The sequence below is a fragment of the Streptococcus henryi DSM 19005 genome (assembly GCF_000376985.1).
Taxonomy (GTDB): domain Bacteria; phylum Bacillota; class Bacilli; order Lactobacillales; family Streptococcaceae; genus Streptococcus; species Streptococcus henryi.
The window spans coordinates 1-57671 of record NZ_AQYA01000033.1 but is presented as its reverse complement, the minus strand read 5'-3'; the positions used below and the strand labels follow the sequence as shown (position 1 = coordinate 57671).

Sequence of the window (57671 nt, the reverse complement as noted above, 5' to 3'; positions counted from 1 at the left end):
TTTGGCACGAAGCTCCTGTGGTTGATGTCACAGGCTACCTTGCATAAGGCAAAACTGATACAAAAAATATGTCTGGAACCTCTTAATGTCCCAGACTATTTTTCATGACGATTAGAAAGATTTTAATATGGCTACTTATGAAACATTTGCGAGGGTCTATGATTCAATCATGGATGACTCGCTCTATGACTTGTGGACGGATTTTTCGCTCCGCCATTTACCTAAAAAGAAAAATGCCAAACTTTTGGAGTTGGCCTGCGGAACTGGGATTCAGTCTATCCGCTTCAAACAAGCGGGCTTTGATGTGACAGGACTAGACTTGAGTCAGGACATGCTGGATTTGGCAGAAAAACGTGCCAAATCAGCCAAGGTCAACATTCCCTTTGTTCAGGGCAATATGCTGGATTTATCATCAGTTGGGACTTTTGATTATGTGACTTGTTATTCAGATTCTATCTGTTACATGGATGATGAAGTTGACGTTGGTGATGTTTTTGTTCAGGTTTACGAGCATCTCAATGAGGGTGGTACTTTTATTTTTGATGTCCACTCAACTTACCAAACTGATGAGGTTTTCCCAGACTATTCTTACCATGAAAATGCGGAAGATTTTGCTATGGTTTGGGACACTTATGAAGATGAGGCGCCACACTCAGTGGTCCACGAATTGACCTTCTTTATCCAAGACGAAGACGGACGCTTCACACGCTTTGACGAAGTCCACGAAGAGCGCACCTATGACTTGCTGACTTACGATATCCTCTTGGAACAAGCAGGCTTCAAAAATGTCAAAGTCTACGCCGACTTTGAAGACAAGGAACCAACAGAAACCAGCGCAAGATGGTTCTTTGTGTGTGAGAAATAGTTGACATGCCTCACTTTAATTAGTAAAATGATAATAGAAAATGGGGTTAAGCGCCAACTCAACCCCTGATAAGACCGTTTTAAAGACGGGACAGATTTTGATTACAGTAAAAACCGCAATTCGTTACCTGTCAAAGTTAGAAGTGCGGTTTTACTGTTTTATTTTTTATCTTTTAGATAAGCTAATAATGCCAGTAAGAATATGCCTGAGTTTATCATAAGCGCTAGCGCTTCGTAAACTGACATAGCAGAACCTTTCTAGAGAAGAACGTGTTTTCCATAGGCAACACCTCCACTCGTTTTTAGATTTCTGCCCCGACTTCGGAACCTTCTCAATATTATTATTCGTAAAAAGAGATGAAAACCAACTATACCAGCAAGTTTTTTCTGCTGGTCTTTTTCTATCCTTCCGTTAATTGCTAAATATCCTTCCGATAGCCTCATTATCCTTCCCTTACATGTTATAATAAAAGGAGTAGTAGAAATTTCAGGAGCATCCCTATGACAATTACTGGCATTGTTGCCGAATTCAATCCTTTTCATAATGGTCACAAGTACCTGCTGGAGCAGGCGTCTGGTCTCAAAATTGTTGCCATGTCTGGTAATTTCATGCAGCGTGGTGAGCCAGCCCTTGTGGATAAGTGGACCAGGGCCCAGATGGCGCTGGAAAACGGTGCTGATCTGGTGGTCGAGCTGCCTTTTCTGGTGGCGGTTCAGTCTGCTGATTATTTCGCCCAAGGGGCTGTGGATATCCTAGCCAAGCTTGGCATAAACACCCTGGCCTTCGGTACCGAAGAGTTGCTTGATTATCAGAAAATAGCTGGCCTTTATGAAAAAAATGCTGAGCAGATGCGCGATTTTCTTTCGACGCTACCAGATTCCCTGACTTATCCACAGAAAACACAAGCCATGTGGGAAAAATTTGCAGGGATTCAGTTCACAGGCGATACGCCTAATCATATCTTGGCTCTTGCCTACGCCAAGGCTAGCGCTGGTAAAAATATTCAACTGCAGCCTATCAAGCGCTTGGGGGCGGGCTTTCATTCGGATGCTAAGCACCATGACATCGCTTCAGCAACCGCCATTCGTAAGCACATTGCTGACCAAGCCTTTGTGGAAAAGTCTGCTCCCAACTCGGACTTGATTTTGACTTCTCCACAGGTCTCTTGGGATAATTATTTCCCTCTGCTCCGCTACCAAATCCTGACAAATCCTGATTTAACCACTGTTTTTCAGGTTAATGAAGAGCTAGCTGTGCGTATCAGCTCTGCTATTAGGAGCGTAGCGACTATGGAAGACTTAGTGGATAAAGTGGCTACCAAACGCTATACTAAAGCCCGTGTGCGCCGAATCTTGACCTACATTTTGGTCAATGCTGTGGAAAAGCCGCTGCCAGAGGTTGTTCATGTGCTAGGATTCAGCCGAAAAGGGCGAGAACACCTCAAAACTGTGAAAAAATCTGTGGAAATCGTAGCCCGCATCGGTGCAAAACCTTGGGATGTCATGACCCAGCAAGCCGACCAAGTCTATCAGTTGGGCAATAGCGAGATTGCAGAGCAGACCTGGGGACGAGTGCCGATTAGGGAGGATGGAGATGAGAAGAGAACTTTATAATATTTTAGAGCATGAAGACGAGACTTTTCTTTCTAAGGCCTACAATGTTTTGATGCTTTTAACCATTTTAATCAGCCTTATCCCTTTGATGACCAAGGCCAGCTTACCAGTTTTGACCATTATGGATCATAGCACGGCCATTATTTTTGGGATTGATTATTTTTTGCGCCTCTTTACAGCTGACTTGAAACTCAAACGTGGAAAGTGGTCATTTATTATTTATCCATTTACAGTATTAGCCATTGTCGATTTAGTCAGTATTCTGCCAAACTTCCTGATGTTTAACAGCAGTTTTAAACTCTTGAAAATTATTCGTATGGGTCGCATGCTTCGTGTCTTCAGGGTTATTCGCCATTCTCGAAACATTGAGATTATCAGAAATGTCATTCGTGAACAAAAGGAGGCTTTGTTAGTGGTTGCAGGTCTAGCGCTTAGCTATACCATCATCACAGCACTGCTGATTTATAATGTCGAACCAGACTCTACCTTCGGGACCTTTTTTGAGGCCGTCTATTGGGTGACCATGTCACTGACCACGGTTGGCTATTCCGATATTATCGCAACAACAGTGCTGGGGAAACTCATCACCATGATTTCTTCTGTTCTGGGCATAGCAATTATCGCCTTGCCAGCCGGTATCGTCACGGCAGGCTATATGACTGAGATCACCAAGAAAGACTAGTTAGATGGTCTTATATATAGTCGATAGTAGGTTTTTGGAAATAGCAGAGCATCTTTGATAGAGAATTAAAAAAACAGTATTATCTCAGTTTTAATTTATTAGCTGAGATAATACTGTTTTATAATGTTTTTCCCATTGTAATATGTTGGATACCTGCTTCTTCAAAGATTTCTCCAATTGGCAGGAAGTTCATTTTATCATAAAATCCTCTAGCAGTTAATTGAGCATGAAGGGTTACTTTTTGAAATCCTTGTTGCTTGCAGAAGGAGAGGACGTCTTCTAGGAGGATTTTTCCAAGTCCTTGACCACGATAAGTGTCTAGCACAGCCATACGCTGAAGAGTAGCTTGAGTGTGTTCTTGATTTGGCAAGATTCGACATGTGGCAGCAGCTCTGCCATTGTCATCATAAAGAACAAAGTGCAGGCAATAGGCTTCATTCTGATCAATTTCAAGAGAAGCTGGGACGCCTTGCCCTTTAACAAAGACTATTTGACGAATTTTAACTGCATCAAGATAGGTGTCTGAGAGTGTATTACGTGTTTGTTTGATTTTCATAGGTCTATTATAAGATAGAAAAAAGACTTTGCCAAGTAGCAAAGCCTTTTAATTTAGCGATTAAGCTTGTCCTGAAAGAGCTTCAGCTGCATCGTCCATTGAAAGTACTTCGTGGAAGACACGTTGAGTCAATTCAGTTTTTTGTTCAGGTGTAAGGTATTTAGTGTTTACGCAGTATCCAGAGATACGAACGATAACATCTTCACCACCCATGATTTTTTCGTAAACATCTTTAAGGTCCATAACGTTCAAGTTAACGTGTTGTCCACCGTTTTCAAAGTAACCATCAAGGATTGTTACCAAGTTGTCTACTTGTTCATCGAATGTTTTACCAAGAGCACGTGGAGAAACTTGAGTTGTTAATGAGATACCATCAGCTGCGTATGAGAAGTCAAGGCTAGCAAGTGAGTTAAGGTTTTGCAACCATCCACCTTTAGCTTTGTTTGATGGGTTAGCACCTGGTGAGAAGAATTCAAGTTTAGAAAGGTTTGTAGTACCATCTTCGTTGAGGTATACACCTTTGTGAACTGGTGAGTTACCAGTTTGTTTAGAGTAAGCAACGTTTGAAGTGATTGTAAGAAGTGATACAGTTGCTTCAGCGTTTTTGTAAAGTTTGTGGCTGCGAAGACGAGTAGTGTAAGCTTCGATCAACCATTCAGCCAATTCGTTTGAACGTGGGTCATCTTCACCCCAACGTGGGTAGTCACCAGTTGTTTCGTAATCGTAGATGTAGCCATCTTCGTCACGAAGTGGTTTAACTGTAGCGTACTTAATAGCTGACAATGTATCAACAGTGTTAGCGAAACCACAGATACCGAATCCCATGTTAGCACGTTGATGTGTTGGCAAGAAGGCCATTTGAACAGCTTCGTAGTTGTATTTATCAGTCATGTAGTGGATGATGTTCAATGCATCTACGTAAGTTGAAGTCAACCAGTCAAGAGATTTTTCAAAGTTAGCTTTTACGGTATCGAAGTCAAGAACATCATCACGAATAGGATCGATATCAAATACTTTGTAGTCTTTATGAACATCGTCATAACCACCGTTAAGACCAGTAAGAAGGGCTTTAAGAACGTTAACACGTGCACCAAAGTATTGGATGTTGTGACGTTGTTCTTCATTTTCTGGGTCAAGTGGTGATACACAACATGAGATACATGACATTTCACCGTAACCGTCTTTAGCCATAGTAGTCACACCTTCGTATTGGATTGAAGAGTGTTTGTGTGACATAGCCATACAGTAGCGACGGAATGCATAAGGCAATTTGTCAGTCCAAAGAACTGTCAAGTTTGGTTCTGGAGCGTTACCGATGTTGTCCAAAGTGTTCAAGAAACGGTAGTCCATTTTAGTAACACGGTGACGTCCGTCAGCACCCATACCAGCCATAGAAGTTGTGATGAATGTTGGGTCACCTGAGTAAAGTTCGTCATAAGCTTTTGTACGAGCGAATTTAACTGTACGAAGTTTCATAACGAAATCATCAACAAATTCTTGGATTTCTGATTCAGTAAATGTTCCGCGAGCAAGGTCACGTTCTGCAAAGATGTCAAGAACGATAGGTACACGTCCAAGAGAAGTAGCAGCACCATTGATAACACGGCAGACAGCCATGAATGCGATGTTAACCCATTGGATAGCTTCTTTAACGTTCATAGCAGGTTTGCGAACGTCAACTCCGTAAAGGTCACCCAATTTAACAACTTCACCAAGTGCTTGGTATTGAAGGTTAACTTCTTCGCGAAGACGGATAGATTCTTCATCAATTTCAGTGATTGCGTTCCAGTCGTTAACTTTTTCTTGCATCAAGTAGTCAGCACCGTAGAGAGCAAGACGTGCATAAACACCGATGATACGTCCACGTGAGTAGGCATCTGGAAGACCAGTTACAGTGTGGGCGTGACGAGCACGACGGATGTTTGAAGTATAAGCACGGAAGATACCGTCATTTACTGTTGTAACGTATTTAGTGAAGATTTCATGAACAGCTGGATCTGGTTCAAAACCATTTTCTTTCATAGCTGTTTCAGCCATACGGATACCACCTTTTGGCATGAAGTTCAATTTGAACAATTCATCGTTTTGGATACCGTAAATCAACTCATCTTCTTTTGAAATGTATCCAGCAGGGATACCAGCGATTGAAGAAGGGCGGCTATCGTATGGGAAACGTGTAGCTTCATAGTTTGCTTTAGTTTCTTCTACGATTTTTTTAATTTTAAGTGAACGTTCTGTTGCACCTGCAAGGAAACTTTCATCTCCATCATATGGAGTGTAGTTTGCTTGTACGAAACGAGCAATACTTGCTTTTTCTTTCCAATCAGTACCATTAAAGCCTTCCCAAGCTTTTTCAAAAACATCTGTGTTAGTTTTAACAGTTGCCATTTTATTTCTCCTTAAATCTAGTAACAGGACATCTGTTACATTTACAACTATAGTTTATCATACAGGAAGCGTTTTCTAAAACAAAATGTTTGACAATTTGTACATTCTTTTGTAGTACAGTTTTTTAAGAATGCTCTAACTGTCCTATAAATATGAAAATTTGGATGAAAATGATGAAAAGGAGTATAATAAAATTAGGAAATTGCAAAGTTAAAGGAGGTCTCTCATGATGAAAAACAACAATGTTACAGGTTTTACTTTTTTGTGGCTAGCTCTGTATGCAACAGCTGCCTTTCTATTTGAAATTGTCTTGGTTATTGTTGAGAATTTCTTGGGTATTACTCTCAGTCAGGCAAGCACTTTGCAGATGATTGCTCACTGGACCATAACAAGCCTAGGTTGGCTGGGTATAGGCTTAGCTATCATTGCTTTGGCCAAGAAACAGACAGGCTTTAATCTCTTAAGTAGTGAAAAAAAGGAAATATTACCTTGGCAATGGTTAGCGATTGCTTTGAGTTTCGTTCTAGTTATGCTTGTGCAATACTGGGACTGGAATGGCTTCAAAATTCTCCTTGAATTCCAGCGCTTAGGTTGGTTAAAGTTTATCTTCCAATACCTCTATTATATTGCTGAAAGTTTTTTGATTTCCTTAGTATTGGTTTTTGGGCAAAAGGCTTTTGAAACCTGGTTTAAAAATGATAAAATCCCTTATGGCGGTATTTTACTTGGGCTGACTTGGGGCTTGATGCACATTTTGTCAAAAGGCAGTGTTTTGACAGGTATCATGACCTGTTTAGCAGGCTTTTTATTTGGTAGTGTCTATCTTTTGGTCAATAAAGACTATAAGAAAACTTTTATTATTGTGACTATTTTATTCATGCTTTGAGACTTTAAGGAGGCTTCATGTTAATTTTTCCGTTGATTAACGACACATCACGTAAAATTATCCACATTGACATGGATGCCTTTTTTGCTGCGGTTGAGGAGCGTGATAATCCTGAACTTAAAGGAAAGCCTGTTATTATTGGTGCAGATCCTCGTAAATCTGGTGGCCGCGGTGTTGTCTCTACTTGTAATTACGAAGCACGGAAATTCGGTGTTCATTCGGCTATGTCTTCAAAAGAGGCATTTGAACGATGCCCTCAGGCTATTTTTATTTCTGGAAACCATCGCAAATACAGGGAAATAGGTTACCAAATCCGTGAGATTTTTAAGCGATATACTGATTTAGTAGAACCTATGTCAATTGATGAGGCGTATCTGGATGTTACTGAAAATAAGCAGGGCATCAAATCAGCTGTCAAAATTGCAAAGATGATTCAATATGATATCTGGAAAGAAGTGCATTTGACCTGCTCTGCTGGTGTTTCTTATAACAAGTTTTTAGCCAAACTAGCGTCGGATTTTGAAAAGCCGCGCGGTCTGACTTTGGTTTTGCCAGAAGAAGCGCAAGCATTTTTAGAAAAACTTCCAATCGAAAAATTTCATGGCGTAGGTAAAAAATCAGTTGAAAAATTACATGAATTAGGCGTCTACAGTGGTGCAGATTTGTTAGAGTTATCGGAATGGGAGTTGATTGATCATTTTGGACGTTTTGGCTACGATTTGTATCGAAAAGCTAGGGGCATTTCTAATTCGCCAGTCAGGGCTGACAGGGTACGTAAGTCGATTGGCAGTGAGCGAACTTATGGGAAATTACTTTATGATGAAGCTGATATTAAGGCTGAGATTTCTCGCAATGCTCAGCGAGTGACTGAGACGCTTAAAAAGAATAAGAAGGTCGGAAGAACAGTCGTTTTAAAGGTGCGTTATGCAGATTTTTCAACTCTCACCAAGCGTGTGACTCTGGATGATGTAACGTCGGATTTTGATCTTATTAACCAGTCTGCTCGTTCAATCTACGACAGTCTAGATGAAAACCCAGCAGGAATTCGTCTGCTGGGTGTGACTGTAACTGGTTTGGAAGATGGAAAAATTGATATTCCACTTGACTTGTATTGAAAGAAAATCTTCATAAGAATCAAAAACTTCCCTATCTGTCTTAGAAGGGAAGTTATTTTTTTATTCTTCAATTTCTCTGTTGTTAAGAGTCTTAGCACGTGTATAGGTGTAGAAGTAAAGAGCGATGAAGGCTGATTGCATCAAGATTGTAGTTAGAGAAAAACCATTAGTAAAACTAAAAATAATATTAAATACAGCAATAGCAGTTCCCATAAAATGTGGGATATAGCTGAGCTCTAAATCTTTTTTAGCTTTAGAAAGGTTGATGGCGCTCAAAACAATGATAGCAATAGCTATGGCAATATAAAGAACAGTTGTAAAAATGGCAAAAGGAGTAACACTCGATTTGAGGGCTGCCAGTTGCTCTTCTGTGTAGAGTGCAGTAAATTCTGGATTATCAAGATTCATTTTGATAATGAAAATCCCAAAAATTCCAAAGATATAGAGAACTGTCAAGATTGCATTAAGGACAATGTTAACAATTGTAAAACTGCGAAAAGATTGCTTTACTTTTTCATATGAAATCATAGATCGGTCTCCTAAAATTTTCATTTTTTGTATTATTAATACAATACAGATAGTTTACCATAAATTATGAGAAAGTAAAGTATTTTCTGTCATTTGAAGGATTTAGCATTAAAATACTTGCATTTTTGACAAAATAGCTACTGCAATTCCTCTTATTTAAAAAATGTATCAATATCTTCCTGATTAATGCCTATCATAGGATCAATAAGGAAAATATTCTTTTCAGTCAGTGTATATGTCTCAGGTTCGTCTGTGTTTACTTGATCTTCTAAATCAAGTGTGACCTGTTCTGTGGATAAAGACTTACTAGTTTCTTCAGTTTCACTTGATTGTGGAGCAGCTTCTTCTAGACTGTCTGCTGATATTTCATTAGAATCTTGTGAAAGGGATTCGCTAGCTAGATCACTTCCTGTAAAACGTTGCACAAGATAAGTTTGACGTTTTGAGCCTTCATTTTTAACAGCGTAGTCAAAGGCAGAGATTTCTCCAAGCATGACTAGCTTACTCTTAGAACGTGTGATGGCTGTATAGATGAGGTTACGCTGCAACATACGTCCGCTCTGGCGCGTGATTGGCAGTATCACAACTTGGAATTCACTACCCTGTGATTTGTGGATAGACATGGCATAAGCAAGTGTGATTTTCAGCCATTCATTTCGTGGATAGATGACCTCAGTACCGTCAAATTCCATGTAGATTTCATCTTGTTTAGACTCCGTGTATTTTGCAGGAATCAAATCGGTAATGACACCGATATCTCCATTGAAAACATTTAGCTCAGCATCATTAACCAGATGCAGGATTTTATCTCCTCGACGGAATTTAATGTCGTTAAAGAGGAACTCGTTACCGTCTGCTAATGGATTTAATAAATCTTGCATGAGATTATTTAGGGTATTGATACCAGCTTGTCCTCGATACATTGGTGCTAAGATTTGAATTTCTTGAGGGGCGATTCCGCTTTTAATAGCAGAGCTGACAATTTTTTGCACCATGGTCGGGATATGTTGACTCTGTGCTTCAAAGAAAGAACGGTCTGCCTTTTTCTGTGTAAAATCAGTTGGTAACACCCCTTCTCGCATCTGGGCTGCTAGGGTAACGATTGTCGAATCTTCTGATTGTCGAAAAATCTTTCTGAGGGCAGTTTGTGGCAGCTCTGCTATTTTTAAAAGATCTGCCAAGACTTGGCCAGGTCCGACAGAAGGCAACTGGTCACTGTCACCTACGATAATAACTTGAGTGTTTGAGGAAATGGCGCTGAAAAGCTGGTTGGCTAACCAAGTATCTACCATGGAGAATTCATCTATGATGATGAGGTCGCAGTCCAGATAATCATCCATTGATTGGTAATCGTTGTCACCGTTAAGTCCCAGATGACGATGAATGGTTGCTGCGGGTAGGCCAGTTAACTCATTCATACGACGGGCGGCTCGTCCCGTTGGAGCAGCAAGGACAATTGGGATATCGTTCTTTTTGAGGTCTATGCGGTGGAGGTGGGCGTAAGCGTTGATTAGACCGTTGATAACAGTTGTTTTACCAGTTCCTGGACCGCCTGTCAGAATGAATACTTTACTATTTAAGGCTTGTTTGATGGCATTTTTTTGAATATCATCATAGTGAATACCAAAATCTTCTTCAACACGGTCAATTTCATCGGAAAGTTTGTCATCTGAATAGTGGTCAGCAACAGGTGTGTCCATAATTCGAGTCAAATGCTTCTTAATTCCGGCTTCAGCATAGAATAGAGTATTATCGAAAATTCTAGTTTCAATATTTTGAACCTTGTCTTCTGCAATTAGGGTAGTCAGTTCTTGAGCAACACTGGCAGGATCCAGTTCGACTTGACGTGCTTCCTCCAGCATGATAATGGCATGTTCTAATAAATCACGCGCCTCAACATAAGTATCGCCTCCCTCAATTGACAGTTCAAAGAGGCTATGGACAATAGCTGCGCGAAAACGCTGAGGAGAATCGGCAGTAATTCCCAGTTGTTCAGCTAAGCTATCTGCACTTTTAAAGCCAACCCCTTGGATATCTTCAACTAGCTGATAAGGATTGGCTTGGACAATGTCCAAGGCTTCTTCTTTATATTTGTTAAAGATTTCAACGGCAACACGATTAGTTAAGCCATATTCAGCCAACTTGGAAAGAATTTGTTCCGTGCCGTAATTGAGTTTGAGTTTGGCAATAAAAGCTTCCTTGTTGACCTTGGATAAACCAGAGATTTGATCAAGCTGACTAGGGTCATCAAGAATTTTATCAATGGTATTATCGCCGTAGAGCTGAACGATTTTTTCAGCAGTTTTTCTCCCGATACCTTTAAAATGGTCGCTTGAGAAATATTTAACCAGCCCAGAAGAAGTTGGCTTAGCACGTTCGTAGCGCGTGACTTTGAGCTGCTCTCCGTATTTGGGATGCTGAGTTAATTCGCCCCAAAAAGTGTACTGCTCCCCTTCAATAACATCAGCTATGGTACCAGTAACAATGATTTCAAAATCATCGTAATCTTGGGCATCAGTATCATCAATCTCTAGGAGAAGAATTTTAAAAAAATTACTAGCATTTTCAAAAATAATGCGATCAATTGTTCCTGAAAATGAGACTTCCATATCTATTCCTTACTATTTGAAAGGAGCTGGGCAAAACGTCCTAGCTCCTTAATTCTTAATATCATAATTGTAGTGGCAGTGTAGAAAATGAATTCTAAGATTTAGAGAAGTCTATTCAACACTTCCAAAACTACTTAATGGCCAAAAACGTAATTTAACTTCACCGATAATAGCAGATTTTTTAAAGGTACCAACTTCTCTACTATCTTTTGACACAATACGGTCATCTCCTAAAAGGTAGTACTCTCCTTCTGGAACCTCAACAGTGAATTCAGTGTTTCCAAGAGCATCAGTAGTGAAAGCTTGAGAGGTTTGTGCTAATTGTTGGAACAAAGTATTGTATGAATAGGTGCTTTGGAGCTTATCTGCTTTAAAGGCTTTTTGGTAAGCACTTAAGTAGGCTTCTTGGACAAGCTTATCATTAATATAGAGTGCATCATCTTTATAGGTCACTTTATCACCAGGCATACCGATAACACGTTTCACAATATCTTTTGTTTGACCATTTTCAGTTTCTCTTGCAACGACAATATCAAATCTGTCAATTGATGTTGTTTTAAGGACAATCAGGCGTTCATTATTAGCAAGAGTTGGGTCCATAGAGTGTCCGTCAACCTTAACAGGCTGCCAAACAAACAAACGGCTTAGGCCGAAAACAAGCATAAAGAGGATAAAAAGTCCCCATTCTCTGAGAAATTGTTTCATATTCTAATAGTCCTTATTTATTTAATAGTGCTTGCGCTTTCTGTGTGTTCGCAAAGTGTAATTTAGCTGTGTGTTCTAATCCTGCCATGCCATAGGCCGCAAGGATTTGACTGGCAACTTTATCTGATTTGCTGCCGGCTCCGCTTGGAAGCTGATAACCCGTTTCTTGACTGAGTTTTTCAAGATTTTCCAAGAAGAGATTACGCGCAATGATTGAGCTGACAGCTACAGCAAGATATTTTCCTTCAGCTTTTTCTTCAAAAGTCAGAGGATTATTAAACTGATTGGCCTCAGCTTTGACATATTTTTCGTAGTTTTTTTGACTGGTAAAAGCATCGATAACAATTTTATCAGGCTTTTCCACCTCTTGAAGAAGCAGGTAAAGCGCCTGATTGTGGAGCGCTACTTTAACAGAGACGGCATTATGACGTTTTCCCTTACCAACAACTTGGTTGTATTTATTTGGGGACAATAGCAGAGCTTTGTGAGGAATTTTTTCTTCTAAGATAGGAGCAATTTGACGAATTTTGATGTCATTCAAATTTTTAGAATCATCCACTCCCAACTTCTTAAGGAAAGCATGATCCTCAGGTCTTACCAAACTTGCTACAACAGCAATCCCTCCAAAATAGGAACCATTTCCCACTTCATCTGACCCAACAAGCGCCAAATTTTGAGATACTTTAGAAGCAGAGCTATTAGACATAGCAGAGCTTTCCAGAGCTGTCATTAAGCCTAACTTTTGAGCCACTGAGTTCGCAGCATTACCTTGGATGACAAGTTTTCCAGAAGTATAAATAAGAAGCGTAGCTTTCTCAATTCTGGCAGCAAAGGCAACATAAGGATTGTTGTTGGCAATCTGTTGAGCTTGCAGCTGTGTTTTTAAATTATCCAAAGTTTCTTTATCAGGTGTGGCAACAAAAGTATTCATGCTTATTATTTTATCATAAAATTGTCAAAGTTTTTGGAACTGACTTTAAAACTTAGAGGAAAATTTTTAAGCCGTATTCAGCATAATTCAGATGAGGATTTGCTTCTAAAATGTAATGCCAAAAGTAAGCGCAATAGTTCATTACCAAACTTGATTTTTACTAGAAAAAGGGGCAAAATTTTACGAAATCCTTATTTTAAGGTATAATGCTAAAAGAGGTGACTGTATGAAAAACAAGAATCGTTACAAATTTACATTTGGTGAAAAAACGCTAACCTTGACAACAGACAAAGATAATTTATTCATGGAAGAAGTTGAGCGTGTAGCCAAAGAAAAATACAATGCTATCAAAGAAAAACTTCCCCAAGCTGACAATGAAACATTAGCGATTTTAATGACCATTAATTCTCTCTCAACACAATTATCTCGTGAGATTGAAGTTGAAGCAATGGAAAAAGAGTTGCAAGAATTGCGCCTAAGGGCAATTGATGATTTACAGGAAAAAGCAAGTCAACCAGAGACTGATGAGGAATAATGATGTTATCACTCTTGATTTTACTAATCCTAGTTTGGAGTTTTTATATCGGATATAGCCGTGGCATTATTTTGCAGGGCTTCTATACTCTAGGAGTCATTTTGTCCTTTTTTGTGGCAACGCGCTTCTATCAAAAAGTAGCAGAAGCGATTACGCTGTGGGTTCCCTATTCCAATCCTGCTGAGGGAGCTAGTGTTTACTTCTTTAAGGAAGTAGCGCTTTTTGACCTGCACTATGTTTACTATGCAGGTGTCGCATTCTGTCTGGTCTTTTTTGCAAGCTATTTAGTGATGCGTTTACTAGGCATTTTTGTGCATTTTGCTCCTATTGATTATTTTGACCGTACCCCAGCTCATCTTATCAGCGGTTTATTAGGTGTCTTATTGACTCTAATTTTTATGAGTCTAGGCTTCAGTACTTTGGCAACCATTCCTATGGCATTTGTACAGAATCTCCTATACAGTAATCCTTTTATTACTTTCTTAATCAATGGCTTCCCGATTTTAACAGCATTAATCAAACACTTTTGGGTAAGCATGATTTTGAAATAGACTATTTAGGCTTTTGAAAAATAGCAGAGCTGCTCTGCCATTTCCTAAAAATAAATGAATTTTTGACGACACTAATAGCCCGACCAGAAATGGTTGGGCTGTTTTTTTAGTTTGTTGAGTAGATAGCATCTAGGCAATCGTTGATTTGTTTTCGAATGTCTCGTAATGAGAACTTGTCGCTAGTGTCAATGACTCCAAAAACACGGTAATGATTTTTAAAGAGTTCTTCGTAATTGATATCTTTACCGATAATAATAATCGTAGCTAATTGGGATCTTTGTCGAATATCCTTCAGATAGGAGTGCATCTGTTCTGCTGTGAGGAATCTTGATTTTATGATAAAATAAGTGCTAGGTGCAAACGTTTTACAAGGATAATATCCAAGAATTACTTTTATTTTTAAAATTTGTTGGTTCTCTAATAAGTAAAGTCTGACCATTAGCATAGTCACCACACTCATCAGGGAATTGGGTAAAATTGAAATCATATCTCGCCCTTTCTTTTTTAGTTAGATATAGTCTAACATAGAAAAATCAGTTCGGATGACTATATCCTAAACAGTCATTGAACTGTCCTGAACTGTAAATAAATACCGTTTAAGATGTTTCAACAACCGTTTAGGATATGAAAGTTTTTCTTTCCTATTTTGTGTTACTCTGATTCTATGGAGGGTAAACGAATGACTACTGTAATTATTAACAAGAATCAGGATATTATCAAATTAAATTTATCAGATATTTATTACATCAGAACCCATCCTGAAAAACCTCATTATGTTCAAGTTATTACTGCGGACACTAATTATGATGTAATAGATAAACTGAAGAACTGGGAGATAAATTTTTCAGAAGATCTGGCCAGGTGTCATCGAAATTGCTTGGTCAACATTTCTCAGATAAGAGAGGTTCGCTTTCAAGAAAAAGAACTCATCTTAGGAAATAGTGGCCAATACAGGGTTAAATTTTCAAGACGTCGCTATGGTTACTTACGTGAATTGCTATTGAATAAAGGAGATGCGTGACATGAATATATTTGTTTTAGAAGATGATTTTACTCAGCAGGCTAGGATTGAGACTACTTTAACAGGATTAATTAGGAAACATCAAATTGAGCCCAAAATATTTGAGGTTTTTGGAAAGCCAGATCAATTGTTAGCTGCTGTTGAAGAAAAAGGCGCTCATCAACTCTTCTTTTTAGATATTGAAATTAAGGAGGAAGAGAAAAAAGGTCTTGAGGTCGCTAGACAGATTAGAAATAAGGACCCTTATGCTATTATTGTATTTGTGACAACACATTCAGAATTCATGCCATTATCTTTCCGATATCAAATTTCAGCTTTAGATTATATTGATAAGGAGTTATCGGCAGAAAATTTTGAGAAACGAATTGAGGATGCTCTGACTTATGCTTATTCTAAAAATGCTAAGACTATCGCCGAAGATTCTTTTTACTTTACTTCAAAGTATGCTCAAGTCCAGTATCCCTATAAGGAATTGCTTTATCTAGAGACTTCTCCTCGTCCGCACCGAGTTATCTTATATACTAATACAGACCGAATGGAATTTACAGCTAATTTATCAGACATTCTAAAACAAGAAAAAAGGCTGATTCGATGTCATCGTTCTTTCCTCATCAACCCTTCAAATGTGGTCAAAGTGGATAGACAGGAGCGCCTTGCTTATTTTGAAAATGGTACAACTTGTCTAATTGCGAGAAATAAGGTTGATGATGTTATAAAGGCGATAGATAAATTACATTGATTAGGAGAATGGAATGACTGCAGTTTATAAGATTATTTATTTACTAATTGATATTGGTCTACCTATTTTTCTGTTTTCTAAAGTTAATGCTAATAGGTTTAGTTCAAAGGAATTGACGGTAGCATTTCTAATTAGGATAGCCATAATGTTATTACCTTTAAGTTCGGAACATGTCTTTTATTATTTATCACTACCCATATACATGATTCTATTATCATTTTTGATATGGAGACATCTTTCTAAAGTCCTAATTATTTTTTATGGGTTATTTCCAATTACTTTATGGAACCTGTTTTACAGATCAATCAGTTTTTTTGTGCTACCATTATTTGGTATAGATTCCCTTTTTTTTGAAAGTAGCTTTTACAATACAATTCTAGATTTTATTGCTATTTTACTAGTACTACTTTTTTTGAAGTGGCTGAAGTACGATTTTTCAAAATTGAGGAGTGATCTTCTGGATAGAAAAGACAGAAATATCCTTTATCTGACTAATTGGATTATGGTTAGTTACTATATTATTGTACAGATGTTGACTTACTTAGAATTTGAGAAAAAGATTAATACTCAGAGTTATAGAGAAATCATGATTATTCTATATCTGATTATTTTTATGGGAATGATTACTTCGCTAGATAGACATTTGAAAGACAGGCTTCAAGAAAAACTGAACTTTCAGCAGGAGCTACAATTGATTAATATGGAAAACTATAGTACTCACATTGAGGAGCTCTATCGTGAGGTTAAAGGGTTCAGGCATGATTATACCAATTTATTGACGACACTAAGATTAGGGATTGAGGATGAAAATCTTGAACAAATTAAAGAAGTCTACAATTCTGTGCTTAAGGATACCAATCAACAGTTTCATAATAAAAAATATGATATAGGACGATTAATTAATATTAATAATCCAGCCTTAAAAAGTCTTTTATCCGCAAAATTCATGCAGGCAAGTGAAAATAATATCTCTGTGACTCTAGAAGTTCCTGAAGCTATAGAGCCACAGGGAATGGAATTGGTTGATTTTATTACAATCGTTTCTATCTTGTGTGATAATGCTATTGAAGCAGCCCTTGAAGTAGAAAAAAATTCTTTTATAAATATTGCCTACCTCAAAGTGGATAAAAAGCATTTATTTATTATAGAGAATGCTAGTAAGCAAGAAACAGTGCCTACCCCGGAGCTCTACTCATACGGTGTTAGTTCCAAAGGGGAAGGCAGAGGAATTGGATTAAATAATGTACTGAAAATTATTGATAAGTATCCAAATGTATCAATAAATACATCTAGCCAAAATCATAAATTTTGTCAGGTATTTGAGATTAGGATGTGATAGTAGGGAGGATGTTATAGCACTCTCTTAGGAAAAATGTTTATGTATTTAATAATAGATTTATTGTTAACGTTTTATATTGATTATTAAAAAACTAAAAACTTGAACTGCTCCCTGTCAAGTGGACAATGAAATAATAAAAGATTAAGCAACGGCCTTGTTCCTCATTTCAAGAGGAGCAAGGCCATTGTTCTTCTCTTGAAAACGTTGGTTATTGTAAAAATAGATGTAGGTATCAATATCTGTGACTAATTCTTCAAAAGTCTTGTACATTTTTAAATCGTAGCACTCTGTCTTAAAATGACCAAAGCAGCTTTCTATCGGAGCGTTATCAATACACTTGCCAACACGGGACATAGAACGTGTTATCTGATATTGTGTGGTCACCGTACGGTACTCTCTAGAAGTATATTGAGAGCCTCGGTCACTATGAAGAAGAGGTCTGGCACCAGGGTTGGCTTCCATAGCTTTAGTTAGTGTTGCCATGACCAGTGGATTATCGTTAGTTGGCTGATATGATAGGCTACGATTGAGACATCGTAGAGATCCTTAATAGCACTTAAATAGGCCTTACTGCCTAATCCATAGGTCATAAAAGTGACATCTGTACACCATTTCTGATTGGGAGCAGTGGCGGTAAAGTCTCGATTAAGGAGATTGTCTTCAACAGCAGACTTCTTCAATTCCGATGTGTATTTCTTCCAAGTATGACTTTCCACAAGAACATCTATACCATCAGATTGATGACATCTAGTCCATTTTTCGAGAGACTGCATGGCGACATCAAATCTCCTTGATAACTGACCTAGTGATTTCCCCTTCTCAAGGTGAGACAAGACAGTATCTAACTTTTCTTCAATACTCTTTTTACTTCTTTTGGACATACGAAAAAACCTCATAGTTTCTAGTGAAATGTTTTGTTATTTCACTAGAAACTATGAGGGGAGTGTACCAGATAACAAGGGTTGGTTTTATTTGAAATCGAATTAATTGGCTGATTATATTTTGAATTTTGTCATCAATAAAGATTGGTAACAACTATTATTAGAGTTTATCATCCAATTTTATAACGTGGTTCACTGGCTTTTTTTTGCGAGTTATTGATTTTTTCTAAAAGATATTCTAAAATACCTCCACCTTTGATGTCATTAAGTTCAGTTGATGTAAGTTCTGTGAATGAATTGATTGTTTTTTGCTTGTCCATAGAGGACCTCCTTTGTTTTTATATTTCTATTTCTATTATAAACTATTTTCAGTAATATTCTTGTTCATATCCTGAAATGTCATTGAAACTTCCTAAATGGTTAGTTGGTATTTTTAAAAATCTTATCTTTATAGTAATCAAAGAAGTTTTTTTTGGCTATCACACTAGTGACACGTCCTTGAAGTCCGTATTGAATAAGAGAGCTTTTTTCTTTTGATAGTGAGGCTCTTGCGATTACTTTAAAAAGGTTGCCCTGTTCAGTTTTTGTAGCAGTTTCATCAATACTTTCAACAATGCCATTAATGATAATCGATTGATTACCAATTTTTTCAAGTTCTAAACGAACACTTTGATTTTCCTTAAGTAAGCTAACATATTCTGAACTAACATAGTAGGTGATGAAGACTTCCTTACTTTCAGTTATATTAGGGTAAATTTGCGCAATTTCATTACCTGAAGGTATTAATCTCTTGCCTTCAAACTCATTATTAAGAGAGACGATACCGCTTTCTGGTGCTTTAATTATATTATTTTTAAGTTGTTCTGAAGCTTGTTCAAGCTGAGATTGGATATCTATTATCTGAGTATCAATAGTAGTTTGTTGCTGGGAAGCATTTTGTAAGAACTGACTACGAAGGCTTTCAACTTTTGAATTAAGGCTGTTGTCATAGGTTGAAATATTCGATGTACTTGCTTTTTGAATATTGAGATTATCAATTGATGCTTGTAGTTGTGAAATATTTTGATTAATTTGAGAGATGTATTGCTCAGTTGTACTTGCTCCTTGGCTCTCTTGGAATGTAGAATGATAGCTATCCAATGTTGATTGATGCGGATTTTCAGGAGAGAGACTTTTTGAAGAATTTTCAATAGCAGTACGTAATTCTTCATAATCAAAAATCTGCTGATAAATATTATTTATCTGGTTATCTATTGCTGATATTGTATTATTTGCTATAGTAGCTTGATTCCTAATCTCGGTGTTAGTTTTGGTGATTCCAAGTTCGATTTCCTGAGATTGTGCTAGAAATTGATTAAAGGTAGAGATATAGCCAAATTCGTCTTCTCCTTGAAAAAGATTTGTTCCCTGTTCGAGACTTGATTTTAAGATCGTTAAACATTCCTTTTGTCGCTCAAGATTTGTTAATTGTTTTTCCAAAGATTTCTTTTGACTACTTTCCATCGTCTCTGAATATTGAATAACAACTTTATCTTTTTCAACAAATTGATTATTTATCAAATGGTTGGCAGTGATGGTATTGTTACTAGTAGATTGAATAGAAGCGATAATCTTTGTAGGTGTAATCTCACCACGGGAAGTTAGTGTGACTTCTTTTTTTGCAAAAAAGGAAAAGGTGAACAGAAAGCCTACCAATAAGACTAGAGGAATAATTAAGAATGTTGCAAAATTGTGATAGCGTCGCTGATAAAACTCAGCACTTTTAAAAAGGTTTGGATTCATAAAAAGTGCTCCTTACTTACTAAATAGGTGATGATAGAAACTATCTTGATCCATTAATTCTTGATGTGATCCGGTCTCGATTATCTTTCCTTGATCAAGGACAATGACCTGATTGGTACGCTCTGAAATACTGAGACGATGTGCTACAAAAATAATGGTTTTATCAGGTAATGCCATAAGATTATCAATGACTTTTTTCTCTGTTAAAACATCTAGGCCACTGGTTGCTTCGTCTAAAATAAGAACAGGAGCCTTGGTTAGCAGTGCCCTCGCAAGTGCGATACGCTGCTTTTGTCCTCCAGATAGTCCAGCCCCATCAGAAAGCTGTGTCTGGTACCCCATTGGCATTTGTTCGATATCTCTACGAATTTCTGCAATCTCACAAGCTTTTATAATATCTTCTTGGCTTATCATTTGATTGGCACCAAGAGTTAAGTTCTCTAGAATAGAGCCACTAAAGATATAAGCTTGTTGTGGTAGATAGTTGATATGCTGACGTAAGACTTTTTTATCAATCATTTTGAGGTCGTTCTTATTAAGAGTAATACGCCCTTTATATGGCTCAAAGAAATTCACAATCATCTTTGCCAGTGTTGTCTTTCCGGAGCCGCTAATACCAACAAGACTAACCTTATCTCCTTTTTTAATTGTCAAATTAATATCTGAAAGAGTATCCCGTCCAAATCCGTACTTATAGGAAAGATCTTCAAATTGGATATCTCCTTTGAGAAATTCAGGATTAGTCAGGCTTTGTTTGTCCTCGAATTCGGAAGAAACGAGATAGACTTCATTAAGACGATTATTTGCAACCTTTGCAGATTGTAGTTTGGTTTGAAGATTGATAATATTTTCAAGAGGATTGGTAAAATAGGTCAAGAGTGTATTAAAGGTAATGAGTTGTCCAACAGAGATTTTACCAGTCATCACTAACTGTGCTCCAAACCAAAGAATGGCAACATTAAGAATAAGCTGTGCTCCTTGCTTAAGGCTAGTTTGTAAAATGGAATATTTGTTGAGTTTAAAAGACTTGTCTAAATAATCTACAAATTCACTATCAATTTTTTGATAGCGACTCTCCTCGCTGGTTAGTGATTTAATGGTTTCAATACCGTTGATATCTTCAATAATAGCAGAGCTAAGCATAGAATTACTTTGCATGACTTCATTATTCATCTTTTCGAAAGGTTTCATAAAAGCAAAAATGATGACAATGTAGATAGGAATTGAAATTAAAGAAAGAAGAAAAAGATTGGTATTTTGAATTAGTAAGACACTTGCAACAATAACTAAAATAGAGACATCTAGGAAAAGTGATAGGATAGTAGAAGCTAAGGCATCGATAATGGAATTAGCATCTGTAAATCGTGAAATAACTTCCCCCGTTCTCCTTGTTGCAAAGAAGGACATGGGGAGTTCAAAGATATGACGGATATAAGACAAAATAACATCAATGCTTAAACGTTGGCTAAGGACTGTTAGAAGATAATCCCTAGAAAAGCTCATCATTTGTTGCAGTGTATAGGTAATAATAAGGCCAATAGAGATAATTCCTAGAGTGGATTTCATCTGATTGGGGATATATTCATCAAGAATGCCTTGTAAATAGTATGAACCTAAAATGTTTATTAAAGTTACTAAGAGACTTGCAAGTACAATATAAACTATTAAGGATCGTTGTTTAAAGATGAGAGGCAGAAAGCTCAATAAGCCATTTTTCTTATCTTTATGAGGCTTATAGCTTGGTTCAGGTGCTAGAAAAATGGCCACGCCAGTCCAATCTTCAGCAAACTTTTCTTTACTCAAACGAGTGACTTTTACACTGGGATCTGGATCGCCAATCAGAATGGCATTTTTGAGTACCTTGTACACCACATAGTAATGTTGTATTTTTCCATCCTTGTTCACATGGACTATAAAAGGATATGGGACATCATCCATATCAAAAAGACTCATATCTGCCTGAATAGCTCTTGTTTCAAAGCCCATTTCTTTAGCTGCTTTGACAATCCCAAGAGCGGTTGTTCCCTCTTTGTCTGTTTTTGCCAGCTCTCTTAAATGGGCAAGGGAAAAATCAGAACCGTAAAATTTAGCAATAGAAGCTAGTGCAGCTACGCCACAATCCCTTGCATCTATCTGAGGAACAAATGTTTTTTTGTAGTTTACCATAGTATTTCCTTTCAAAATGATAGACTAATTATCTCAAAAAATGAAAGAAAGAAACAAGTAAATCTTAAACGGTCATCGAAACGTCTTAAATGGTAAAAGAAGAAAAAGTTAATCTGAAAAACAATTCCTGAACGGTTACCATTAGGACCTAAACGGATAAAATTTCCCGTTTAGGACGATTCAATGACTGTTTAGGAAATGAAGGAAATTTTTTTTGAAGAAGTGCTATACTAAACTTGTCAAGGTTGCAACTGGACAAAATAAAATACATAGGAGGTATTCATGATGAATACAATGGCATTCGATAGTACTGAGTTTGTGATGCTCACAGAAGAAGATTTGATGACAATTGAAGCTGGTGCTAACTGGGATCGTGTTTTTGGAGGAGCTTCGGTTTATTTAGGTGCAACCATGGCAGTAGCAATGGCTACTAATCCAATTGGTTGGACAGCTGGAGCAGCCTACCTTGCGACCTGTGCTGCTTCAGGAGCCTATATTGGGTACGGTTTGGCAACATAATAAATTTTGCTAAAAATATAAAATTTGAGGTGAGAAAAGTGAAAAATAGAAGTTCTTTCATCATTTGTTCTGCAGTAATAATAATATCCAATATTCTATTGCTCTCTTTTTTTAACAATGGAGAAGAGATTGTTTCTAATCTGTTTGTTATAGTAGTTACGTTTTTTTTACTACCGATATTTTTATCGGCAGTTGATTCTAATAAGACTTCTTTGGTCAGATTAGAATCATCCGCCTTACTAATAATGGCAAGTTTATCTTTGTTACGTCTTGTGAATCGCATTGATACTATGCCTGTTATGCTAAATAATATAATGATACTTGTTGTTTTAGGAATAGGAATTTTGTTAATTGCCCTATCTATTGTGAGAATTTACAAAAATAGAGAGAAATAGCTTCTTGTTGCATAACAGTGACTGTCTCCCAATAGAAGATAAATTATTTTCGTCATATTTTCGAAACCTCTTTCCAACTTATAGTTTTTTAAAAAGGTAAGCGTTGATAAGTCGTTTACCTTTTTTATACTGCTTATTCCGTGAGTTCTTGTTGAGACAGAAAACTAATAACAATGAATAATACGATGTACTACTATTACCCGTGGTGCTAGTTGATATTTTATAGCTTTTTAGTTAACAAAATAACCCATTTGGTTTATACTGCAAGTGACTAAACAAACAGAGGTAATCCAAATGAGTCACTTACATTATACCCCTAAACACCATCATCTTCAATTGTCAATGGCACAATTATGACTAATTTGTCAGGAATTATATGAGAGCGTTGCTCCAGCAGAGTGCAAATGCCGAAAAAACATTGATAAATGTAAGGTTTCTGATATTGCCATCCTTACATGATGCTCTTTCAAGCTGAAATTGGGATTAAATCTCAGAGAAAGTTTTACCGTATTTATCAGCTTTTAGCAGCCTCCTCACAGTTAGAACGAAGTCGTTTCAACAGAAGATGTCGCTACCTCGTTCCACTCTTTCAATTGATACGAGCACGGTTTAATCAGTTGGACTTCCAAGAATTAGTCATCATCGATAGCTTTCCGATACTATTATGCCATCCTGTCAGAAATTTAAGAGCTAGATTATTGAATGACTTTGCCAACATTGGTTACAATGCTTCAAAACAGATGTGGTTTTATGGCTTCAAAGTTCATATGGCTGTCACCGAGTCAGGTTATATTCTGAATTATATTGTCACGCCAGCATCCGTCCATGATAGCCAAGTAGTTAAGGAACTACTAGATGGGATTAGGGCTCCGCATGTCCTAGCTGATTTGGGTTATTTAAGCAAAGCCTTGAAGCTAGACTTAGAAAGTAGAGGTGTGACTCTTTGGACCCCGCTACGCTCCAACATGGACGGAGCTAGACAGCATAACAATTACGATATTCTAGCCATCAGAAGAACTATAGAAACTCGATTTTCTATGCTATGTTCAGAATTTGATATTGAACACCCTTCAGCGAAATCCTTATCAGGTATTCAAGCTGAGATCGAAAGAGCTATATTGCTCTATAATTTAGGGTTCTTTATCAACTAGCACCACGGGTACTACTATTATTTTAGATCACTTTATTATTCAGGACCGCAATAGACAGACGTAGTAGTTTTTAATAATTTATAGAAGTGTGACAAGGCAGAATTTGCAAGAAATGCTATTGTAATAATCACTTGTACTAGCTTTTACCGAGGAGGCGGTGGACAATATGTCAATTTCAAAATTTGAAACTATTTTTGAAATTGCTTTATGGTTGGGTATCAACTTTTATGATTATGCTTGTTTTATTATGGAATATGTTAAAAAGAAGAAAAAGTTAATCTGAAAAAAAACACCTGAATGGTTAGAATTATGACCTAAACGGTATTCCTTTTACCATTTAGGAAAGTTCAATGACCTTTCAGGAAATACAGCTATATTTTTTTGAAGAAGTGCTATACTAAACTTGTCAAGCTTGCAACTGGACAAAATAAAATGCATAGGAGATATTCATGATGAATACAATTGAACAATTTGAAGTATTAGACACAGAAATGCTTACGACCGTTAATGGTGGAAAAACAGTTTATTATGGAAATGGATTATATTGTAACGAAACTAAAGGTTGTTGGGTTAATTGGGCAGAAGCTATTAATATTATTATTACTAACTCAACTATGAACGGTCTATCTGGCGGTAACGCAGGTTGGTACTCAGGTGGACCATTGTGATGAATAGATTGAAATGGTTCTCAGGTGGATCGGAAAGGCGAAGCCAAGCTATCGCTATTTTAGATGATTTAATTCAAGATATTAAATACGATCAACAATTTATTCCTTTGAAAAAACTATTGATTTCTTATAAAAATGAGCTGAAGAATGATGGTACGTCTGTTCCCTATATTCTTAGTCGAATGAATACTGAAATTTCTCATGTTTTAATTGAACAAAAACTTTGTTTATCTGAAAGTCAATCCGATAAGATAAAGAAATTAAGAGAGATATCTAATATTAGATATGGATACTAAGAATGGTTTTTGTTGGTTAAATTTGTTTAGTTTTTATAATTCTACTGATAAATTTGAACCCCACTATTAATTTAGAAATATAAAGCACTTCTATCAAATCTGGTAAACTAGGGATTGGAGTGCTTTTTGTCTTTGACCATAAAAACAATACAGTCTCCACAATATCTCAGATGGTAAGGCTAAAAACAATTCCTAAACGGTAACTTGAGGGGCTTAAACGGTCAAATTTTACCATTCAGGAAAGTTAAATGACTGTTTAGGATATAAGCATTTTCAAATGAATAAAACGTGTAAAATAGTCTTATCAAATATAAAGGAGCTTCAGATATGAGAAAACAATTACTCAAATCACTTTTATTCAGCTTAGCAATCTTGCTTACTTTAGGAACAAGTGCGGTACTTGCTGATGCGGAGAAAGCTGTATCTTCAGCTGAACAAGCTGTGACAGTTCTTGTAGAGGATGAAGTGCCAGAAGAGGTAGTCAATAAGGTATCAGATGAAGCAAATTCAGCTGACTCTGAGAATGCAATTGAAATTAGTATTGAAGAATATGAGGAAAATGTTACTGACTTCAATAAAATTAGTATTAGTGAGCTACATTTAGACTTTACAGAAGATGGATTGGAGCATACTATCTATTTTGGACGAGGAACTTGTTATTACTGCCGCCAGTTTTCTCCAGAATTGAGAGAGTTTAATCAATTAATTGATGGTAAGTTAGAATATTACGATACTTCCGGGGAAGATTTTGATGAAAGTGCAAGAGAATTTGTTTTTCAAACACTAGGAATCCCAGGAACTCCGACAATTCTTCATATTAAGAATGGTCAGGTGGTTTCTGGTTGGGTAGGAGGCGGAGTAACTGCCCAAAATCTTTATAACTTTATTTATCAAAGTCAGTCAGTTGAAGAGCCTGAAGTGGTCGCTCAAGAGTCAGAAAGCGAGATTTTGGAACCAGAAAGTAGTCAGGAAAACGTTCCAAATTCTGAACAAGAAAGTCAGAGTTCTACTGCTGAAGATGGTAAGACAAATTCAAAAAATCCATCCCAAAAATCCAAAAAAGTGAAAAAGAATTCAAAAAACAACAAAAATAACAAATCATCAAAAACAATATCCAAATCTTTGAAAAAGAACAAAAAACGATAGATTTTAAGCTATCACATAGTTAGTAAACTAATAAAAGCAATACTTAAGGAGAAAAAGTAATGATTAAAGAATTGTGTGAACAAGAACTTAATGACATTCTTGGAGGAAGTAGTTTAATACAGCTGATTCTAGGCGATGACTATAATTATTCAAGAACTAGACCAATTATTATTCCTAAACCGGAACCAATCCGACCAAAAACAGAAATTATGTAACTCTCTTAACGCAAATAAATAGTAAAGCAATCCCAGTCACTAGGGATTGTTTTACTATTTAATTTTGATCAATCTACAAAATAATCATATAAGCTTATGTGCTCAAAATCACACCATTCAGGACGTTTCAATGACCGTTTAGGAAATGGACGGAAAAAAGAGGATTTTTGTATTATACTTTGATTTCGTAGCTGGTATAAAAAATAAAACAGCTAAAAAGAAATAAAGGGATGATTATTGATAATGACAACTAAGTCCAAATTACAATTAGGTAGATTATTGAGTCTCCTGGTTGATATTATTGTTATTTTTTTATGGATTGGTGATATCACCGGAAAAAGAAGCGGTATTGTAATATGGATGTTAAGTTTAACTCTCCTCCATGTTTGCCTGTCTGTAGCTTCCTTAATCCTCATTAAATTTAAAAGAATACCTTATTCTTGGTCAAAGGAGCAAAAAAACGTGATAGTACTAGTGAGCCTCATGACGATTTTAATAAGCTTATTTTCCATCTTGAACAGAGACAATCCGATAACCTTGTATATCATGTTAGTAAATGGAATCCTAGTCTCAAGCTATCCACATATGATTGGGAAATGATGTCTTTCCTTGCTAAGTTTTAAACATGCCAGTTCTAGTTTCTGTTTTTAATATTTAAATTAAAAAATGTAAATTATAGAAAACATTACCTAATCCAGAGAAAGGCTAACCATGATATTTCCAATTTTATGCCATTATGTCTTTGAGAAAATGAGCCATATGATAAGCTGTCAGGAGCTATACCAAGGCTTATTAACACTTTTGATTGGCTTAATAAATCTTATACAGTTTTGAAGTCCCCAAAACTAGGGGATTTTGTGTTTATCCTTGATTAATTTTCGGTGGCTAAACAGCCTTATTTCTGAAAATCTGCTATAATAAAAGCTATGAATAACAAGATTTTAGAACAGTTAGAATTTGATAAGGTTAAGACTCTCTTTGCTGGCGCTCTTCAGACTGAGCAGGGGCAGAAGGAGTTACGTCGTCTGGAACCCATGACAGAGCCAGACCGTATTTCGCGGGCTTTTTCAGAAATGTCTGACATGGAGCAGCTTTTCATTGAACACCATTCCTTCGGTATGGGAACTCTTCGTGATATTTCAGAAGGGCTTCGCCGTCTGGAATTAGAGGCGGATGTTAACATTGCAGAAATCATTGACATAAAGAAGGTTTTACAGGTTTCTGCGGAAATGCAGCGCTTCTATAAGGAATTAGAAAATGTAAATCTCGCTGCTTTACATCAGATTTTTGAAAAAATCGAGACTTTCCCAAGTCTACAAGGCAGTCTTCAGGCCATTAATGACGGTGGCTTTATTGAAAATTTTGCCAGTCCAGAGCTGGATAAGATTCGCCGTCAGATTAATAACAGCGAAAGTCAAGTCCGTCAGGTTTTACAAGATGTTCTCAAAAAACAGGGAGACTATTTGACAGAAAGTCTCATCGCCAGCCGTAATGGACGCAGTGTGCTTCCTGTCAAAAATACCTATCGTAACAAGGTAGCAGGTGTTGTGCATGATATTTCATCATCTGGCAGCACCGTCTACATCGAACCACGCGCTGTTGTCCAATTAAATGAAGAAATCACCCAGCTCCGTGCGGATGAACGCCATGAAATGGCAAGAATTCTGCGTGAGTTGTCCAACATGCTCCGCCCTCATACCAATGCCATCCGCAACAATGCTTGGTTGCTTGGGCATCTGGATTTTGTACGAGCTAAGTTTCTCTACATGCAGGACAATGGGGCCAATGTTCCAATATTATCAGCTGACAAGACTGTCCAACTGCTTAATGTCCGTCATCCCCTCTTGACTAATCCTGTGCCAAATGATTTGCATTTCATGGATGGCTTGACTGCAATTGTCATTACTGGTCCTAATACGGGTGGTAAGACTATTATGCTTAAAACTCTGGGACTTGCTCAGCTCATGGCCCAATCAGGTTTGCCAATTCTGGCAGACGAGGGCAGTAAGGTGGCTATTTTCAACCAGATTTTTGCTGATATTGGTGATGAACAATCCATTGAGCAGAGTTTATCAACCTTCTCCAGCCACATGACTCACATTGTAGAGATCTTGGAAGCGGCAGACAGCGATAGTCTGGTCCTCTTTGATGAGTTGGGGGCTGGTACGGATCCCCAAGAAGGTGCCAGCTTGGCTATGGCCATCCTAGAACATCTCCGTCTGATGCAAATCAAAACCATGGCGACTACCCACTATCCCGAGCTTAAGGCCTATGGGATTGAGACCAAGTATGTGGAAAATGCCAGCATGGAGTTTGATACTGAGACCCTGAGTCCTACCTACCACTTTATGCAGGGGGTCCCTGGACGTTCTAACGCCTTTGAGATTGCGCGCCGTCTTGGTTTGGCTGACCTTATTGTCAATGAGGCAGAGCAGATGACCGATAGGGACAGTGATGTTAACCGCATCATTGAGAAGCTGGAGCAGCAGACGCATGAAAGCCGCAAGCGCCTGGACCACATCAAGGAAGTAGAGCAGGAGAACCTTAAGTTTAACCGTGCCGTTAAGAAAATTTACAATGAATTTTCGCATGAACGCGACAAGGAGATGGATAAGGTCCGCGTCCAGGCTCAAGAAATTGTGGATATGGCTCTGGCTGAGAGCGAGGAAATTCTCAAAAATCTTCATGCTAAGGCTGAGCTTAAGCCCCATGAAATCATTGAAGCCAAGGGCAAGATTAAGAAATTAGCTCCGGAAGTTGACCTGTCTAAGAACAAGGTCTTGAAGAAGGCTAAGAAACTCCGTGCGCCGCGCGTGGGAGATGATATTGTGGTAACTGCTTATGGCCAGCATGGTACCCTTATTAAGCAGTTGAAAGATGGGAAATGGGAAGCGCAGATTGGTCTCATTAAGATGACCCTCAAAGAAGACGAGTTCAGTCTTGTCAAGGTGCAAGAAGAAGTCCAAAAACCTAAGAAGAAACAGGTTCATGTGGTCAAGAAGGCTCAAAAATCTTCAGGCGGTCCGCGAGCGCGCCTGGACTTGCGTGGCAAGCGCTATGAAGAAGCCATGCAGGAATTGGATGAATTCATCGATCAAGCCCTTCTCAATAACATGGCCCAAGTGGACATTATCCACGGTATCGGGACTGGTGTTATTCGTGAGGCTGTTACCAAATACCTCCGCCGTAACAAACATGTCAAACACTTTGAGTATGCTCCGCAAACAGCAGGGGGCTCAGGCTGTACCATTGCTACACTGGGATGAACTAATAACTAAAGTGTCCAAAATATAACTTTTACTCTTCGAAAATCAAAATGATAGATTGTTAATACTCAAATAAAATCAAAATCAGACGAGGAAGTGAGACGAAGACAGTACTTTAGTACGGCAAGTCGAAACAGACGAAGTATTATTTTGATTTTAAAAGAGTATAAGCCTTCTTGTCTACCATCAGGTAAGCCTGCGTCGGCTTGCCTTCTCTAACATTGATTTTCATTGAGTATCAATATTACTAAAGGCTGGGATTTTTTCCTAGCCTTGTTCTGATAATAAAAAGAAAGGGAAATGATGTGTTAAAAAAATGTTATATCATTCTTGTTATGAGTTTAACTGTGATTATGCTTGCGGCTTGCGGTCATTCCACAAGTCAAAGTCAAGAAAATCAAGAGGCTGAACAAGTGGAAATCTATAAGGAAGCAGTAGCTGATTTGCAAGAAATTAGTTTGGACCAAGCTATTGATAAAATCGCTAATTCTGAAAATTTTATTCTTTACTTGGGTCGCCCGACCTGTGACTACTGCAATATCTTTGTCCCAAAATTAGCGCAAGCTTACCAAGATAAATCGGTGACTATTTACTATGTGGACTCAGATAAGGCAGACGAACAAACATTTAATGACTTTACGAGTCATTTTAAGATTAAAACCGTGCCCAATTTTAGTTACTATGCCGACAATCAACAGATTGATAGCTTAGTAAAAGGCAGTGAATCAAGTGTAGAAGAGATTAAAGCCTTTATTGAAAGATACGGTGTGAAAGATTAGAAAAGAAAAGGATTTAAGCCATTGATGAGCCTAAATCCTTTTTGATTCATTAGTATGTTAATATTTGGATGACTATTAGTCTTTATGATTGACTTTATAAGCTACTTTAATAAGCTCAGTGATTAAATCTAGCGGGAGTTCTTGATTATAGGGAAATTGAACCGTCCCCTTGCTGTATGTGATACCAGCTTGGTCAAAGAGCTCTGCCATTTCCACAATGGGACCAGAACCGGGGTAGATACCCAGATGTTTTTTCTGGGCAGCGAAGTGGATGATGTTTCTTCCTTTCCAGAATGTGGGCATACCATAGGAGATTTTTTCCTGACAGTCAGGAAGGAGGTCTTTCATGAGTTGGTAAATCGTCTTGAGGCAGTCTTGGTTTTGCCTATCTGCTGTTTTGATGTAGTTTTCAATTTCTGTCATGGTTAAGTCTTTCTTATTTTTTTCTTAGTATAGCATAAGGTGTTATAATAGAGAAGAACAGAATAGAAGAAATAGAAGGAAAAAAGATGCTTGAAATTATTTATAGAGATGCTGCAAAACGTGAGAAAAAAGTGATTTTTGAATCCTACAGCGAGTTTGTGCGTTCCCAACAGGCCTGTTGGCATGACATCCCTGATTATCTAACAGCCCTTAAATTAGTTTACAATGGCCACGATCTGGGTTATGCAGGGCCATATGGAGACATTTACCGATTTTTGCTCAATCAGGATTTGACGCAATACGAGGATTAATACTCAATGAAAATCAAAATTAGAGAAGGCAAGACGACGCAGACATACCTAATGGTAGGCAAGAAGGCTTAAGGACCTATCATTTTGATTTTCGAAGAGTATAAGTCCTACTGGAGATTGTCCTTAGTTAAACCCAAAGTTCCGTATGCTTTGTGATGAAATCTAAGGTCTGCGGCAAGGAGTTGTGAGATGATATTTAAGAAATGGTTACTCGGTATCATAATAGCTCTAGCCTGTCTGGTGCCGATTGTCAGCTGTTCAAGCAAGTCAACACAGGGGTATGGGGTCTTTCTTGGAATAAACGGCGGACAGATGGATCGGCTTAAGGATTATAATTTGATCGTTATCGACCCGTCAGAATTTGAGGCTGAACAGATAAAGGAGCTTCAAGATGAAGGTAAGACAGTCTATGGCTATATCAATATAGGTGCTATAGAAAACTATCGTCCCTATTATGATAGATTCAAGAACCTAAGTCTGGGGCTTTATGAAAATTGGCCTGATGAGGAATGGCTAGATGTGTCGTCAAATCAATGGCAGGATTTTATTGTCAATGAACTTGGCAAAGACTATGTTGATAAGGGCTTGGATGGTTTTTTCTTGGACAATGCTGACGTATATTACCATTATCCAACAGATGACATTTTTGAGGGGCTATGTCAGATTCTTTCAGGTTTGAAAGCTTATAAGCTGCCGCTAATAATAAATGGTGGAGATGTTTTTGTGACAAAGTGTATTAAACAAGATACAGCTAGTTCCCTCTTTGATGGAGTCAATCAAGAGGCTGTCTTTACCAGTATTGATTTTGAAAAGAGAAGTAGCGGTATACAAGCTGAGAAAGAAAGAGACTATTTCCAAGGTTATCTTGAAAAGGTTAAAGAGGCTGATTTAGCAGTCTATCTTCTGGAATACGGAGCTGATCCAACCTTAGCAAGAGAGATTGACGAATATTGCCAAAAAAATGGCTTCCGCTGGTATAATGCAGATGATTTGGAGTTGAAATGAGTATCAAGAAGTAATTGTTTTTGAGGAGAATTAACCGTTTAGGAAAGTTCAATGACCTTTTAGGAAATCAGACAAACTAAAATCCTAAATGTGCTACACTCAGTTAAAACTATTAAATTAAGAAGAAAGGTGGGTAAATGAAACAAAAGACTTTACAATTTCTTTGTGTAATGGTGATAATTTTTTTGCGTATTCAGATTTTTCCCTATCTGGTAGCTTACCTTGCTCATTTTCCTAGACCTGTTAATGATCAGTGGTATCTCTTTCGGATGGTTAGTATAGCTTTAGTTGGAGTATTATCTATCATTGTTTTAGTGTATTTTGGAAAAATATCTATCTTTCAAAAAAATAAGATTGATAAAAAGAACACTTTGATATTCTTTATTCTTAGTATAGTCTATTTTGCTCTTTGCATTTTTCTTAATAATGTCATTGTGACACAAAACAGCTCTGCTATTGCCCAAGATATGCAAAGCCATTCTGGATCGTATTTCTTATATTTAATGGTCATAGATGGCTGCCTCTTATCACCGATTGTCGAGGAACTTTTATACCGTGGTGCACTTATGTCTGTTTGGAAATCTAAAGGGCGCGACCTGTTATTTTCAGTTCTTTTTTCAGCAAGTCTTTTTTCAATACTACATATTTATCATTATGACTGGTCGTTAGTAGATTTCTTGTACTACTTTATCCCCTCTTCGATAATCGCGATTCTTTTTGCTAAAACACAATCAATTTATTACCCCATTTTACTACATATGGCATGGAACACCTATGCATTTTGGGGGCTAATTCAGTGGTTGATTAGCAATCCATTATACTATAGTCATTTGAATTAGATTTGATACATCGTCACTTTCATTTTGCCCTACTCTCGGCTGAGTGAAAGACGTTTCCTTAATTTCCCACCTCAAACACTCACTCCCCAGACTGTTGGAGCTATCTGCGCCTCTGTTCCTTGTCTGAGAGATGATTCATCTCACTATATTTATAAATGCCATCTTCCGTTTTAGGAAGTATGAAAACTGATTTCGTTTCGAATCAGTTTTTTTAATCAAATAATTTGTCAAACTATCACTAATTAGTTATAATTCTTTTCAAGAAGTGTAACTAGAGAAGTTACAATGAAAGAAGGAAAACTATGACTTATAGATACCAATCAGCTATCCGTTTAGGAGAGGTTGTTTTAAATGTTCATGACTTGGAAAAACAAACTATTTTTTATAGAGACTTTATCGGTTTTAAGGTTTTAAATCAAACTTCAGATCAAGTGCATTTGGGCATTGCTGGCTCTGATGAGGTTCTTATGCGTTTGGTTAAGACTGACTTGCCTGCTCAAGATAATTACGGTCTCTATCATACTGCCATCTTGGTGCCTGATCGCCCTAGTTTGGGTGCAGCGCTTAAGCACTTGTTAACAAATGGTGTCCCCCTCACTGGTGGAGCTGATCACGGCTACAGCGAAGCCATTTACCTAGACGACATTGAAGGAAATGGTATCGAGATTTATCGTGACAAGCCTGTGTCTGAATGGGATATCCGTGAGGATGGGCGAATTATTGGGGTGACTGAGGAGATGGATGCAGATGGTGTCTTGGCTGAGAGTCTGGTTCAGGAGAATTTTGCTCTGTCAGAGGGGACCATTGTTGGCCATGTGCATTTGAGCGTCAAAAATGCTCTGGTCTCTTCTAAGCTTTATCAACGTGTCTTTGATCTTGGCGACAAGATGACGATTCCCTCTGCTTCTTGGATTGCTTCGGGCAACTATCATCATCAGCTGGCCTTTAATCAATGGGCTGGACCGAACTTGGCAAAACGTGGTGAGAAGCTTCCAGGCCTCAACCACCTAACCATTTTTGTTTCAGATGAGATTTTCTTTAAGGCTTCTTTGAAAAAGGCAGAGCTTTATGGTCTGACCATCCTTGAAAAGTCTGAAAACAGCTTCTTGATGGAAGATTCAGATGGTATCCGTACAAAAGTTACCTTGGAGAAATAGTTTTGCAACTGGAGTCAAGACAAAATAGTTTTCAGATACATGACTATGATTTCTTGAGCGATGTAGAAAAGCAAACTGATGATTATTTAAATATTACCTATTGACCAAAGACAGTTTTAATTGACTTTATCTCCTATCTTGACAGCTTTTTTATGCTGATAGAGATTTGTAAAAGTGAGACGACAGAATCGATTTCTTTTGAAATATCGATTCTGTCGTCTCACTTTTTTTATTTAATATTACTACTTCAGCACATTTGTGAACACTTGGCTGTGTGTTTCTTGGTCTTTTTGTTTGCGCTTTCAAAAACTATAATAGAAGCATAAGAAATCATAAAACAATTTAGAAAAGGAGTTATCTTATGAATGCACTCTTAGTTCCTTTAACTTGGTTCTCGCAAAATATTTTGCAAAAACCAGCTTTCTTCGTCGGTCTGATTGTATTTATTGGTTATATTCTTTTAAAGAAGAAACCACATGATGTTTATGCCGGCTTTATCAAAGCAACCGTAGGTTATATGATTCTGGATGTTGGTGCGGGGGGACTGGTTTCGACCTTTCGTCCAATTCTAGCAGCCTTGAACGTAAAATTCAATATCGGTGCGGCAGTTATTGACCCTTACTTCGGTTTGACAGCAGCCAACACTAAGATTGCAGAAGAATTTCCAGCCTTTACAGCAGCGGCAGCAACAGCCCTCTTGATTGGTTTCTTCTGGAATATCCTACTAGTTGCCCTTCGTAAAATCACTAAGATTCGTACCTTGTTCATTACTGGTCATATCATGGTTCAACAAGCAGCAACGATTTCCTTGATTCTCTTAGTAACAATCCCAATGATTGGTAAAAACAGTTTCTTGGGAACAGCCTTAATCGGTATTCTCTGTGGAACCTACTGGGCAGTCAGCTCAAACATGACCGTTGAAGCAACACAACGTTTGACAAAGGGTGGTGGCTTTGCTATTGGTCACCAACAACAATTTGCCATCTGGTTTGTTGATAAGGTTGCACATAAACTTGGTAAAAAAGAAGAAAACCTTGATGACCTTAAATTGCCAGGCTTCTTGAATATCTTCCATGACACAGTTGTTGCTTCAGCAACCTTGATGTTGGTGTTCTTTGGTGCTATCTTGGCTATCTTGGGTCCTGAAATTATGTCTAACCCAGAAGTGATTACATCTGGTACTCTCTATAGTCCAGAAAAACAATCCTTCTTCATGTATGTTTTCCAAACAGCACTTACCTTCTCAGTTTACATCTTTGTCCTTATGCAAGGTGTACGTATGTTCGTTGGTGAATTGACTAATGCCTTCCAAGGTATCTCTGCTAAACTGCTCCCAGGTTCATTCCCTGCGGTCGACGTTGCAGCATCTTATGGTTTTGGTTCAGCAGCAGCTCCACTCTTTGGTTTTGCGACTGGTCTTGTTGGTCAATTGATTACCATTGTTCTCTTAATTATCTTTAGAAACCCAGTCTTGATTATCACAGGTTTCGTACCAGTGTTCTTCGATAATGCGGCGATTGCAGTTTATGCAGATAAACGCGGTGGCTGGAAAGCAGCTGTTGTTCTATCCTTCATTTCAGGGGTGCTTCAAGTTGCACTTGGTGCGGTTGCCGTATCACTTCTCGGCTTGGCTAACTTTGGTGGTTACCACGGAAACATCGACTTTGAAATTCCATGGGTGCCATTTGCTTACATCTTCAAATACATCGGTATCATCGGTTATGCCCTAGTTATGATTTTCTTGTTCGCTATCCCTCAATTGCAATTTGCAAAAGCTAAAGATAAAGAAGCTTACTATCGCGGTGATGTTCCTGCTGAATAGTAGGTATTAGTAATAAACAAAGTAAATCATCTAAAATTATGACATTTTTGGTAATAGCTCTGCTATTTTCCAAAAAGATTGATAAAAAAACGGAGGAAAAAATGATGGTTAAAGTTCTTACAGCATGTGGTAACGGTATGGGGTCATCCATGGTTATCAAAATGAAAGTTGAAAATGCTCTTCGCCAGCTTGGCGTAGCTAATGTGGAATCTGCTTCTTGCTCAGTTGGTGAAGCAAAAGGTTTGGCATCAGGTTATGATATCGTGGTCGCTTCAAACCATTTGATTCATGAATTGGATGGTCGTACAAATGGTAAACTCATTGGTCTTGACAATTTGATGGATGATAATGAAATCAAAACAAAATTGGAAGCCGCATTGAAGTAGTTTAATAATTCTTCGATTATCGAAGAGTAAAAATTGAATGGGTGCTTTCAAAGAGAATTGGAAGCACCTTCTCATTTGGAGTCTTAAGGAGAATGACTTATGAATTTAAAACAAGCCTTTATTGAAAATGACTCGATTCGCTTAGGTCTGACTGCAGAGAGTTGGGAAGAAGCAGTTAAATTATCTGTTGAACCGCTGATTGAAAGTGGAGCAGTTAAGGAAGAGTACTATGATGCTATTATTGATTCAACCAAACAATATGGTCCCTACTATATTTTGATGCCTGGTATGGCAATGCCTCATGCTCGCCCTGAAGCTGGGGTTCAAAGAGATGCCTTTTCATTGATTACTCTGACTAAACCTGTGAGATTCTCAGATGGTAAAGACGTCCAAGTTCTACTAGCCTTGGCAGCAACAAGTTCACAAATCCACACCTCAGTAGCCATCCCACAAATCATCGCCCTCTTTGAATTAGAAAACTCTATTGAACGCCTAGTCAACTGCCAAACCAAAGAAGAAGTCTTGGCAATGGTAGAAGAATCCAAAGACAGCCCTTATTTGGAAGGCCTGGACCTAGATAGCTAAAAATGTCCGGGGGACATTTTTAGGTGGGAAATAAGGAATACGAAGTATTCCACCCTGATGTCCGGGGGACATTTTTAGGTTGGAAATAAGGAATACATAGTATTCCATCCTGGTGTCCGGGGGACGTTTGGGGTGGGAACAGAAAAGATACGGTATTCCTCAAAATCACATGATTTATATTTAAGAAAGGAATGAGCTAGGGCAGTTTTATGAATCTCTTAGCTCTTGGAATAAAACTATGACAAAACGCTTACCAAATTTACAAGTTGCACTTGACCATTCAGATTTGCAAGGAGCTATTACAGCAGCTGTTTCTGTCGGTGATGAAGTTGATGTTATCGAAGCTGGTACTGTTTGTCTGCTTCAAGTTGGTTCTGAACTGGTAGAAGTTCTGCGCAGCCTTTTCCCAAATAAAATCATCGTAGCTGATACAAAATGTGCTGATGCTGGTGGAACAGTTGCCAAAAACAATGCTGAACGCGGTGCTGACTGGATGACATGTATCTGCTGTGCCACTATTCCGACTATGAAGGCTGCTCGTAAAGCTATTGAAGAAGTTAACCCTGAAAAAGGAGAAATTCAAATTGAGCTTTATGGTGACTGGACTTTTGAACAAGCTCAACAATGGCTTGATGCAGGTATTTCACAAGCTATCTACCACCAATCTCGTGATGCTCTTCTTGCTGGAGAAACTTGGGGTGAAAAAGACCTTAACAAGGTTAAGAAACTCATTGATATGGGCTTCCGTGTCTCTGTAACAGGTGGTCTTGATGTTGATACGCTCAAACTTTTTGAAGGCGTAGATGTCTTCACCTTTATTGCTGGACGTGGTATTACTGAAGCTGAAAATCCAGCAGCAGCAGCGCGTGAATTTAAAGACGAAATCAAACGAATCTGGGGGTAAGTGCTATGGCTCGTCCAATTGGTATTTATGAAAAAGCTACCCCAAAACACTTTACATGGTTGGAACGTCTCAATTTCGCTAAGGAACTGGGCTTTGACTTCGTGGAAATGTCTGTGGATGAATCTGATGACCGCTTGGCTCGTCTGGAATGGACCAAGGAGCAGCGTCTTGAGATTGTTAAGAATATTTATGAAACTGGCATCCGTATCCCAACGATTTGCTTCTCTGGACACCGTCGCTATCCGCTGGGTTCAAATGATCCTGAAATTGAAGCTAAATCTTTGGAACTCATGAAAAAGTGTATTGAATTGGCTCAAGATTTAGGTGTTCGGACCATTCAGCTGGCTGGATATGATGTCTATTATGAGGAAAAATCGCCTGAAACCAGAGCCCGCTTCATCAAAAATTTGCGTCAATCTTGTGATTGGGCAGAAGAAGCTCAGGTCATGCTCTCCATTGAAATCATGGATGATCCTTTCATCAATTCAATCGAAAAGTACTTGGCTGTTGAGAAGGAAATCGACTCTCCTTACCTCTTCGTCTATCCAGATACAGGTAATGTCTCAGCTTGGCACAACGATCTTTGGAGTGAGTTCTATCTTGGCCATAGGTCAATAGCTGCGCTCCATCTTAAGGATACCTATGCTGTGACAGAAAGTTCCAAAGGCCAATTCCGTGACGTACCATTTGGCCAAGGCTGTGTCAATTGGCAAGAAATGTTTGATGTTATCAAGAAAACCAACTATAAGGGACCATTTTTGATTGAAATGTGGTCAGAAAATTGTGAAACGGTAGAAGAAACACGGGCAGCCATCAAAGAAGCCCAAGACTTCCTTTACCCATTAATTGAGAAAGCGGGGCTAAATTAGCAATGGCAAAATCATTACAAGAAATGCGCGAACGGGTCTGCGCAGCCAATAAATCCTTACCTGAACATGGTCTGGTTAAATTTACCTGGGGCAATGTTTCAGAAGTAGACCGTGAGGCAGGTCTCATTGTCATTAAACCTTCTGGGGTGGATTACGATTTGTTGACACCTGAAAACATGGTGGTAACGGACCTTGATGGTAACATTGTTGAGGGAGACCTTAATCCATCATCTGACCTTCCAACACACGTTGAGCTTTATAAGGCTTGGCCAGCTATTGGTGGCATTGTCCATACCCACTCAACTGAAGCAGTTGGCTGGGCACAAGCAGGTCGTGATATTCCATTTTATGGTACAACTCATGCGGATTATTTCTACGGTCCAGTTCCTTGCGCACGCTCATTGACTGCAGATGAAGTGGATAGTGCTTATGAAAAAGAAACGGGCACTGTTATCGTTGAAGAATTTACCCGTCGCGGCATCGATCCGGTTGCCGTACCAGGTATTGTTGTACGTAATCACGGACCATTCACTTGGGGCAAGGATCCAGCGCAAGCTGTTTACCATTCTGTAGTCTTGGAAGAAGTGGCTAAAATGAACCGCTTCACAGAACAAATCAACCCACGAGTGGAACCAGCACCGCAATATATTTTGGATAAACATTACCTTCGTAAACATGGACCAAACGCCTATTACGGACAAAAAGGTGATGCTCATTAAGAAGTTGATTGACTTGGTATTCTTACAAAATCTGCTTTAGTCTTTTTAAAATAATATTAATCATTACCACTTTTTATAAAGTTTGACTCTTTTGGAAAAGTGGTTTTTTGGTCCATACTTGAACACAATTTTGTGTACATCTTGGGCTTTATGAGAGATGATATTTTGACTATACTTGGATTATAAGGGGGATCTAACTGACCTAAGTTATTACTTAGGAAAATCTATCTTCAAGTAAACTTTTTCAGTTCAGAATTTTAAAGAGTAAGGAACTTTGCTGAAGCATCATGCAAAATAAGCAATTTTTGACAAGGAGATTTTATGCGAAAATTTTTGCAAGACACAGTGACCGAACTATCCTATTATTTAGAGATAATTTTATCAGCCATTTTAGCCTTTGCACTCTTGTTTTTTTCCTTATCTTTGATAAAAGATTTGTCAGTTTTTTTATCTCTAGAGTCTAGTGACGAAGTTCTCTTACAACGCTTCCTTGGTAAAGCTATGACTTTGGCAGTCGGAGTCGAATTGATTAAGATGTTCTCAAAGCCTTCTCCAAATACTGTTATTGAGGTACTTCTTTTTGCTCTAGCTAGGCAGTTGGTTTTAGATCATGCTAACATTTTAGATTTTTTAATTGGGATCCTAGCAGTTGCCATTTTATTTGCTGTACGAAAATATCTTTTCACACAATTTGATGCGACCAACAATATTATTATGCGCGCCAGCCAAAAGGTTAAAATTGCCAATGTCATTGCTCGTGTTAATATTCAAGCTAATAAAAGTGAGACGCTCCGCGATTTTATTACAAGAAAGTTGAGTGAAGAAGATAAGACTGTCGCTGTTGGAGCTTGTGTTTATTTGAAAAATGTTGCTTTGCGAATTGATAAGATGCACGGAGACACTATCACACGTGTAGAAATTATAAAAGGATTTTATTGAAAACGATTTACATGATTTGTGGGGGCTGTGGTATAATGGTAAACGCGAAAAAATTTGATTGACTCTAATTTAAATTTAAAAATAAGTTATTCTAAGCTAGGTCTGTCCGAAGGCTACTAGCTTTTGTAGTTATTGAGAGACTTTTAGGGCCTAGTATCCTATTTGAACCGAATACAATCTGGGAGTTATACAAAAAAATAATTTGTCTGAGGGTATAAGCACCCCTCATCAAAACTCCTATTTTGCTTAGCTTTCTATAGGACTTTCTATAGGACTTTATATCTCACTTAAAGGAGGGAGTATGATTATTTTAGACAAGAAGAGTTATGACTTGCTGTCCTACTTGTTAAGTCTGGATGAGCCTGAAACAGTCATGTCTATTTCTAAAAAGCTAAATCAATCGCGTCGAAAAATTTATTATCATTTAGATAAAATCAATGATTCCCTTCCAGAGGGTGTGGAAAAAATTGTTTCCTATCCTCGTGTTGGGATACTCCTCAATGAGGCGCAGCGTAAGGCTTGTCAGCTTTTGTTAGAAGAATTAGATGATTATTCTTATGTCATGTCATCTTCAGAACGCTGTGAGCTGAGTTTGATCTATATTGCTATCTCAAAGGACCGGGTTACTATTGATAAACTGATGCAACTTAACGATGTATCCAGAAATACCATTCTAAATGATTTGAATGAAATTCGTCAGAAATTGGCATCTGAAGAATACGATATTCAATTACATGTGACAAAAGCATGTGGTTACTATTTAAAATGTCATCCCTTATCAAAAATACAGTTTCTCTACCGCCTGCTTTACAATATTTATACTCAAGGGAACAGGAGTTTTATAGATATTATCAGAGATCGTATGATTGATACTGCGGGTTTTGAGAGTTATTTTTCTGACGAAATAAATGACTATTTGCAAGATAGATTGGCAAATGCTCAGGAAAGTTTAGGGAAGAAAATTAATTCTCAGGATAGCCTTTTTATGGTTAAAATTCTACCTTATTTAATTTTGAGCTACCGAAGTCTTGAATTGTCAGAGGATGAGGAAATTGTCATTAAGCGTGAACTCAGCATGACATGGCAGAGAAAAGAATATCAGTTAGCTAGACAAATTGCACAGGGCTTGTACGAGACTTTTGACATTAAACTGGATAAGGTTGAAACTAGCCTTATTGCTATGTTGCTTTTATCTTTTCGTAAGGACAGTGATTTTCACTTGGAGAGTCGAGATTACGCAGAAATGCGTAGAATGCTAGATCTCTTTTTAGATGGACTTTATTACAATTATGGGTTGACTTTTGCACATCGAGACGCTCTGCTTAATCAGCTTTTGACCCATTGCAAAGCCATGCTTTACCGAAAGATTTATGGTGTCTTGTCCTTAAACCCTCTAACCAAGTATATTAAAGAAAAATATGCAGAGCTTTTTGAAATAACCAAGGCCAGTGTTCCGATTTTGGAAGATGCCTGGAAGATACAAATGACTGATGATGATATTTCCTACATCGCAATCCATCTAGGTGGAGAATTACAAAAAGAAAAAATAGAAGAGAAGACACGACGTCAGGTGACCCTTATTTGTGACGAGGGAATTGGTGTTCAGAAACTTCTCTTGAGTCAATGTAAAACATATCTCCCGAACTGTGATATTGAAGCAGTCTTTACTTCAGAACAATTTGTTAGCGTCAGTGATATCATTGAAACTGATATGATCATTTCAACCAGTGACGTTATTGACACCAAATTTCCACTCATTGTCGTCCATCCTATCCTCAGCAATGAAGACATCATTAAACTCATTCGCTTTTCAAGAATGCATGAGGAGGGAAATAAAACTCACTTTAGTCAGAAATTAGAGAAGTGTCTAAAAGCTTATGTTCCTGATGATAAAGACCGATTTGTCTTGAAAACACAAATTGAAAAACTCATCAATCAGGAACTTGTTTCTGCTGATATGGGAGAATAAATTAGATTTATCTATTTTAAAATATAGACTAATAAATGTTTAAGAACCTCAAATCAAGATTTTTAGAGAATTTGATTTGAGGTTCTTTCTTATATTGGAATGCTTTTAAGTCTCTTACCATAGCCAGATGTTCAGAAAAATTATTTTGGAAAAAGATGTCAAAATTTCGTCTGTGTTCAAGACTTATACTCAAAGAAAATCAAAATCAGACAAAGCGAACTGACAGAGGGATGCCTGGAGGTTGGCGAAAAAGCTCAACAATGTATCATCATGATTTAAAAGAATAGTCTTCAGTTCCTATCAAGCTTCATAGGGTACATTTTTGCACACATGCCTGTGTATTTCTTGGTCTTTTTTGAAAACGTTTTTAGGATTATACTGTTATTGTAAACAAATAAAAGTAATAATCTTCACAAGGAGGAAAGTTAAGATGGCAAATGTTAAAGATATTACACGTGAATCATGGATTTTAAGTACCTTCCCAGAATGGGGAACTTGGCTAAATGAAGAAATTGAAGAAGAAGTGGTGCCAGAAGGCAACTTTGCCATGTGGTGGCTTGGTAACTGTGGTGTCTGGATTAAAACTCCAGGCGGAGCTAACGTGGTTATGGACCTTTGGGCAAACCGTGGAAAATCAACTAAAAAAGTTAAAGATATGATTTGGGGACACCAAATGGCTAACATGTCAGGTGTTCGTAAATTACAACCAAACTTGCGCGTGCAACCTATGGTAATTGATCCATTTGCTATCAATGAATTGGACTATTACCTTGTATCTCATGTTCATTCAGACCACATGGATATCTCAACTTCTGCAGCTATCCTTAATAATCCAAAACTTGCACATGTTAAATTCGTTGGTCCAAGTGGCTGTGCAGACATTTGGAAAGGTTGGGGAGTTCCAGAAGACCGTATCCAAATTGTTAAGCCAGGTGACTCTTTTGAATTTAAAGACATCAAAGTAACAGCAGTTGAATCATTTGACCGTACTTGTCTTGTAACTCTTCCTATTGAAGGCTATGAAGAAAACGGCAATAGTTTGAGTGGTCTCCCAGTTACTGATGAGCTTATGGCAAGTAAGGCAGTTAACTACGTCTTTGAAACTCCTGGAGGAACTATCTACCATGGTGCCGATTCTCACTTCTCAAATTACTTTGCAAAACATGGACGTGATTTCAATATTGATGTGGCTATCAACAACTACGGGGATAACCCAATCGGTATCCAAGATAAGATGACTTCAATCGACCTTCTTCGTATGGCTGAAAACCTTGGTACAAATGTTATCATCCCAGTTCACTATGATATCTGGTCTAACTTCATGGCTTCAACAGATGAAATTATCCAACTTTGGAAAATGCGTAAAGAACGTCTCCAATACAAATTCCATCCATTCATCTGGGAAGTTGGTGGTAAATACACATATCCACAAGATAAGGATAGAATTGAATACCATCACCCACGTGGCTTTGATGATTACTTCCTTGAAGATTCTGATATTCAATTCAAGGCTCTCTTGTAAGTCACTAATCCAATAAGTTAAACGTTTTTACCCTTTTCAAAAACTCCCATATCCGCATATCGCACGATGTGCGGGTATTTTTTAAAGAAAAACCCGAAATTAAACTCGGGCTAGGTCTTTCTATCTAAAAAAGAGGTTCATATTATGTCACATTTATCTGTTAATGCCATTCGTTTTTTAGGCATTGATGCTATCGAAAAATCAAAATCTGGTCACCCTGGTGTCGTCATGGGTGCGGCGCCAATGGCTTATAGTCTTTTCAGCAAGCACATGCGCATCAATCCACAAGTTCCTAATTGGATCAATCGCGACCGCTTCATCCTCTCTGCTGGGCATGGCTCCATGCTACTCTATGCCCTCCTTCACCTATCAGGTTTTGAAGATGTTTCTATTGACGAAATCAAGAATTTCCGCCAGTGGGGCTCTAAAACACCTGGGCACCCTGAATTTGGCCATACTGCCGGAGTAGATGCCACATCTGGTCCTCTGGGACAGGGCATTTCGACCGCTGTTGGTTTTGCTCAGGCAGAACGTTTCTTAGCTGCTAAATACAATAAAGATGGATTCCCAATTTTTGATCACTATACCTTCGTTATCGCTGGTGATGGTGACTTCATGGAGGGTGTTTCCAGTGAGGCTTCTTCTTATGCTGCCAAACAAAATCTGGACAAATTGATTGTCCTTTATGATTCCAATGACATCTGTCTTGATGGAGAAACTCATGAGGCCTTTACGGAAAATATCAGAGCCCGCTATGATGCTTACGGTTGGCATACAGACCTTGTAGCTGACGGAACAGATTTAGCTGCAATTAGCTCTGCTATTGACCAAGCAAAAACAGCCAAGAAGCCTAGTCTAATCGAAATTAAAACGGTCATCGGTCACGGTGCTCCATCTAAAGGCGGAACCAATGCTGTCCATGGTGCCCCACTCGGTGCTGAAGAAGCAGCAGCAACAAGAGAAAATCTAGGCTGGACATATGCTCCATTTGAAGTACCTCAAGAAGTCTATGCAGACTTCAAGGAAAATGTTGCTGACAGAGGTCTTGCTGCTTATGAAGATTGGGCAGATTTAGTTCTAGCTTACAAAGCCCTCTATCCTAAAGAAGCCAAGGAAGTAGAAGCTATCATAGCTGGTCAGGACCCAGTGACTATTACAGAAGCAGATTTCCCGACTTACGAAAATGGCTTCTCTCAAGCGACACGTAATTCATCTCAAGATGCTATTAATGCGGCAGCGGCTGTCTTACCAACCTTCTTGGGTGGATCTGCTGACTTAGCCCACTCTAACATGACCTATATTAAGGAAGATGGTCTTCAAGATGCCGATCATCCGCTCTATCGTAACATCCAATTCGGAGTTCGTGAATTTGCCATGGCTACGGTTCTTAATGGTATGGCTTTGCATGGCGGACTTCGAGTGTTCGGCGGTACCTTCTTTGTCTTCTCAGATTACCTCAAGGCTGCTGTTCGTCTGTCAGCCCTTCAAGGATTGCCAGTAACCTATGTCTTTACTCATGATTCAATTGCCGTTGGTGAAGACGGCCCGACTCATGAGCCAATTGAACACTTGGCAGGTTTGCGTGCTATTCCAAACTTGACAGTCCTTCGTCCAGCTGATGCCCGTGAAACACAGGCAGCTTGGCATTATGCCTTGACGAATCAGTCTACACCGACTGCCCTTGTCTTGACACGTCAAAATCTTGAGGTTGAAGAAGGTTCTGACTTTAATAAGGTAGCTAAGGGAGCCTACGTGACCTATGAATCCGGTCCAGACTTCGATACCATTCTTTTAGCATCAGGTTCTGAAGTTAACTTAGCAGTCAAGGCCGCTAAAGTTTTGGCTGCTCAAGGTCAAAAAGTCCGTGTCGTTTCTGTTCCTTCTACGGACCTCTTTGATGCTCAATCAGAAGAATACAAGGAAAGTATTTTGCCAAATGCTGTCAGAAAACGTCTTGCCATTGAAATGGCAGCGACACAGCCTTGGTACAAATATGTTGGTCTTGACGGAAAAGTTCTAGGCATTGACAACTTCGGAGCTTCAGCACCAGCAGCAGAAGTTATTGAAAAATATGGCTTCACTGTAGACAATGTTGTCGAGCTTGTTAAATCTCTTTAAATCGTTCCTCTGTTACACCTACTAAGCTATTCTGAGACTCACAATCTCCGAGTTAGGGATATCTTGGTGGGTGTTGTTTCGTATTAATACTCTTTTAAAATCAAAATGATACGTCGTCAGCTTCGACTTGCTGTACCCTAGTACTGCCCTCGTCTGATTTTGATTTTATTTGAGTATAAAAATATAACTTATAAAACTAAAAAGCCTGGGATAAAGGAATTCCAGACTTTTTTGGAGTGAACTAATAAATATCAGCAGAGTTGAACAAGCTTGTTTATATTCTGTGAAAATCAAGATGATAAGTCGTCAAGCCTTCTCGTCTATCTGGCTTTGTTTGCCTACTCTCCATTGATTTTATTTGGGTATTAGTAATAGACCATGTGATTAGTTTTTTAGATGAAGAGATATGATTACTAGACCTCTATTCTAATTTTAGAAGAATTTTTAGAGAGTAGAATTCTATAATAACCATATTGAGCTAACTTAAGATATCAAAATATCCAAAATGCGGAGAAAGGGATTTGAACCCTCACGCTCTATGAGCACATGCGCCTGAAGCATGCGTGTCTGCCGTTCCACCACCTCCGCTGAGAACAATTTCATTATACGCCTTTTTAAAATATATGGCAATTCTGCAGGAATCTTTCCTTAATGGCTGAATTAAGGTTTGCTTTCTGGTATAATGGAACTATTAATGTGTAAAGGAAAATCATTTGCAAGGTAGAATTATCAAATCATTAGCCGGTTTTTATTATGTTGAGGCTGATGATACCGTTTATCAAACACGTGCGCGTGGCAATTTTAGAAAAAAAGGACAAACACCTTATGTTGGGGATTTTGTTGACTTTTCAGCTGAAGAGAACTCAGAGGGCTACATTCTAGCTATCCATGAGCGTAAAAACAGCCTAGTTCGTCCTCCCATCGTTAACATTGATCAAGCAGTGGTCATCATGTCGGCCAAGGAGCCTGACTTCAACGGGAACCTATTGGATCGCTTTCTAGTTCTTTTGGAGCACAAAAATATCCAGCCCCTCATCTATATTTCCAAGCTTGATTTGCTCAATAGCAGAGCTGACATGGATGCTATCCGTGCCCGTTATGAGGCCATAGGTTATCATTTCTGTTATTCTTTGGAAGAATTACTGCCGCATCTTAGGGATAAGGTTTCTGTTTTCATGGGACAAACAGGAGTGGGCAAGTCAACCTTGCTTAATAAAATTGCACCAGAACTAGATTTAGAAACAGGTGAAATCTCTGAGACCTTGGGGCGTGGTCGCCATACGACGCGTGCAGTCAGTCTTTACACTGTTCACGGCGGAAAGATTGCGGATACCCCAGGATTCTCTTCCCTGGACTACGAAGTGGATAATGCCGAAGACTTGAATGAAGCCTTCCCAGAAATCCGTAAATTAAGCCACTCTTGCAAGTTTCGCTCTTGCACACATACTCATGAACCTTCGTGTGCTGTAAAAGAAGCCCTTGAGGCAGGTGACCTCTGGCAAGTCCGATATGATAATTACCTTCAATTCTTAAGTGAAATTGAAAATCGCCGCGAAACATATAAGAAAACCATAAAAAGAAAGTAGGACCTCCCATGTCAAACAATAAAATTGCTCCTTCAATCCTAGCTGCTGATTACGCTAACTTTGCCAGTGAACTCAAACGTATTGAAGCAACTGGTGCAGAATATGTCCATATTGATATTATGGATGGACAATTTGTTCCAAATATCAGCTTTGGAGCTGATGTCGTTGCCAGCATGCGCAAACATTCTAAACTAGTCTTTGACTGCCATTTGATGGTCGTTGATCCAGAAAGATATGTTGATGCTTTTGCTCAAGCAGGAGCAGATATCATGACTATTCACGTTGAAGCGACTCAACATATTCATGGAGCTCTTCAAAAAATCAAGGCAGCCGGTATGAAAGCAGGAGTTGTCATCAATCCAGGAACTCCCATTCAAGCCTTGCTTCCAGTTTTGAATTTGGTAGACCAAGTTCTCATCATGACTGTCAATCCTGGTTTTGGTGGACAAGCCTTTATTCCAGAATGCCTTGAAAAAGTGACCCAAGTTGCTCAAATTCGTGACCAAAAGGGTTATAACTTTGACATTGAAGTTGATGGTGGTGTTGACAATCAAACTATAAAAGCCTGCTATGATGCAGGAGCTAATGTCTTCGTGGCAGGATCTTACCTTTTTAAAGCCCAAGATTTGACGGCTCAGGTTGAGACACTTCGTGTGGCTCTCAATGACTAGGATAGCACTTTTTGCTGGCGGAGATTTACAAGATTTTGAGACCGATTTTGATTATTTTATCGGGGTTGACCGCGGAAGCCTGTTTTTACTTGAAAATGGGCTTCCTTTAGATATGGCTATAGGTGATTTTGACTCCGTCACTGTTGAAGAATTTAAGCAAATCACCACAGCTGCTAAAGAAGTTATTAAAGCTCCCGCCGCTAAAAATGATACCGACACAGAATTAGCTCTCAAAACTATCTTAACCCGCTTTCCTCAAGCTCAGCTTTCTCTTTTTGGAGCTTTCGGAGGCCGATTAGACCATTTTATGTCGAATCTCTTTCTTCCTAGCGATCCAGCTCTAGCACCCTTTATGCGCCAAATTCGTCTATTAGATTATCAGAATCTAATTGAATTTTATCCTAGTGGAACTCAATCTGTTGAAATGGTAGAAGGTATGACCTATGTATCTTTTATGGCTGATGGTGATGCTGATTTAACCATTGAGGGTGCCAAGTATGAGCTTAATGCAGCCAATTTTTTTAAGAAAAAAATCTATTCTAGCAATGAATTTACGAATAAATCTATTGAGGTTACCCTTGAGCATGGCTACCTAATTGTTATACATAGTAGAGACAGGAGTTAAAATGGATATCGTACTAGTAGTCATAGCTCTGGCTAGCCTTGCTATGATTAGCTTTTTATTTATGAAAATAGCAGAGCTACAAGGTCAATTAAAAGAAACTCTTGAAGATAATGCAGATAATCTATCTGATCAGGTTTCTTATCAGCTTGAAATGGCTAGTAAAGACCAATCATTAGAGTTGGCCAACCAAATCAATCGTCTTCAAGCAGACCTCTATCAGCAGCTAAATGATGTTCGTCAGGTTCTTCATCAAAATCTGACTGAAAGCCGAGACCGATCAGATCAGAGATTAGAGGTCATTAATTCTAATTTGACCCAATCAGTCAAGGAAATGCAAGCATCCAATGAAAAACGCTTGGAAGAGATGCGTCAAACAGTAGAAGAAAAACTAGAACAAACCCTGCAAAATCGCCTCCAGGCTTCCTTTGAGACAGTCTCCAAACAGCTAGAATCAGTCAATCAAGGTTTAGGTGAAATGAAAACGGTGGCCCAAGATGTTGGAACCCTGAATAAGGTTCTCGCCAATACCAAAACTCGAGGTATTCTAGGTGAACTTCAACTGGGACAAATCATTGAAGATATTATGACAAGCAGTCAGTATGAGCGTGAATTTGCCACAGTCACTGGCTCTACTGAACGTGTCGAATATGCCATTAAATTGCCTGGCAATAGTGAGGGAGATTATATCTATCTCCCCATTGATTCCAAGTTTCCGCTGGAAGATTACTACCGCTTGGAAGGTGCCTATGAGACAGGAGATAAGGACCAGATTGAACTTTATCGCAAGTCACTATTAAATAGCATCAAGCGCTTTGCTAAAGACATTCATAAAAAATACCTTAATCCGCCTGAAACAACGAACTTCGGCATTATGTTTTTGCCAACAGAAGGCCTTTACTCGGAAGTTGTTCGCAATGCAGCTTTCTTTGATAGCCTTCGTCGAGATGAAAATATCGTGGTAGCAGGGCCATCAACCTTATCTGCCCTGCTAAATTCTTTATCAGTTGGTTTTAAAACGCTCAACATTCAAAAAAATGCCGATGATATCAGCAAAATTTTAGGAAATGTTAAAGTTGAGTTTGGTAAATTTGGTAATATGCTTATCAAAGCACAAAAACAGCTTAACACTGCAAACACCACCTTGGACAACCTCATTTCCACTAGAACAAATGCCATTATCAGAGCTCTCAATACTGTTGAAGCTTACCAAGACCAGTCGACTCAGTCGCTTTTAAATATTCCCCAAATAGAAGAGGAAAGGACGGAACAAGACTAGATTCATTAAGACTGTTATGAAGAAATTGTCTAGTTCCAAGTAAATAATGATGAAAATTAACCAAATGAAAAAGGATGAGCTTTTTGAAGGTTTCTACCTTATTAAGACATCGGAAGTTCGAAAAACCCGAGCTGGAAAAGATTATATTTCCTTTACTTTCCAGGACGACAGCGGTGAAATTTCTGGCAATCTTTGGGATGCTCAGCCATATAATGCAGAAACTTTCGTTGCTGGTAAAGTAGTCTATATGCGAGGACGTCGTGAGGTCTATAATGGTACACCTCAGGTAAATCAGATTACGCTACGATTGCCAAATGATGGGGAACCTAACGATCCTAGGGATTTTAAGGAAAAACCACCGGTAAACGTAAGTGATGTTAAAGATTATCTTGAACAGATGATGTTTAAAATCGAAAATGCTACTTGGCAACGTCTTGTACGAGCTCTTTACCGTAAATATGATAAGGCATTCTTTACTTTTCCTGCGGCTAAAACTAACCATCACGCCTTTGAATCAGGTTTAGCTTATCATACAGCGACAATGGTTCGCTTAGCAGATGCAATCGGAGATATCTATCCCGAGCTTGATAAGAGCTTGCTCTTTGCAGGTATTATGCTTCACGACTTAGCAAAAGTCATTGAATTAAGTGGACCGGAAAATACAGAGTACACTGTACGTGGGAATCTGATTGGACACATTGCTTTAATTGATGAAGAAATTACCAAAGTAATTACTGAGCTTAATATTCCTGATGACAAGGAAGAAGTGATAGTCTTACGTCATGTTATATTGAGTCACCATGGACAATTGGAGTATGGTAGCCCAGTACGACCAAGGATTATGGAAGCAGAAATTATTCATATGATTGATAATATTGACGCAGAAATGATGATGATGACGACTGCTCTCAGTCGAGTAAGTGAAGGTGAAATGACCGGTCGCATCTTTGCCATGGATAATCGCTCATTCTACAAACCCAAATATAATCAATAAATTCCGAAAAAAGTAGACGAATAATAGTTCATTGTTCGTCTTTTTTTGTGATATGTGGTACAATAGTAAAAAAATATTTTAAAATGGTGAAAAAATGAAATTACGACGTAGTGAACGAATGGTTGTTATCTCAAATTACCTTATTAACAACCCATACAAATTAACAAGTTTGAACACATTTGCTGAAAAATATGAAGCAGCAAAATCATCTATCTCAGAAGATATTTCTATCATTAAGAAAGCTTTTGAGGAGGCAGGAATTGGCCAAATTGATACTGTGACAGGCGCAAGTGGCGGTGTTATCTTTACTCCGAGTATTAGTGAAGAAGAAGCGGTATCTATTGTTGAAGAACTCTGTCAAAGTCTGTCTGAAAGTAATCGTATCTTGCCTGGTGGTTATATTTACTTGTCTGATCTATTAAGCACTCCGAAAATTCTTCAAAATGTTGGTCGAATTATTGCTAATGCTTTTAAAGGACAAAAAATCGACGCAGTTATGACAGTTGCAACCAAAGGTGTTCCTTTGGCAAATGCAGTAGCCAATATCTTGAATGTGCCTTTTGTCATTGTAAGACGAGATTTAAAGATCACTGAAGGTTCAACAGTATCAGTGAACTATGCTAGCGGCTCAAGTGATCGTATCGAAAAAATGTTCTTATCAAAACGTAGCTTGAAACCAAACAGCCGTGTTTTAATTGTTGATGACTTCCTAAAAGGTGGAGGTACGATTAACGGTATGGCTAGTCTCTTAACGGAGTTTGATTCAACACTAGTGGGTGTTGCTGTATTTGCAGAAAATGCTCAAGAAGAACGCGATCAAATGACCTATAAATCACTTCTAAAAGTTTCTGAAATTGATGTCAAAAATAATAAAGTAACTGTTGAAGTTGGTAATATTTTCGAAAAATAAATAATCCTAACCTTAGCGTAGTTGTTTTGTAATGTTTTATAATAATTCTTTAATATTAGTTTAGTAGAATGATCTTAAATTAAGAAATGGAGTTTTTTATGAAAAAAACAATGAAACTTTCGCTACTTACGCTTATGGCTCTAGGTCTTGCTGCTTGTGGGAATTCTAAAACTGATTCAAGTGACACTTCGACATCGTCATCGTCAGACACAGTTAGTGTTTCCGTTAGTGATGACTCTGTTGAAGTCTCTGATAAGGCAGGTACAAGTGTAAACCTTGATGATACTGTTGACGTAGAAGCATCTGATGGTGAGGGAAATTCTGCAGATGTTAACAGTGAGGGTATCAACGCAACTGATGGAACAGCAAGCGTGAGTGTTAATGAAGATGGTAGTATTTCAGTTAATGATGGAAATGGCACCAGTGTAAATATAGGACAATAATACTATCAGTCATTTGAATTAGCTTTGATACATCGTCACTATCAGTTTGCCGTACTCTCGGCTGAGTGAAAGACGTTTCCTTAAGACCCGCCTCAAACAGTCACTTCCCTGACTGTTTGAGCTGTCTTCGCTTTTGTTCCTTGTCTGAAAGCTAATTCATTCGACTATAAAAAGTCTGATACTAGGATAATATTCTTAAAAATTTATCTAAAATTATGGTAGCAGTATGACTGTTGCCATTTTTTTTAAAACTAAATTTATACAGCATTACAAGGTGAATAGGAACTTACTTTGAAAAATTTCCCCTAAAGAAAAAAATAATAAAATAGAGTAAAACAATTGACAGTACTAACTGGATTATGATATTATATTTAACGGTACTTTTTACTTTTGGTCTCTCAAAAGTGTACAGAGACGTGCTGACAATTGTTGCAAAAGTACACACAGATGTGGGCTGTCACCAAGTGCCACATCAACCAAAAATAAAATCTTACAGGAGAAAAGTAGATGCCTACTATCAACCAATTGGTACGTAAACCACGTCAATCAAAAGTTGAAAAATCTAAATCACCAGCTCTTAACGTTGGTTACAACAGCCATAAAAAAGTTCAAACTAACGTTTCTGCACCACAAAAACGTGGTGTTGCAACTCGTGTTGGAACAATGACACCTAAAAAACCTAACTCTGCCCTTCGTAAATTCGCTCGTGTACGTTTGAGCAACCTTATCGAAGTTACAGCTTACATCCCAGGTATCGGACACAACCTTCAAGAACACAGTGTTGTTCTTATCCGTGGTGGACGTGTAAAAGACCTTCCAGGGGTACGTTACCATATCGTTCGTGGTGCACTTGATACAGCAGGTGTAGCTGATCGTAAACAAAGCCGTTCTAAATACGGTGCTAAACGTCCAAAAGGATAAGAAGGGAGATAAGTAAAAATGAGTCGTAAAAATCGTGCTCCAAAACGCGAAGTTTTGGCAGATCCATTGTATAATTCACAACTTGTAACACGTCTTATCAACCGTGTAATGCTTGATGGTAAACGTGGTACAGCAGCAACAATCGTTTATGATGCTTTTGAAGCAATCAAAGAAGCTACTGAAACTGATGCACTCGAAGTATTCGAAACAGCTATGGAAAACATCATGCCTGTTCTTGAAGTACGTGCACGTCGTGTCGGTGGTTCTAACTACCAAGTCCCAGTTGAAGTACGTCCAGAACGTCGCATCACACTTGGTCTTCGTTGGTTGGTAAATGCTTCACGTGCTCGTGGAGAACACACTATGAAAGATCGTCTTGCAAAAGAAATCATGGACGCTGCAAACAACACTGGTGCATCAGTTAAAAAACGTGAAGACACTCACAAAATGGCTGAAGCAAACCGTGCATTCGCACACTTCCGCTGGTAAGAATAAGATACCAAGGGCGAGCGGACATGTGAAAAATAGGAAGGTGACGCTGGTTGTTTACAACCAAGTGAGCTTATCTTTTTTCACTGATAGTACGCCGATCGGTTTCAATTAAACTGACAAGTTAGTTTAATTGAAAATCTTACAAAGCAAATAAAATAAATCATGTTAGAACGGGTAGGTCCTGCCTATCCGTTCTTATTAAATATGATATAATAGAAACAGAAATAAAAATATAGGAGAAACAACCTCATGGCACGCGAATTTTCACTAGAAAAAACTCGTAATATCGGTATCATGGCTCACGTCGATGCTGGTAAAACAACTACAACTGAGCGTATTCTTTACTACACTGGTAAAATTCACAAAATTGGTGAAACACACGAAGGTGCTTCACAAATGGACTGGATGGAGCAAGAACAAGAACGTGGTATCACAATCACATCAGCAGCAACAACTGCACAATGGAAAGATACACGCGTTAACATCATCGACACACCAGGACACGTTGACTTCACAATCGAAGTTCAACGTTCACTCCGCGTTCTTGATGGTGCTGTAACAGTTCTTGACTCACAATCAGGTGTTGAGCCTCAAACTGAAACAGTATGGCGTCAAGCTACAGAATACGGTGTTCCACGTATCGTATTCGCTAACAAGATGGATAAAATTGGTGCTGACTTCCTTTACTCAGTACAAACTCTTCATGACCGTCTTCAAGCTAACGCTCACCCAATTCAATTGCCAATCGGATCTGAGGATGATTTCCGTGGTATTATTGACTTGATCAAAATGAAAGCTGAAATCTATACTAACGACCTTGGTACAGATATTCTTGAAGAAGATATTCCAGCTGATTACCTTGAACAAGCTCAAGAATACCGTGAAAAATTGATCGAAGCAGTTGCTGAAACTGACGAAGATCTTATGATGAAATATCTTGAAGGTGAAGAAATCACTAACGATGAATTGAAAGCTGCTATCCGTAAAGCAACTATCAACGTTGAATTCTACCCAGTACTTTGTGGATCTGCCTTCAAAAATAAAGGTGTTCAATTGATGCTTGATGCAGTTCTTGACTACTTGCCAAGCCCACTTGATATCCCAGCAATCAAAGGTGTAAATCCAGATACTGATGAAGAAGAAACTCGTCCTGCATCTGATGATGAGCCATTTGCAGCTCTTGCCTTCAAGATTATGACTGACCCATTCGTAGGTCGTTTGACATTCTTCCGTGTTTACTCAGGTGTTCTTAATTCAGGTTCATACGTATTGAACACTACAAAAGGTAAACGTGAACGTATCGGACGTATCCTTCAAATGCACGCAAACACTCGTAAAGAAATTGAAACAGTTTACTCTGGTGATATCGCTGCAGCTGTTGGTTTGAAAGATACCACAACTGGTGACTCATTGACTGATGAAAAAGCAAAAGTTATTCTTGAGTCAATTGAAGTTCCAGAACCAGTTATCCAATTGATGGTTGAACCAAAATCTAAAGCTGACCAAGATAAGATGGGTGTTGCCCTTCAAAAACTTGCTGAAGAAGATCCAACATTCCGCGTCGAAACTAACGTTGAAACTGGTGAAACAGTTATCTCTGGTATGGGTGAACTTCACCTTGACGTCCTTGTTGACCGTATGAAACGCGAATTTAAAGTTGAAGCTAACGTAGGTGCTCCTCAAGTATCTTACCGCGAAACATTCCGCGCTTCAACACAAGCTCGTGGTTTCTTCAAACGCCAATCTGGTGGTAAAGGTCAATTTGGTGATGTTTGGATTGAATTCACTCCAAACGAAGAAGGTAAAGGTTTCGAATTTGAAAATGCAATCGTCGGTGGTGTGGTTCCACGTGAATTCATCCCAGCGGTCGAAAAAGGTTTGGTAGAATCAATGGCTAACGGGGTTCTTGCAGGATACCCAATGGTTGACGTTAAAGCTAAACTTTACGACGGTTCATATCACGATGTCGATTCATCTGAAACTGCCTTCAAGATTGCAGCTTCACTTGCACTTAAAGAAGCAGCTAAAACAGCACAACCTGCTATCCTTGAACCAATGATGCTTGTTACTATCACAGCACCAGAAGATAACCTTGGTGATGTTATGGGACACGTGACAGCACGTCGTGGACGCGTTGATGGTATGGAAGCTCATGGAGCTAGCCAAATCGTTCGTGCATATGTTCCGCTTGCTGAAATGTTTGGTTATGCAACAGTTCTTCGTTCTGCAACACAAGGTCGCGGTACATTCATGATGGTATTTGACCACTATGAAGATGTTCCAAAATCTGTTCAAGAAGAAATCATTAAGAAAAACTCAGGTGAATAATCACTATTAAAAAGGTGTCCATTGGATACCTTTTTTCTTTGTGAAAACGGTTATATGATTTGCAATTTTTCTGAAATAGTTATATAATAAGACTGTTGAAAGATGTTGCACCCGTTTGCAAGTTATTCTTTTCACAATTGGTAGAGAGGTGACTCTCTAAATTTAAATATTTGAGATTTTCATAAGGAGGAAATCACTAATGGTAGTTAAAGTTGGTATTAACGGTTTCGGTCGTATCGGTCGTCTTGCATTCCGTCGTATCCAAAACGTAGAAGGTGTTGAAGTTACTCGTATCAACGACCTTACAGATCCAAACATGCTTGCTCACTTGTTGAAATACGACACAACTCAAGGTCGTTTCGACGGTACAGTTGAAGTTAAAGAAGGTGGATTCGAAGTTAACGGTAAATTCGTTAAAGTTTCTGCTGAACGCGAACCAGCAAACATTGACTGGGCTACTGACGGTGTAGAAATCGTTCTTGAAGCTACTGGTTTCTTTGCATCTAAAGAAAAAGCTGAACAACACATCCATGCAAATGGTGCTAAAAAAGTTGTTATCACAGCTCCTGGTGGAAACGATGTTAAAACTGTTGTTTTCAACACTAACCACGACATCCTTGATGGTACAGAAACAGTTATCTCAGGTGCTTCATGTACTACAAACTGTCTTGCACCAATGGCTAAAGCTCTTCACGATAACTTCGGCGTACAAAAAGGTCTTATGACTACTATCCACGGTTACACTGGTGACCAAATGGTTCTTGACGGACCACACCGTGGTGGTGACCTTCGTCGTGCTCGTGCTGCTGCAGCTAACATCGTTCCTAACTCAACTGGTGCTGCTAAAGCTATCGGTCTTGTTATCCCAGAACTTAACGGTAAACTTGACGGTGCTGCACAACGTGTTCCAGTTCCAACAGGTTCTGTAACTGAATTGGTTGCAACTCTTGACAAAAAAGTTACTGCTGAAGAAGTTAACGCTGCTATGAAAGCTGCTTCAAACGAATCATTTGGTTACACTGAAGACCAAATCGTTTCTTCAGATATCGTTGGTATCTCAAACGGTTCGTTGTTTGATGCAACTCAAACTAAAGTAATCGAAGTTGATGGCGAACAATTGGTTAAAGTTGTTTCATGGTATGACAACGAAATGTCTTACACTTCACAACTTGTACGTACTCTTGAGTACTTCGCAAAAATCGCTAAATAATTCATTACTTAGCTAGAGGCTGGGCAAAAACTAGCTTCAGAACACAAAAAAAAACGGGCATTTCCGCAGTTGGAGATGCTCGTTTTCCTATGTCATGGTTTATAATTATAATAACGACAAAACAATTAGAAAGCCATGACTATGTATAAAGAGTATAACACAAATCAGTTAAGTTTGGAACTAAATCTTGCTTACGATATTCCCATGAACCATGAAGTTAGACTCATCAGTCTTTTCGTGGACAGTATCCCTAATCATGTTTTACTGGAAGAAAAGTCTCATACTGGCCGACCAGCCTTCCATCCGGCTATGCTTTTGAA

55 protein-coding genes, 1 tRNA gene and 4 pseudogenes (1 of these 60 running past the window's edge) are annotated in these 57671 nt (G+C 38.4%); 46 read left to right on the top strand and 14 right to left on the bottom strand.

All coding sequences use genetic code 11. The features are described from left to right. Both rsfS and F601_RS0106665 read left to right on the top strand, forming a co-directional pair. Nucleotides 1–47, top strand: partial view of a ribosome silencing factor gene (gene rsfS, locus F601_RS0106670; protein WP_018164894.1) — the final stretch only. It extends 301 nt beyond the left edge of the window; only the last 47 of its 348 coding nucleotides appear in the window; its start codon lies beyond the left edge, outside the window; it ends in the stop codon at nucleotides 45–47. An 80-nt stretch (nucleotides 48–127) separates the two neighbouring features. Beyond that, complete coding sequence (locus tag F601_RS0106665) at nucleotides 128–865, top strand: class I SAM-dependent DNA methyltransferase (protein WP_018164893.1); 738 nt, start codon at nucleotides 128–130, stop codon at nucleotides 863–865. 158 nt (nucleotides 866–1023) lie between these two features. On the opposite strand, the gene F601_RS13690 is transcribed toward F601_RS0106665, so the two are convergent. Beyond that, nucleotides 1024–1110, bottom strand: a complete 87-nt coding sequence (locus F601_RS13690) for a putative holin-like toxin (RefSeq protein ID WP_428835781.1) — start codon at nucleotides 1108–1110, stop codon at nucleotides 1024–1026. A 255-nt stretch (nucleotides 1111–1365) separates the two neighbouring features. Between F601_RS13690 and F601_RS0106655 the strand changes: the two genes are divergently transcribed. Together F601_RS0106655 and F601_RS0106650 are read left to right on the top strand one after the other, a co-directional pair. Continuing rightward, nucleotides 1366–2478, top strand: coding sequence for a nucleotidyltransferase (locus F601_RS0106655; protein WP_018164891.1), 1113 nt, complete (start codon nucleotides 1366–1368; stop codon nucleotides 2476–2478). After that, the gene (locus F601_RS0106650) at nucleotides 2459–3160 is read left to right on the top strand and encodes an ion transporter (protein ID WP_018164890.1); all 702 of its coding nucleotides are present in this window, start codon (nucleotides 2459–2461) and stop codon (nucleotides 3158–3160) included. Before F601_RS0106655 ends, F601_RS0106650 begins: the two co-directional genes overlap by 20 nt. A 118-nt stretch (nucleotides 3161–3278) precedes the next feature. Here F601_RS0106650 and F601_RS0106645 read toward each other — a convergent pair whose 3' ends face one another. Continuing rightward, on the bottom strand, nucleotides 3279–3716 hold the full coding sequence (locus F601_RS0106645) for a GNAT family N-acetyltransferase (RefSeq protein WP_018164889.1): 438 nt from the start codon (nucleotides 3714–3716) through the stop codon (nucleotides 3279–3281). Nucleotides 3717–3776: 60 nt separating this feature from the next. Beyond that, on the bottom strand, nucleotides 3777–6104 hold the full coding sequence (gene pflB / locus F601_RS0106640) for a formate C-acetyltransferase (protein WP_018164888.1): 2328 nt from the start codon (nucleotides 6102–6104) through the stop codon (nucleotides 3777–3779). Nucleotides 6105–6330: 226 nt separating this feature from the next. On the opposite strand from pflB, the gene F601_RS0106635 reads away from it, so the two are divergent. Next, the gene (locus tag F601_RS0106635; protein WP_018164887.1) at nucleotides 6331–6990 is read left to right on the top strand and encodes a hypothetical protein; all 660 of its coding nucleotides are present in this window, start codon (nucleotides 6331–6333) and stop codon (nucleotides 6988–6990) included. A gap of 17 nt (nucleotides 6991–7007) precedes the next feature. Further along, a complete protein-coding gene (dinB, locus tag F601_RS0106630) occupies nucleotides 7008–8105 on the top strand; it encodes a DNA polymerase IV (RefSeq protein ID WP_018164886.1) in 1098 nt (365 codons plus the stop codon). A gap of 60 nt (nucleotides 8106–8165) precedes the next feature. On the opposite strand, the gene F601_RS0106625 is transcribed toward dinB, so the two are convergent. From F601_RS0106625 to rnhC, 4 genes and pseudogenes are all read right to left on the bottom strand, one after another. Next, the gene (locus F601_RS0106625; protein ID WP_018164885.1) at nucleotides 8166–8633 is read right to left on the bottom strand and encodes a hypothetical protein; all 468 of its coding nucleotides are present in this window, start codon (nucleotides 8631–8633) and stop codon (nucleotides 8166–8168) included. 413 nt (nucleotides 8634–9046) lie between these two features. Beyond that, nucleotides 9047–11242, bottom strand: a pseudogene (recD2, locus tag F601_RS0106620) (SF1B family DNA helicase RecD2); the annotation flags it as partial. Nucleotides 11243–11353: 111 nt separating this feature from the next. Then, nucleotides 11354–11947, bottom strand: a complete 594-nt coding sequence (gene lepB, locus F601_RS0106615; protein ID WP_018164883.1) for a signal peptidase I — start codon at nucleotides 11945–11947, stop codon at nucleotides 11354–11356. 13 nt (nucleotides 11948–11960) lie between these two features. Next, complete coding sequence (gene rnhC / locus F601_RS0106610) at nucleotides 11961–12878, bottom strand: ribonuclease HIII (RefSeq protein ID WP_018164882.1); 918 nt, start codon at nucleotides 12876–12878, stop codon at nucleotides 11961–11963. Nucleotides 12879–13104: 226 nt separating this feature from the next. On the opposite strand from rnhC, the gene F601_RS0106605 reads away from it, so the two are divergent. Both F601_RS0106605 and F601_RS0106600 read left to right on the top strand, forming a co-directional pair. Continuing rightward, nucleotides 13105–13413 (top strand): hypothetical protein, encoded by a 309-nt coding sequence (locus F601_RS0106605; protein ID WP_018164881.1) that lies wholly within the window; start codon nucleotides 13105–13107, stop codon nucleotides 13411–13413. Nucleotides 13414–13415: 2 nt separating this feature from the next. Next, nucleotides 13416–13964, top strand: coding sequence for a CvpA family protein (locus F601_RS0106600; RefSeq protein WP_026183140.1), 549 nt, complete (start codon nucleotides 13416–13418; stop codon nucleotides 13962–13964). 106 nt (nucleotides 13965–14070) lie between these two features. Here the strand turns inward: F601_RS0106600 and F601_RS12690 are convergent, their stop codons facing one another. Next, complete coding sequence (locus F601_RS12690; protein WP_051070622.1) at nucleotides 14071–14271, bottom strand: hypothetical protein; 201 nt, start codon at nucleotides 14269–14271, stop codon at nucleotides 14071–14073. A gap of 372 nt (nucleotides 14272–14643) precedes the next feature. Between F601_RS12690 and F601_RS0106590 the strand changes: the two genes are divergently transcribed. From F601_RS0106590 to F601_RS0106580, 3 genes are read left to right on the top strand one after another with little or no spacing between them, the layout of a single operon-like run. Further along, a complete protein-coding gene (locus F601_RS0106590) occupies nucleotides 14644–14985 on the top strand; it encodes a LytTR family DNA-binding domain-containing protein (protein WP_018164878.1) in 342 nt (113 codons plus the stop codon). A 1-nt stretch (nucleotide 14986) separates the two neighbouring features. Next, nucleotides 14987–15724 carry a response regulator transcription factor gene (locus tag F601_RS0106585; protein ID WP_018164877.1) on the top strand — a complete coding sequence of 246 codons (738 nt, stop codon included), beginning with the start codon at nucleotides 14987–14989 and terminating at the stop codon, nucleotides 15722–15724. A 13-nt stretch (nucleotides 15725–15737) separates the two neighbouring features. Then, nucleotides 15738–17060: a sensor histidine kinase gene (locus F601_RS0106580; RefSeq protein ID WP_018164876.1), complete on the top strand. Its 1323-nt coding sequence runs from the start codon at nucleotides 15738–15740 to the stop codon at nucleotides 17058–17060. Nucleotides 17061–17204: 144 nt separating this feature from the next. Here F601_RS0106580 and F601_RS12425 read toward each other — a convergent pair. From F601_RS12425 to F601_RS0106555, 4 genes and pseudogenes are all read right to left on the bottom strand, one after another. Further along, nucleotides 17205–17731: pseudogene (locus F601_RS12425) on the bottom strand (IS3 family transposase); the annotation flags it as partial. Between the two features lie 383 nt (nucleotides 17732–18114). Then, the gene (locus F601_RS0106565; RefSeq protein ID WP_018164873.1) at nucleotides 18115–18264 is read right to left on the bottom strand and encodes a ComC/BlpC family leader-containing pheromone/bacteriocin; all 150 of its coding nucleotides are present in this window, start codon (nucleotides 18262–18264) and stop codon (nucleotides 18115–18117) included. 100 nt (nucleotides 18265–18364) lie between these two features. Continuing rightward, on the bottom strand, nucleotides 18365–19726 hold the full coding sequence (locus tag F601_RS0106560) for a bacteriocin secretion accessory protein (RefSeq protein ID WP_018164872.1): 1362 nt from the start codon (nucleotides 19724–19726) through the stop codon (nucleotides 18365–18367). A gap of 12 nt (nucleotides 19727–19738) precedes the next feature. Further along, nucleotides 19739–21892 (bottom strand): peptide cleavage/export ABC transporter, encoded by a 2154-nt coding sequence (locus tag F601_RS0106555; protein ID WP_018164871.1) that lies wholly within the window; start codon nucleotides 21890–21892, stop codon nucleotides 19739–19741. Nucleotides 21893–22177: 285 nt separating this feature from the next. On the opposite strand from F601_RS0106555, the gene F601_RS0106550 reads away from it, so the two are divergent. From F601_RS0106550 to F601_RS12415, 9 genes and pseudogenes are all read left to right on the top strand, one after another. After that, a complete protein-coding gene (locus F601_RS0106550; protein ID WP_026183138.1) occupies nucleotides 22178–22411 on the top strand; it encodes a hypothetical protein in 234 nt (77 codons plus the stop codon). Between the two features lie 38 nt (nucleotides 22412–22449). Continuing rightward, nucleotides 22450–22806 carry a hypothetical protein gene (locus tag F601_RS0106545; protein ID WP_018164869.1) on the top strand — a complete coding sequence of 119 codons (357 nt, stop codon included), beginning with the start codon at nucleotides 22450–22452 and terminating at the stop codon, nucleotides 22804–22806. 294 nt (nucleotides 22807–23100) lie between these two features. Further along, nucleotides 23101–23957 (top strand): annotated as a pseudogene (locus F601_RS0106540) (IS982 family transposase). 449 nt (nucleotides 23958–24406) lie between these two features. Beyond that, the gene (locus tag F601_RS0106530; protein WP_018164866.1) at nucleotides 24407–24625 is read left to right on the top strand and encodes a leucocin A/sakacin P family class II bacteriocin; all 219 of its coding nucleotides are present in this window, start codon (nucleotides 24407–24409) and stop codon (nucleotides 24623–24625) included. After that, entirely contained in the window at nucleotides 24625–24921 is a 297-nt protein-coding gene (locus F601_RS0106525) for a bacteriocin immunity protein (protein WP_018164865.1), read from the top strand. The genes F601_RS0106530 and F601_RS0106525 overlap by 1 nt, the downstream gene beginning before the upstream one ends. A 327-nt stretch (nucleotides 24922–25248) precedes the next feature. Beyond that, on the top strand, nucleotides 25249–26067 hold the full coding sequence (locus F601_RS12420; protein WP_018164864.1) for a DUF6568 family protein: 819 nt from the start codon (nucleotides 25249–25251) through the stop codon (nucleotides 26065–26067). Nucleotides 26068–26126: 59 nt separating this feature from the next. Then, nucleotides 26127–26282 (top strand): hypothetical protein, encoded by a 156-nt coding sequence (locus tag F601_RS13105; RefSeq protein ID WP_018164863.1) that lies wholly within the window; start codon nucleotides 26127–26129, stop codon nucleotides 26280–26282. Between the two features lie 926 nt (nucleotides 26283–27208). Beyond that, the gene (locus F601_RS0106505; protein ID WP_018164861.1) at nucleotides 27209–29548 is read left to right on the top strand and encodes an endonuclease MutS2; all 2340 of its coding nucleotides are present in this window, start codon (nucleotides 27209–27211) and stop codon (nucleotides 29546–29548) included. Nucleotides 29549–29883: 335 nt separating this feature from the next. Continuing rightward, on the top strand, nucleotides 29884–30327 hold the full coding sequence (locus tag F601_RS12415) for a thioredoxin family protein (RefSeq protein WP_162138188.1): 444 nt from the start codon (nucleotides 29884–29886) through the stop codon (nucleotides 30325–30327). 75 nt (nucleotides 30328–30402) lie between these two features. Here the strand turns inward: F601_RS12415 and F601_RS0106495 are convergent, their stop codons facing one another. Beyond that, complete coding sequence (locus tag F601_RS0106495) at nucleotides 30403–30750, bottom strand: iron chaperone (protein WP_018164859.1); 348 nt, start codon at nucleotides 30748–30750, stop codon at nucleotides 30403–30405. Between the two features lie 86 nt (nucleotides 30751–30836). Here F601_RS0106495 and F601_RS0106490 point away from each other — a divergent pair, with 86 nt between their 5' ends. From F601_RS0106490 to tkt, 14 genes are all read left to right on the top strand, one after another. Further along, on the top strand, nucleotides 30837–31061 hold the full coding sequence (locus tag F601_RS0106490) for a DUF4649 family protein (protein ID WP_018164858.1): 225 nt from the start codon (nucleotides 30837–30839) through the stop codon (nucleotides 31059–31061). A gap of 189 nt (nucleotides 31062–31250) precedes the next feature. Continuing rightward, nucleotides 31251–32066, top strand: coding sequence for a glycoside hydrolase family 191 protein (locus tag F601_RS0106485; protein WP_018164857.1), 816 nt, complete (start codon nucleotides 31251–31253; stop codon nucleotides 32064–32066). A 137-nt stretch (nucleotides 32067–32203) separates the two neighbouring features. Next, nucleotides 32204–32905, top strand: a complete 702-nt coding sequence (locus F601_RS12680; protein ID WP_018164856.1) for a CPBP family intramembrane glutamic endopeptidase — start codon at nucleotides 32204–32206, stop codon at nucleotides 32903–32905. A 302-nt stretch (nucleotides 32906–33207) separates the two neighbouring features. After that, the gene (locus F601_RS0106475; protein ID WP_018164855.1) at nucleotides 33208–34062 is read left to right on the top strand and encodes a VOC family protein; all 855 of its coding nucleotides are present in this window, start codon (nucleotides 33208–33210) and stop codon (nucleotides 34060–34062) included. A 361-nt stretch (nucleotides 34063–34423) separates the two neighbouring features. Beyond that, complete coding sequence (ulaA, locus tag F601_RS0106470) at nucleotides 34424–35884, top strand: PTS ascorbate transporter subunit IIC (RefSeq protein ID WP_018164854.1); 1461 nt, start codon at nucleotides 34424–34426, stop codon at nucleotides 35882–35884. Between the two features lie 104 nt (nucleotides 35885–35988). Then, complete coding sequence (locus tag F601_RS0106465) at nucleotides 35989–36270, top strand: PTS sugar transporter subunit IIB (RefSeq protein ID WP_026183135.1); 282 nt, start codon at nucleotides 35989–35991, stop codon at nucleotides 36268–36270. 99 nt (nucleotides 36271–36369) lie between these two features. Next, nucleotides 36370–36855 carry a PTS sugar transporter subunit IIA gene (locus F601_RS0106460; protein WP_018164852.1) on the top strand — a complete coding sequence of 162 codons (486 nt, stop codon included), beginning with the start codon at nucleotides 36370–36372 and terminating at the stop codon, nucleotides 36853–36855. A gap of 238 nt (nucleotides 36856–37093) precedes the next feature. Then, complete coding sequence (locus F601_RS0106455; RefSeq protein WP_018164851.1) at nucleotides 37094–37759, top strand: 3-keto-L-gulonate-6-phosphate decarboxylase UlaD; 666 nt, start codon at nucleotides 37094–37096, stop codon at nucleotides 37757–37759. Between the two features lie 5 nt (nucleotides 37760–37764). Then, nucleotides 37765–38628, top strand: a complete 864-nt coding sequence (locus F601_RS0106450; protein WP_018164850.1) for an L-ribulose-5-phosphate 3-epimerase — start codon at nucleotides 37765–37767, stop codon at nucleotides 38626–38628. Between the two features lie 2 nt (nucleotides 38629–38630). Next, on the top strand, nucleotides 38631–39347 hold the full coding sequence (locus F601_RS0106445) for an L-ribulose-5-phosphate 4-epimerase (RefSeq protein WP_018164849.1): 717 nt from the start codon (nucleotides 38631–38633) through the stop codon (nucleotides 39345–39347). Nucleotides 39348–39668: 321 nt separating this feature from the next. After that, nucleotides 39669–40286, top strand: coding sequence for a hypothetical protein (locus F601_RS0106440; RefSeq protein WP_018164848.1), 618 nt, complete (start codon nucleotides 39669–39671; stop codon nucleotides 40284–40286). Between the two features lie 301 nt (nucleotides 40287–40587). After that, complete coding sequence (locus F601_RS0106435) at nucleotides 40588–42255, top strand: BglG family transcription antiterminator (RefSeq protein ID WP_018164847.1); 1668 nt, start codon at nucleotides 40588–40590, stop codon at nucleotides 42253–42255. A gap of 430 nt (nucleotides 42256–42685) precedes the next feature. Then, on the top strand, nucleotides 42686–43777 hold the full coding sequence (ulaG, locus tag F601_RS0106430; protein ID WP_018164846.1) for an L-ascorbate 6-phosphate lactonase: 1092 nt from the start codon (nucleotides 42686–42688) through the stop codon (nucleotides 43775–43777). 144 nt (nucleotides 43778–43921) lie between these two features. After that, a complete protein-coding gene (tkt, locus tag F601_RS0106425) occupies nucleotides 43922–45895 on the top strand; it encodes a transketolase (protein ID WP_018164845.1) in 1974 nt (657 codons plus the stop codon). 506 nt (nucleotides 45896–46401) lie between these two features. Here the strand turns inward: tkt and F601_RS0106420 are convergent. After that, a tRNA-Leu gene (locus F601_RS0106420) sits at nucleotides 46402–46483 on the bottom strand. A gap of 125 nt (nucleotides 46484–46608) precedes the next feature. Here F601_RS0106420 and rsgA point away from each other — a divergent pair. From rsgA to F601_RS13100, 12 genes and pseudogenes are all read left to right on the top strand, one after another. Continuing rightward, the gene (rsgA, locus tag F601_RS0106415) at nucleotides 46609–47481 is read left to right on the top strand and encodes a ribosome small subunit-dependent GTPase A (RefSeq protein WP_018164844.1); all 873 of its coding nucleotides are present in this window, start codon (nucleotides 46609–46611) and stop codon (nucleotides 47479–47481) included. A gap of 8 nt (nucleotides 47482–47489) precedes the next feature. Then, nucleotides 47490–48152: a ribulose-phosphate 3-epimerase gene (gene rpe, locus F601_RS0106410; protein WP_018164843.1), complete on the top strand. Its 663-nt coding sequence runs from the start codon at nucleotides 47490–47492 to the stop codon at nucleotides 48150–48152. Continuing rightward, on the top strand, nucleotides 48145–48777 hold the full coding sequence (locus F601_RS0106405) for a thiamine diphosphokinase (RefSeq protein WP_018164842.1): 633 nt from the start codon (nucleotides 48145–48147) through the stop codon (nucleotides 48775–48777). The genes rpe and F601_RS0106405 overlap by 8 nt, the downstream gene beginning before the upstream one ends. A 1-nt stretch (nucleotide 48778) precedes the next feature. Continuing rightward, the gene (locus F601_RS0106400) at nucleotides 48779–50053 is read left to right on the top strand and encodes a DNA recombination protein RmuC (RefSeq protein WP_018164841.1); all 1275 of its coding nucleotides are present in this window, start codon (nucleotides 48779–48781) and stop codon (nucleotides 50051–50053) included. Nucleotides 50054–50102: 49 nt separating this feature from the next. Then, entirely contained in the window at nucleotides 50103–51047 is a 945-nt protein-coding gene (locus tag F601_RS0106395; protein ID WP_018164840.1) for a 3'-5' exoribonuclease YhaM family protein, read from the top strand. 94 nt (nucleotides 51048–51141) lie between these two features. Then, nucleotides 51142–51957 carry a pur operon repressor gene (gene purR / locus F601_RS0106390; protein ID WP_018164839.1) on the top strand — a complete coding sequence of 272 codons (816 nt, stop codon included), beginning with the start codon at nucleotides 51142–51144 and terminating at the stop codon, nucleotides 51955–51957. Nucleotides 51958–52055: 98 nt separating this feature from the next. After that, entirely contained in the window at nucleotides 52056–52400 is a 345-nt protein-coding gene (locus F601_RS0106385; protein ID WP_018164838.1) for a hypothetical protein, read from the top strand. A gap of 507 nt (nucleotides 52401–52907) precedes the next feature. Then, complete coding sequence (rpsL, locus tag F601_RS0106380) at nucleotides 52908–53321, top strand: 30S ribosomal protein S12 (protein WP_018164837.1); 414 nt, start codon at nucleotides 52908–52910, stop codon at nucleotides 53319–53321. An 18-nt stretch (nucleotides 53322–53339) separates the two neighbouring features. Next, nucleotides 53340–53810 (top strand): 30S ribosomal protein S7, encoded by a 471-nt coding sequence (rpsG, locus tag F601_RS0106375; RefSeq protein ID WP_018164836.1) that lies wholly within the window; start codon nucleotides 53340–53342, stop codon nucleotides 53808–53810. 252 nt (nucleotides 53811–54062) lie between these two features. Next, nucleotides 54063–56141: an elongation factor G gene (fusA, locus tag F601_RS0106370; protein ID WP_018164835.1), complete on the top strand. Its 2079-nt coding sequence runs from the start codon at nucleotides 54063–54065 to the stop codon at nucleotides 56139–56141. A gap of 199 nt (nucleotides 56142–56340) precedes the next feature. Then, complete coding sequence (gene gap, locus F601_RS0106365) at nucleotides 56341–57351, top strand: type I glyceraldehyde-3-phosphate dehydrogenase (RefSeq protein ID WP_018164834.1); 1011 nt, start codon at nucleotides 56341–56343, stop codon at nucleotides 57349–57351. A gap of 141 nt (nucleotides 57352–57492) precedes the next feature. Next, nucleotides 57493–57671, top strand: a pseudogene (locus F601_RS13100) (IS5/IS1182 family transposase); the annotation flags it as partial.

What these genes read in the sequence shown, in the direction of transcription:
- rnhC (WP_018164882.1), bottom strand. Translation starts at nt 12,878, where the DNA reads ATGAATACTTTTGTTGCCACACCTGATAAAGAAACTTTGGATAATTTA.
- tkt (WP_018164845.1), top strand. Translation starts at nt 43,922, where the DNA reads ATGTCACATTTATCTGTTAATGCCATTCGTTTTTTAGGCATTGATGCT.
- F601_RS0106395 (WP_018164840.1), top strand. Translation starts at nt 50,103, where the DNA reads ATGAAAATTAACCAAATGAAAAAGGATGAGCTTTTTGAAGGTTTCTAC.
- F601_RS0106455 (WP_018164851.1), top strand. Translation starts at nt 37,094, where the DNA reads ATGACAAAACGCTTACCAAATTTACAAGTTGCACTTGACCATTCAGAT.
- F601_RS0106605 (WP_018164881.1), top strand. Translation starts at nt 13,105, where the DNA reads ATGAAAAACAAGAATCGTTACAAATTTACATTTGGTGAAAAAACGCTA.
- F601_RS13690 (WP_428835781.1), bottom strand. Translation starts at nt 1,110, where the DNA reads ATGTCAGTTTACGAAGCGCTAGCGCTTATGATAAACTCAGGCATATTC.
- purR (WP_018164839.1), top strand. Translation starts at nt 51,142, where the DNA reads ATGAAATTACGACGTAGTGAACGAATGGTTGTTATCTCAAATTACCTT.
- F601_RS0106475 (WP_018164855.1), top strand. Translation starts at nt 33,208, where the DNA reads ATGACTTATAGATACCAATCAGCTATCCGTTTAGGAGAGGTTGTTTTA.
- F601_RS0106665 (WP_018164893.1), top strand. Translation starts at nt 128, where the DNA reads ATGGCTACTTATGAAACATTTGCGAGGGTCTATGATTCAATCATGGAT.
- F601_RS0106580 (WP_018164876.1), top strand. Translation starts at nt 15,738, where the DNA reads ATGACTGCAGTTTATAAGATTATTTATTTACTAATTGATATTGGTCTA.
- rpe (WP_018164843.1), top strand. Translation starts at nt 47,490, where the DNA reads ATGTCAAACAATAAAATTGCTCCTTCAATCCTAGCTGCTGATTACGCT.
- F601_RS0106550 (WP_026183138.1), top strand. Translation starts at nt 22,178, where the DNA reads ATGAATACAATGGCATTCGATAGTACTGAGTTTGTGATGCTCACAGAA.
- F601_RS0106445 (WP_018164849.1), top strand. Translation starts at nt 38,631, where the DNA reads ATGGCAAAATCATTACAAGAAATGCGCGAACGGGTCTGCGCAGCCAAT.
- F601_RS12690 (WP_051070622.1), bottom strand. Translation starts at nt 14,271, where the DNA reads ATGCACTCCTATCTGAAGGATATTCGACAAAGATCCCAATTAGCTACG.
- F601_RS0106525 (WP_018164865.1), top strand. Translation starts at nt 24,625, where the DNA reads ATGAATAGATTGAAATGGTTCTCAGGTGGATCGGAAAGGCGAAGCCAA.
- F601_RS0106560 (WP_018164872.1), bottom strand. Translation starts at nt 19,726, where the DNA reads ATGAATCCAAACCTTTTTAAAAGTGCTGAGTTTTATCAGCGACGCTAT.
- F601_RS0106600 (WP_026183140.1), top strand. Translation starts at nt 13,416, where the DNA reads ATGTTATCACTCTTGATTTTACTAATCCTAGTTTGGAGTTTTTATATC.
- F601_RS0106655 (WP_018164891.1), top strand. Translation starts at nt 1,366, where the DNA reads ATGACAATTACTGGCATTGTTGCCGAATTCAATCCTTTTCATAATGGT.
- F601_RS0106625 (WP_018164885.1), bottom strand. Translation starts at nt 8,633, where the DNA reads ATGATTTCATATGAAAAAGTAAAGCAATCTTTTCGCAGTTTTACAATT.
- F601_RS0106400 (WP_018164841.1), top strand. Translation starts at nt 48,779, where the DNA reads ATGGATATCGTACTAGTAGTCATAGCTCTGGCTAGCCTTGCTATGATT.
- F601_RS0106530 (WP_018164866.1), top strand. Translation starts at nt 24,407, where the DNA reads ATGATGAATACAATTGAACAATTTGAAGTATTAGACACAGAAATGCTT.
- F601_RS0106650 (WP_018164890.1), top strand. Translation starts at nt 2,459, where the DNA reads ATGAGAAGAGAACTTTATAATATTTTAGAGCATGAAGACGAGACTTTT.
- rpsL (WP_018164837.1), top strand. Translation starts at nt 52,908, where the DNA reads ATGCCTACTATCAACCAATTGGTACGTAAACCACGTCAATCAAAAGTT.
- pflB (WP_018164888.1), bottom strand. Translation starts at nt 6,104, where the DNA reads ATGGCAACTGTTAAAACTAACACAGATGTTTTTGAAAAAGCTTGGGAA.
- lepB (WP_018164883.1), bottom strand. Translation starts at nt 11,947, where the DNA reads ATGAAACAATTTCTCAGAGAATGGGGACTTTTTATCCTCTTTATGCTT.
- ulaA (WP_018164854.1), top strand. Translation starts at nt 34,424, where the DNA reads ATGAATGCACTCTTAGTTCCTTTAACTTGGTTCTCGCAAAATATTTTG.
- F601_RS12680 (WP_018164856.1), top strand. Translation starts at nt 32,204, where the DNA reads ATGAAACAAAAGACTTTACAATTTCTTTGTGTAATGGTGATAATTTTT.
- F601_RS0106495 (WP_018164859.1), bottom strand. Translation starts at nt 30,750, where the DNA reads ATGACAGAAATTGAAAACTACATCAAAACAGCAGATAGGCAAAACCAA.
- F601_RS0106385 (WP_018164838.1), top strand. Translation starts at nt 52,056, where the DNA reads ATGAAAAAAACAATGAAACTTTCGCTACTTACGCTTATGGCTCTAGGT.
- F601_RS0106585 (WP_018164877.1), top strand. Translation starts at nt 14,987, where the DNA reads ATGAATATATTTGTTTTAGAAGATGATTTTACTCAGCAGGCTAGGATT.
- gap (WP_018164834.1), top strand. Translation starts at nt 56,341, where the DNA reads ATGGTAGTTAAAGTTGGTATTAACGGTTTCGGTCGTATCGGTCGTCTT.
- F601_RS0106635 (WP_018164887.1), top strand. Translation starts at nt 6,331, where the DNA reads ATGATGAAAAACAACAATGTTACAGGTTTTACTTTTTTGTGGCTAGCT.
- F601_RS12415 (WP_162138188.1), top strand. Translation starts at nt 29,884, where the DNA reads ATGAGTTTAACTGTGATTATGCTTGCGGCTTGCGGTCATTCCACAAGT.
- F601_RS0106460 (WP_018164852.1), top strand. Translation starts at nt 36,370, where the DNA reads ATGAATTTAAAACAAGCCTTTATTGAAAATGACTCGATTCGCTTAGGT.
- F601_RS0106450 (WP_018164850.1), top strand. Translation starts at nt 37,765, where the DNA reads ATGGCTCGTCCAATTGGTATTTATGAAAAAGCTACCCCAAAACACTTT.
- F601_RS0106555 (WP_018164871.1), bottom strand. Translation starts at nt 21,892, where the DNA reads ATGGTAAACTACAAAAAAACATTTGTTCCTCAGATAGATGCAAGGGAT.
- F601_RS0106440 (WP_018164848.1), top strand. Translation starts at nt 39,669, where the DNA reads ATGCGAAAATTTTTGCAAGACACAGTGACCGAACTATCCTATTATTTA.
- F601_RS0106590 (WP_018164878.1), top strand. Translation starts at nt 14,644, where the DNA reads ATGACTACTGTAATTATTAACAAGAATCAGGATATTATCAAATTAAAT.
- F601_RS0106565 (WP_018164873.1), bottom strand. Translation starts at nt 18,264, where the DNA reads ATGGACAAGCAAAAAACAATCAATTCATTCACAGAACTTACATCAACT.
- F601_RS0106645 (WP_018164889.1), bottom strand. Translation starts at nt 3,716, where the DNA reads ATGAAAATCAAACAAACACGTAATACACTCTCAGACACCTATCTTGAT.
- F601_RS0106485 (WP_018164857.1), top strand. Translation starts at nt 31,251, where the DNA reads ATGATATTTAAGAAATGGTTACTCGGTATCATAATAGCTCTAGCCTGT.
- rpsG (WP_018164836.1), top strand. Translation starts at nt 53,340, where the DNA reads ATGAGTCGTAAAAATCGTGCTCCAAAACGCGAAGTTTTGGCAGATCCA.
- F601_RS0106405 (WP_018164842.1), top strand. Translation starts at nt 48,145, where the DNA reads ATGACTAGGATAGCACTTTTTGCTGGCGGAGATTTACAAGATTTTGAG.
- dinB (WP_018164886.1), top strand. Translation starts at nt 7,008, where the DNA reads ATGTTAATTTTTCCGTTGATTAACGACACATCACGTAAAATTATCCAC.
- fusA (WP_018164835.1), top strand. Translation starts at nt 54,063, where the DNA reads ATGGCACGCGAATTTTCACTAGAAAAAACTCGTAATATCGGTATCATG.
- F601_RS13105 (WP_018164863.1), top strand. Translation starts at nt 26,127, where the DNA reads ATGATTAAAGAATTGTGTGAACAAGAACTTAATGACATTCTTGGAGGA.
- F601_RS0106435 (WP_018164847.1), top strand. Translation starts at nt 40,588, where the DNA reads ATGATTATTTTAGACAAGAAGAGTTATGACTTGCTGTCCTACTTGTTA.
- F601_RS0106465 (WP_026183135.1), top strand. Translation starts at nt 35,989, where the DNA reads ATGGTTAAAGTTCTTACAGCATGTGGTAACGGTATGGGGTCATCCATG.
- F601_RS0106490 (WP_018164858.1), top strand. Translation starts at nt 30,837, where the DNA reads ATGCTTGAAATTATTTATAGAGATGCTGCAAAACGTGAGAAAAAAGTG.
- F601_RS12420 (WP_018164864.1), top strand. Translation starts at nt 25,249, where the DNA reads ATGAGAAAACAATTACTCAAATCACTTTTATTCAGCTTAGCAATCTTG.
- ulaG (WP_018164846.1), top strand. Translation starts at nt 42,686, where the DNA reads ATGGCAAATGTTAAAGATATTACACGTGAATCATGGATTTTAAGTACC.
- F601_RS0106505 (WP_018164861.1), top strand. Translation starts at nt 27,209, where the DNA reads ATGAATAACAAGATTTTAGAACAGTTAGAATTTGATAAGGTTAAGACT.